General features: G+C 45.2%; 38 protein-coding genes, 1 pseudogene and 1 riboswitch. Of the genes and pseudogenes, 2 read left to right on the forward strand and 37 right to left on the reverse strand.

All coding sequences use genetic code 11. From position 1 onward, the window contains the following. The 13 genes from ACLTL4_RS04355 to ACLTL4_RS04415 all read right to left on the reverse strand — a co-directional run. Nucleotides 1-401: AAA family ATPase (locus tag ACLTL4_RS04355; RefSeq protein ID WP_412320274.1), on the reverse strand; the 401-nt coding region annotated here is incomplete at its 3' end. Nucleotides 402-493: 92 nt separating this feature from the next. Beyond that, nucleotides 494-1,096: a Holliday junction branch migration protein RuvA gene (gene ruvA / locus ACLTL4_RS04360; protein ID WP_173865785.1), complete on the reverse strand. Its 603-nt coding sequence runs from the start codon at nt 1,094-1,096 to the stop codon at nt 494-496. Between the two features lie 38 nt (nt 1,097-1,134). Then, complete coding sequence (locus ACLTL4_RS04365; RefSeq protein ID WP_226911789.1) at nt 1,135-1,848, reverse strand: histidine phosphatase family protein; 714 nt, start codon at nt 1,846-1,848, stop codon at nt 1,135-1,137. Beyond that, nucleotides 1,845-2,225, reverse strand: a complete 381-nt coding sequence (locus ACLTL4_RS04370) for a bifunctional adenosylcobinamide kinase/adenosylcobinamide-phosphate guanylyltransferase (RefSeq protein WP_412320275.1) — start codon at nt 2,223-2,225, stop codon at nt 1,845-1,847. Before ACLTL4_RS04370 ends, ACLTL4_RS04365 begins: the two co-directional genes overlap by 4 nt. A gap of 84 nt (nt 2,226-2,309) precedes the next feature. Then, complete coding sequence (locus tag ACLTL4_RS04375; protein WP_412320276.1) at nt 2,310-3,077, reverse strand: adenosylcobinamide-GDP ribazoletransferase; 768 nt, start codon at nt 3,075-3,077, stop codon at nt 2,310-2,312. Nucleotides 3,078-3,131: 54 nt separating this feature from the next. After that, complete coding sequence (locus ACLTL4_RS04380; RefSeq protein ID WP_022119214.1) at nt 3,132-3,644, reverse strand: bifunctional adenosylcobinamide kinase/adenosylcobinamide-phosphate guanylyltransferase; 513 nt, start codon at nt 3,642-3,644, stop codon at nt 3,132-3,134. A gap of 12 nt (nt 3,645-3,656) precedes the next feature. Next, entirely contained in the window at nt 3,657-4,706 is a 1,050-nt protein-coding gene (gene cobT / locus ACLTL4_RS04385) for a nicotinate-nucleotide--dimethylbenzimidazole phosphoribosyltransferase (RefSeq protein ID WP_412320277.1), read from the reverse strand. Between the two features lie 291 nt (nt 4,707-4,997). Beyond that, a complete protein-coding gene (locus tag ACLTL4_RS04390) occupies nt 4,998-6,425 on the reverse strand; it encodes an N-acetylmuramoyl-L-alanine amidase family protein (protein ID WP_412320278.1) in 1,428 nt (475 codons plus the stop codon). A 182-nt stretch (nt 6,426-6,607) separates the two neighbouring features. Then, nucleotides 6,608-8,053, reverse strand: coding sequence for a hypothetical protein (locus tag ACLTL4_RS04395; RefSeq protein ID WP_412320279.1), 1,446 nt, complete (start codon nt 8,051-8,053; stop codon nt 6,608-6,610). 406 nt (nt 8,054-8,459) lie between these two features. Continuing rightward, nucleotides 8,460-9,929 carry a stage IV sporulation protein A gene (gene spoIVA, locus ACLTL4_RS04400; RefSeq protein WP_022119221.1) on the reverse strand — a complete coding sequence of 490 codons (1,470 nt, stop codon included), beginning with the start codon at nt 9,927-9,929 and terminating at the stop codon, nt 8,460-8,462. 51 nt (nt 9,930-9,980) lie between these two features. Beyond that, nucleotides 9,981-11,669: a [FeFe] hydrogenase, group A gene (locus ACLTL4_RS04405; protein WP_412320280.1), complete on the reverse strand. Its 1,689-nt coding sequence runs from the start codon at nt 11,667-11,669 to the stop codon at nt 9,981-9,983. Between the two features lie 11 nt (nt 11,670-11,680). Beyond that, complete coding sequence (locus ACLTL4_RS04410) at nt 11,681-13,561, reverse strand: NADH-ubiquinone oxidoreductase-F iron-sulfur binding region domain-containing protein (protein WP_412320281.1); 1,881 nt, start codon at nt 13,559-13,561, stop codon at nt 11,681-11,683. Then, nucleotides 13,561-14,037, reverse strand: a complete 477-nt coding sequence (locus tag ACLTL4_RS04415; protein WP_022119224.1) for a complex I 24 kDa subunit family protein — start codon at nt 14,035-14,037, stop codon at nt 13,561-13,563. The genes ACLTL4_RS04410 and ACLTL4_RS04415 overlap by 1 nt, the downstream gene beginning before the upstream one ends. Before the next feature lie 300 nt (nt 14,038-14,337). Here ACLTL4_RS04415 and ACLTL4_RS04420 point away from each other — a divergent pair, with 300 nt between their 5' ends. Both ACLTL4_RS04420 and ACLTL4_RS04425 read left to right on the forward strand, forming a co-directional pair. Continuing rightward, the gene (locus ACLTL4_RS04420; RefSeq protein ID WP_147631701.1) at nt 14,338-15,843 is read left to right on the forward strand and encodes a 4Fe-4S dicluster domain-containing protein; all 1,506 of its coding nucleotides are present in this window, start codon (nt 14,338-14,340) and stop codon (nt 15,841-15,843) included. A 368-nt stretch (nt 15,844-16,211) separates the two neighbouring features. Next, a riboswitch (cobalamin riboswitch) is annotated at nt 16,212-16,400 on the reverse strand. Between the two features lie 415 nt (nt 16,401-16,815). Beyond that, nucleotides 16,816-17,418 carry a GTP pyrophosphokinase family protein gene (locus ACLTL4_RS04425; protein ID WP_022119423.1) on the forward strand — a complete coding sequence of 201 codons (603 nt, stop codon included), beginning with the start codon at nt 16,816-16,818 and terminating at the stop codon, nt 17,416-17,418. Between the two features lie 195 nt (nt 17,419-17,613). On the opposite strand, the gene ACLTL4_RS04430 is transcribed toward ACLTL4_RS04425, so the two are convergent. From ACLTL4_RS04430 to ACLTL4_RS04545, 24 genes and pseudogenes are all read right to left on the reverse strand, one after another. Continuing rightward, nucleotides 17,614-17,946: a cupin domain-containing protein gene (locus ACLTL4_RS04430; protein WP_173865809.1), complete on the reverse strand. Its 333-nt coding sequence runs from the start codon at nt 17,944-17,946 to the stop codon at nt 17,614-17,616. 114 nt (nt 17,947-18,060) lie between these two features. Next, entirely contained in the window at nt 18,061-18,594 is a 534-nt protein-coding gene (locus ACLTL4_RS04435) for a nitroreductase family protein (protein ID WP_022119425.1), read from the reverse strand. 5 nt (nt 18,595-18,599) lie between these two features. Beyond that, nucleotides 18,600-19,457, reverse strand: a complete 858-nt coding sequence (locus ACLTL4_RS04440; protein WP_022119426.1) for a bifunctional 5,10-methylenetetrahydrofolate dehydrogenase/5,10-methenyltetrahydrofolate cyclohydrolase — start codon at nt 19,455-19,457, stop codon at nt 18,600-18,602. A gap of 16 nt (nt 19,458-19,473) precedes the next feature. Then, a complete protein-coding gene (locus tag ACLTL4_RS04445; RefSeq protein ID WP_147631816.1) occupies nt 19,474-20,103 on the reverse strand; it encodes a cyclodeaminase/cyclohydrolase family protein in 630 nt (209 codons plus the stop codon). Between the two features lie 45 nt (nt 20,104-20,148). Next, nucleotides 20,149-20,778: pseudogene (locus tag ACLTL4_RS04450) on the reverse strand (DUF3786 domain-containing protein); the annotation flags it as partial. 34 nt (nt 20,779-20,812) lie between these two features. Next, a complete protein-coding gene (acsV, locus tag ACLTL4_RS04455) occupies nt 20,813-22,735 on the reverse strand; it encodes a corrinoid activation/regeneration protein AcsV (protein ID WP_022119428.1) in 1,923 nt (640 codons plus the stop codon). 3 nt (nt 22,736-22,738) lie between these two features. After that, nucleotides 22,739-23,524 (reverse strand): carbon monoxide dehydrogenase/acetyl-CoA synthase methytransferase subunit, encoded by a 786-nt coding sequence (acsE, locus tag ACLTL4_RS04460; protein ID WP_022119429.1) that lies wholly within the window; start codon nt 23,522-23,524, stop codon nt 22,739-22,741. Nucleotides 23,525-23,556: 32 nt separating this feature from the next. Continuing rightward, nucleotides 23,557-24,900 (reverse strand): acetyl-CoA decarbonylase/synthase complex subunit gamma, encoded by a 1,344-nt coding sequence (acsC, locus tag ACLTL4_RS04465; protein WP_022119430.1) that lies wholly within the window; start codon nt 24,898-24,900, stop codon nt 23,557-23,559. A gap of 27 nt (nt 24,901-24,927) precedes the next feature. Next, nucleotides 24,928-25,869: an acetyl-CoA decarbonylase/synthase complex subunit delta gene (gene acsD / locus ACLTL4_RS04470; protein ID WP_173897324.1), complete on the reverse strand. Its 942-nt coding sequence runs from the start codon at nt 25,867-25,869 to the stop codon at nt 24,928-24,930. A 416-nt stretch (nt 25,870-26,285) separates the two neighbouring features. Beyond that, nucleotides 26,286-28,409, reverse strand: coding sequence for an acetyl-CoA decarbonylase/synthase complex subunit alpha/beta (acsB, locus tag ACLTL4_RS04475; RefSeq protein ID WP_412320282.1), 2,124 nt, complete (start codon nt 28,407-28,409; stop codon nt 26,286-26,288). Between the two features lies 1 nt (nt 28,410). Then, on the reverse strand, nt 28,411-29,193 hold the full coding sequence (locus tag ACLTL4_RS04480; RefSeq protein ID WP_173865772.1) for an AAA family ATPase: 783 nt from the start codon (nt 29,191-29,193) through the stop codon (nt 28,411-28,413). A gap of 68 nt (nt 29,194-29,261) precedes the next feature. Next, complete coding sequence (cooS, locus tag ACLTL4_RS04485) at nt 29,262-31,154, reverse strand: anaerobic carbon-monoxide dehydrogenase catalytic subunit (protein WP_412320283.1); 1,893 nt, start codon at nt 31,152-31,154, stop codon at nt 29,262-29,264. Nucleotides 31,155-31,272: 118 nt separating this feature from the next. After that, nucleotides 31,273-32,043, reverse strand: a complete 771-nt coding sequence (locus ACLTL4_RS04490; protein WP_022119436.1) for an AAA family ATPase — start codon at nt 32,041-32,043, stop codon at nt 31,273-31,275. A gap of 27 nt (nt 32,044-32,070) precedes the next feature. Then, the gene (locus ACLTL4_RS04495; protein ID WP_147631693.1) at nt 32,071-33,003 is read right to left on the reverse strand and encodes a methylenetetrahydrofolate reductase; all 933 of its coding nucleotides are present in this window, start codon (nt 33,001-33,003) and stop codon (nt 32,071-32,073) included. Between the two features lie 41 nt (nt 33,004-33,044). After that, entirely contained in the window at nt 33,045-33,236 is a 192-nt protein-coding gene (locus ACLTL4_RS04500; protein WP_022119438.1) for a CooT family nickel-binding protein, read from the reverse strand. Between the two features lie 14 nt (nt 33,237-33,250). Continuing rightward, complete coding sequence (locus tag ACLTL4_RS04505; protein WP_173897329.1) at nt 33,251-33,568, reverse strand: cobalt transporter; 318 nt, start codon at nt 33,566-33,568, stop codon at nt 33,251-33,253. A 152-nt stretch (nt 33,569-33,720) separates the two neighbouring features. Beyond that, nucleotides 33,721-34,110, reverse strand: coding sequence for a hypothetical protein (locus tag ACLTL4_RS04510; RefSeq protein WP_022119440.1), 390 nt, complete (start codon nt 34,108-34,110; stop codon nt 33,721-33,723). A gap of 95 nt (nt 34,111-34,205) precedes the next feature. After that, nucleotides 34,206-35,000 carry an ABC transporter ATP-binding protein gene (locus tag ACLTL4_RS04515; protein WP_022119441.1) on the reverse strand — a complete coding sequence of 265 codons (795 nt, stop codon included), beginning with the start codon at nt 34,998-35,000 and terminating at the stop codon, nt 34,206-34,208. Then, nucleotides 34,993-35,916 carry an ABC transporter permease gene (locus tag ACLTL4_RS04520; protein WP_022119442.1) on the reverse strand — a complete coding sequence of 308 codons (924 nt, stop codon included), beginning with the start codon at nt 35,914-35,916 and terminating at the stop codon, nt 34,993-34,995. Before ACLTL4_RS04520 ends, ACLTL4_RS04515 begins: the two co-directional genes overlap by 8 nt. Before the next feature lie 185 nt (nt 35,917-36,101). Beyond that, nucleotides 36,102-37,163, reverse strand: coding sequence for an ABC transporter substrate-binding protein (locus tag ACLTL4_RS04525; RefSeq protein ID WP_022119443.1), 1,062 nt, complete (start codon nt 37,161-37,163; stop codon nt 36,102-36,104). A 141-nt stretch (nt 37,164-37,304) separates the two neighbouring features. Further along, on the reverse strand, nt 37,305-38,315 hold the full coding sequence (locus tag ACLTL4_RS04530) for an NAD(P)H-dependent glycerol-3-phosphate dehydrogenase (RefSeq protein WP_173865767.1): 1,011 nt from the start codon (nt 38,313-38,315) through the stop codon (nt 37,305-37,307). A 34-nt stretch (nt 38,316-38,349) separates the two neighbouring features. Continuing rightward, complete coding sequence (gene plsY / locus ACLTL4_RS04535; protein ID WP_412320284.1) at nt 38,350-39,000, reverse strand: glycerol-3-phosphate 1-O-acyltransferase PlsY; 651 nt, start codon at nt 38,998-39,000, stop codon at nt 38,350-38,352. 3 nt (nt 39,001-39,003) lie between these two features. Continuing rightward, the gene (gene der, locus ACLTL4_RS04540; protein WP_147631688.1) at nt 39,004-40,332 is read right to left on the reverse strand and encodes a ribosome biogenesis GTPase Der; all 1,329 of its coding nucleotides are present in this window, start codon (nt 40,330-40,332) and stop codon (nt 39,004-39,006) included. Continuing rightward, the gene (locus ACLTL4_RS04545; protein WP_173897332.1) at nt 40,325-41,689 is read right to left on the reverse strand and encodes a DUF512 domain-containing protein; all 1,365 of its coding nucleotides are present in this window, start codon (nt 41,687-41,689) and stop codon (nt 40,325-40,327) included. The genes der and ACLTL4_RS04545 overlap by 8 nt, the downstream gene beginning before the upstream one ends. Nucleotides 41,690-41,736: the final 47 nt, after the last annotated feature.

Raw genomic sequence — 41,736 nt, forward strand, 5'->3', positions numbered from 1 at the left:
TCGATCGCATAGTCTTCCATGGCCGGATAGAGTACCTCCTCCACCTGACGGTTCAGACGGTGGATCTCATCTACGAAAAGCACATCGCCCTCCTGCAGATTATTAAGGATTGCCGCCATCTCCCCCGGTTTTTCGATCGCCGGTCCCGAGGTGATCTTGATATTTACCCCCATCTCATTGGCAATGATACCGGCAAGCGTCGTCTTTCCAAGTCCCGGAGGTCCATAGAAAAGGACATGATCCAGCGTATCGCCTCTCTGCTTCGCCGCTTCGATATAAACTTTTAAATTTTCTTTTGCTTTTTCCTGTCCAATATACTGTTCTAATGTCTGCGGTCGCAGATTTTTTTCAGAAGATACATCTTCCTCCAGAATATCCGTTGTGATAATTCGCTTTGCCATTTTTTTCCTCTTTTTATTTATTCTAAGATCTTAAAGTCAGAAGATGCCCTGCGATTTCAGACTTTTAACCCCGGCATCATTCCAGTTTCAGATCAGATCATTCTTTTCAGTGCTGCTTTCAGTATTGCCTCGGTGTCCATATCATCTCCCGGCTCCACCTTCTGCACGGCACGCAGAGCATCCGCCGGACTGTAGCCGAGAGCTGTCAGGGCTTCCACTGCTTCTCCTCTTGCATCCGGAAGCGTCTCTTCTGCTTCCTGTTCATGCAGAAGCTTCTTCTCAAATGCATCCTCCAGATCCAGCTTGTCTTTCAGTTCCAGGATCATTTTTTTCGCCGTCTTCACACCGATCCCCGGTGCTTTGGCGATGGTTTTTGCATCTTCCGACAAAACGGCAAATCTCAAATCATCTGCTGAAAATGCAGTCAGGATCCCAAGTGCCGCCTTCGGTCCGATCCCGCTGACACCAAGCAGCAGTGAAAAAACTTCCAGATCATCCTTGTGCTGAAATCCATAGAGCTGCATCGCATCCTCTTTTACGTGAAAATAAGTGTGAAGCTTCACCTGACTGCCCATTTTCGTCAGCTGCTCCGACTCTCTTCCCGATATATAAATACGATATCCGATTCCATGGACATCCAAAATCACACTTCCCGGAAGTGTCTCCACAAGTTCCCCTTTGATATACGCGATCATATTTTCCCCTCTGTTGTTCTGTTTTATATTCCAAACCGTTACGTGATTTTTTCCAGAACGGTTAGTCTCTGTCTTTTTTTCCATGTCTCATCTGATATATACAGATGATATCCCATCGCATTTCCAACCTGCCAGTCATAAAATGCCTTTTTTTCTTCCGCCAGTGCTTCCAGAATACTCATAATTGTTCCGCCATGGACGACGATCGCCGCAGAATATTTCTTTTGCTCCAAAAGTTCCGCCACAATCGTTTTAAAAGCTTCCACACAGCGTTTCCGGAAATGGCTCTGCTCTTCGCCCGCCGGAAACGGCAGTGTCCCGTTGCTGTCAAGCCATCTTTGATAATCCGCATCACCGGATAATTCCTGAAAATTTTTGTTTTCATATCTGCCGAAATCGCATTCCCGCAGATCTGAAACCACAGAAATAGACTGCTTTGGAAACAGGATCTTCGCACTTTCCCTGCACCGCAGCATCGGACTTACAAAAAGTGCCTCCACTGCCGGATACTTTTTCGCATCTGCCATCTGCATAAGACTTTGCTTTCCTTCTTCGCAGAGCGGTTCGTCCGTTGTCCCGATATATCGCCCTTCCAGATTTCCTTTTGTTTTTCCGTGTCGTATCAGATAAACATCCATATTATATCGTTCCCTTTTTCTGTTTGCTGTCCACTGCTCACAGTGATGCACACCATGCATCGCAATGCCCGGTTCTTCTGTGCACCTCTGCCATCCGCCAGGATGCTGCATCATTTGATTTTTGTTCCGATACCGCAGACTACACGATACACTGCATCTGCCTCAGAAGCAATCTCCGTGCAGACACGCCCGGTTGTCTCCCGGTAGTTCCGGTCAAACACATCCATCGGAACCACGCCGCATCCGAGTTCGTTGCTGATCAGGACAAGATCCGGATTCTTCATCCGCAGCTGTTCTGCCAGATCCTGCACACTCATTTCCTGCTCCAACATTCTTCGGATGTACTCATGGAAATGAAACAGCACTTTTGCATGGTAAATATCCGAAAAAGCACAGCTTGTGCCGTCCGTAAAATGTTCTCTTTTCTCGTTCAGAAGTTTCTCTGCAAACGCCTTTTTCCCCTGAAACGTTCCTCCTACGATCAATATCATATATGATATCTCCATTTCTCATATAATTTTTAACTTTCGACATCCTTATCGCAAGATGCACAGCCGACCTTGCATGGCATCATCTTAACGTAAAACAATACGAAGTCCGATCACGCAGACTGCCATAAACAGTTCGCAGTTCTGAAGGAAGAATCCTGCCAGATCGCCGGTGATCCCGCCAAATTTTTCATAAGATAAATGGCGGTACCAGAAAAATACCAGCAATGCCCCGATCAGCTCTGCCGTTCCGTACAGTGGATCCAGATACAGCAAAAGTCCGGCACATACGATCAGATAACAGATCATCACGATCCGCACTCTGCTCTTTAATGCCATGTCTGAAAACGTCGCTGCAAGCCCTGTATTTTTCGCCATACGGAAAGATACCAGTGAAAGTCCGCTCAATGCCCTGGAAATGACAAAACCGATTGCCAGAAGTCCTATTGTATGGGCATCTGCCTCGGAATAAATCCCGAAATCCAGAACAAACCAGCAGATCCCTATGATAATCGCAAATGCTCCGGCATGCGAATCTTTCAAGATCTCAAGCTTTTCTTCTTTTGTTTTATAAGAACTGAGTGCATCTGCTGTATCCAGAAGACCATCCAGATGGATCCCTCCGGTGATCAGAACCGGGATCAGGATCAGAACTGCTGTAAAAAGCAGACTTCCAGAGAGCTTCGCTCCGGCAAGCATATTCCACAGAAGTGTTGCCGCTCCGATCACAGCCCCGACTGCCGGAAAAAAGCAGATACAGTACTGCATACTTTCTTTTGTCCATTCCACCTGCGGCATCGGGATCTTCGAATACATCGAAAAAGCAACGCACAGACTTCTTCCTATATTTTTCATGCCATTCTCTTCTTTCCTGCTGCCAGAAACAGCATCTGTGATATCAAAATTTTTTTACTTTATCCGAAGCGGGATACCGTAGACTACTTCATAGCAGACATCGGAAATTTCCGCCAGATATGCATTGATCCTTCCGAGCAGCCTCTGATAATTTTCCGTCTCTTTATCATAGACCATACCATCTGAAAAAATCTCATTCGTGACAACGCAGACATCTGCCGCCTGCTCTTTCAGATGTAAAATCCCATCACAGATTGCCTCATAAGCGTGTTCTTTTGCCCCTTCCGGCGAAAAAACTTCATTTGCCGCCAGATTGGACATACATTCCAGGAGCACCGCCGTGTCCTTTGGAATCCTGACATGGACAAGATCCGTCGGACATTCCAGGGTATCAAAATGCTTCTCTTTTCGCATTTTTCTGTGGCGTTTCACACGCTGTCTGCTCTCTTCATCAAAACAGACCATCGTCGCAATATAGAGCCTGTTTTTCTCCGGAAATTTCAGGATTTGTTCTTCCGCAAAGGCAGATTTCCCGCTGCCGCTGCCGCCGGTCACCGTAACAAACATAGGATTCCCTCCTCAGACTAAATGCTCATACTGTCCAATGCTTACTTCCTCAAACGTACTCATACTGTTATAAACCGTGCAGGCAAGATCAAGAATCGGAAACAGTGCCAGTGCCCCGGTGCCTTCCCCAAGGTGCATTTCACAGTCCAGCATGGCATCTAATCCCAGTTTCGATAGAATCATCTGTGCCGCCGGTTCTTTTGACAGATGAGAAGCAATCATATAATTTACGCAGTCCGGGCAGATCACATACGCCGCCAATGCTGCCGCCTCAGAAATGATTCCATCGATCACAACCGGAATCCCCTCTGCCGCACCGCCGAGGAACAGACCTGCCATCCCGGCAAGGTCAAATCCTCCGACTTTTGCAAGCACATCGATGCCGTCCGCCGGATCCGGCTGATTTACCTGGATTGCCTGATGGATCGCAGATATCTTCTTTGTCAGCCCGGAAGTGGAAAGCCCTGCACCTCTTCCTGTTACCGTCTCAACCGGAATCCCCAGAAAAACAGCTGCCAGAGCACTGCTGGTGGTGGTATTTCCAATCCCCATCTCTCCGGTTGCAAGGATCTGATAACCTTTTTCCTTTAATTCCCGAACAATGCGGATGCCAGTCTCGATCGCCTGCACTGCTTCCTGCCTGGTCATCGCCGGACCTTTTGCCATATTTTTCGTGCCATACGCCACTTTTTCATTTCGAAGAGAAGTGTCTCTTGCGATCCCGATATCGACCGGGAAGATATCCGCTCCGGTCGATCGGCACATAATGCTGGAAGTTGCCTTGCCAGACAGCATATTTTCTGAAACAATCGCTGTCACTTCCTGCCCGGACTGCGTGACTCCCTCTTCTACCACACCATTATCTGCACACATCACAACCAGTGCCTTTTTATCCAGATGGATCCTTTCATTTCCGGTCATCCCGGCGATCCGCACCAGAGCATCCTCCAGTTTGCCAAGACTGTGCAGCGGCTTTGCGATCGAATCCCAGTGCTGCCTGCACCGCTCCATCGCTTCCTGTGATGGTTTCTTGATTTTCTCTAATGTCTCTTCCAGAATCATGATCGTCCTCTATTCTTCTATTTCCTGTAAATTATTTTGCTTTGTATAAATCCTTAAACTATATGCCAACAGATTGTTTTGTACTTTGTACTCTCACGATTATTTTGATCCCAAAGGATACTTGCGAATCGCTCCATTACAAAGTAACGCCCGCAATCTGTGCTCTACTTCGTTTGGCACTAAATGAGTGTCACCGATATCCAATTCATTATAACAGGAAAAAAACGGCTTCGCAACAAAAAACAGCAGTCAGTTCGAAAATATGTTCTCTTCGTCTGACCGCTGTCTTTTTTACAATAAAGATAATGCAAGGGAAAGTTCTTCGTTGTAACGCGTGGTATACGCCGGATATGTTTTTTTGCGGTATGCATACAGTTTCTGTAAAAATTGCTCGTCCGTCGTACTGTTTTTGATTCCGGCCGCTTTGACTGCTCCTGCTGCCGTCCACTGACCGTGCTGGATGGAATAGCTAAATACTGCTCCTTTTACAATATCCGGTCTTGCATCCATATTGATATTAAATTTGCTCTGCAGATATCCTGCCGTCACATCATAATATTCACGCTTTGCATAAGCATCCTGATAAGAAGCAAAGCCTTTCGGCGATTTGTTGTAGATCGTTCTCCATGCCGCATAGAATTTCGTATTTCCCTTCAGCAGTGATTTCTGACTGTCAGTGTATGCCGCATATTTTTTAAATTCTGCAAAAAATGTCGGATTGCTCTCATAACAATATTTCACAAATGGAAGCAGTGAATAGCGATAGTCAAACTGATATTTGCCACAGGCATTGCCATTGTCTCCACCAACCTGTGCATAGGCTGCCGTTCCTGACTCAAACGTCGTAAAAAACAACATCTTGTCTGTGATATTATCATCCCTGTCCTGAATGTTTGCTGTACACCTTCCATTCAGGTCAATGTTATAGACAACGCCGTCAATCGTAACTGCCTTGTTTTTCTGCATGACACCTTTGGCATTGAAATAATATGTAACACGGTCAACAGAAAGCAGACCAACTGCTGCAGCAGAACCATTGTCCGGATCCAGATAATATTTCTTTCCTTTCGAATCAAGCCAGCCGCTCTGCAAACCTCCGTCTTTTGCAAAATAATAACGTTTTCCGTCAATCACCTGCCATCCGGTCACACGGTAATATTTTTCACCGGTATAGTAGGTTTTACCGATCCAGTGAAACCAGCCCTGAAGACAGATTCCTGTATTTTTCTGAAAAAAGTAATACTGCTTGTTGATATATCTCCAGCCTGTCAGCATATAACCTTTCTTTTTTCTGAAATAATAGCGATATCCCTCGATCCTTCTCCAGCCGGTCGCTCTCGCACCATTTTTCTTCGGATCCAGATAATACTTCCGTTTTCCGAGCTGGATCCAGCCAAGCTGCTTTTCACCTTCCGGGGTATAATAATAATATTTTTTATTAATTTTATACCAGCCGCCTTTAAAATTCTCAATCCATTTTCCGTCTTCACCCACAAAATATTCGCCAATCCACTGGTTTTTCACAAGGGAACCGTCCGGACCGGCATAGTAATCGCCAACCCACTTGTTCCTCACCAGTTTGCTGCCTCTGTAAGCATACCAGACACCATCAACATCCTTCCAGACTGCCTTTCTTGCAGCCTCCGCCCTCTGCGGCATACAAAGCATCGCAAACATCACTGCGAATACTGCCAGTATGATTCTTCTTTTTCTCTTCATTATTTATCCTTTCCCCCACACTTGTCAAAACTGATCTGTAACTAAATATCAAACTATTTGTTACAAATTTGTTACATTTCATCGCCATTATAGACGAAATTCCTGTATTTGTCAAATGTATTCCCGAGAAAATACAACCTGTACCTGTGGGGAAAATAAAATAGAAATGCTTTCACCACTTTCTAAAACAGCACCTTTTCACTCAGCTGCCAATTTTCCAAAAAACTTTCTATCTCTTCCGAACTGCTAAATATTTGTTCCGTCGATAAATTTTCACAAAAATCAAAAAACGAAAAAAGCAATCCCGTTTCTTCCAGTACAAGATGAAGCTGCATCTGTTTTTCCGGAACAATAAATTTCAGAATACCATATTCTCTGCTGACGCACAGGTAGATTTCTGCATCAAAATTTCCCACCGTCTTCTTTAAAATACGGATATTTATTCCATTGTCCGAAAAAATCAAATCTTTTATTAACTGGATACGGTCATCCATTTCAAGTGGATCATACAATTCCGGCGGCCATTCACTGATTATTCCGGTTTTCAGGAAACGCTTTATCCCTTCCAGTGACGTAACATACTGAATATCTGAGCGTTTGATTTCTTCCCCATAAGTGTAAAGCGTCTGGATTAGCTTTTCCCTTCCCGGAAGCTCTTTTTTCAGATATTTTTCATAAATTTGCTCTGTCAGCACCGGAGTCAGGCATGGTGTCATCTGAAAGCTCTGTACCTGATCTTTATTTTTCAAAATTTTACCGGTAACTTCAAACTGTTCATCAAGATCTGTAAGACGCCGAATCATCGGTTTCGACTCTTCGAGACATTCTTCAAAAATCTCCTCGCAAATCCTCAATATTTCCGGTTTTGCCGTTATATATCCTTTTTGCATATCAGCTGTTAAAACACAGGCATACTTCGATGACAAAACCATATACGGAAAAAGACCAAATTTTTTCTCCTGCACCGGAATCTTACTGTAATAATACCAGGTATTATAATCATAATTATAATTGTAGAGTGGCAGCACACACCGCAGGCAATCCAGATTATAATTCTTTTTCCTATATACGTTTTCCGGATTGCTGCTCAGACATACAATATGGTCAATACGAGTATTGCAGGCATAGTTTCCATGCACGGACAGGATACTGCTCAGGGAATTACTTTCCGGCTGGATCATAAGCCGCAAATGTCCGTCTTTGTTCCGACTTTCTTCTCCAATCAGCCGAAACAAAGCAGCATCTATTTCATATCCTCCCCGAAGAGGAATACTCTCATTGTTAAGTATGCCAAATTTTGCCGGTTCTCCCTCCGTCAGGGCAGTTATATTAACATTACTACTGAGAATTGGCTCAGTAAAAAATTTCTGGACTTCCTTGCGTCTGTAATAATTATCGGATCCCTGTGCAGATATTTCATACGCTTCCCAGAGTTTTTCTTCCTCTGATGGAAGCAAGTGCATATATTTTACTGCCTTCTCCACAATCTCTCTTCCCGGAAGATTTCTCTGACCTTTGAGAATTTTGTACATATTCGCCCGGTCATAACCACAATACCTGGCAAAGGGCTGTATTTTTACACCTTTTTCTTTTACGAATGCCGACAGCAGATTTGCAAATTCATTCATGTTATCATCCTTATCGTTTGTTTTAATCTTGAAACTATAGTATAACTTTTTCTTATGCAAACTGCAACACCTGAAAAGAAAAAAAGCAAGAGCGAATGATTTTCCATCCGCTCTTGTTACAACTCACACTACACCCTATTTCTGGTCTTTCATAAAAACTCCTTTGTTTTTATAAATCTTATTTCTTTTTTATTTTATAAGTTTTCTTTTCCTTCATCAAGATGTGTCAGACGCTGTGGTCTGATTTTCTTTGATTTTCGAACACTTTCTGATTTTGTGCAGAAAAAAATGCAGCCTATGTTGTACATAAGCTGCATTTTACAGTTGAATATGATGTCGGGGTCAAAAGCCCCCGACTTTGATGCCTACGGATTGTTTCGTGCTATGCACTCCCACAATCCTGGCATCATATGATAATACAGATCATCCTTCCGCTCGATTCATTGACAATCTTTTTCATGGTATCCTGCAATTTGCCCTGGCTTTCTTCGCCGATCATGGCAAGTTTGGTGCGGATGCCGTCTTCTACCAGCTGGCTGACGGATTTTCCGAAAATATTGGTATCCCAGATGCCATTTTCTCCTTTTGCGTTTTCTTCGATATAAGCAATCAGGTCTTTTGCCTGCTGTTCGCTGCCGACGATCGGTGCGATCTCGGTTTCGATATCTGCCCGGATCAGATGAACAGACGGACTGCTGGCTTTTATTTTGACACCGTAGCGATTTCCCTGTTTTGTGAGGGCGGGTGCTTCGAGACGGATTTCTTCTCTCTGCGGTGTGATCACGCCGTAGCCTGTGCCATGTACTGCATTTAATGCCTCCTGCACACTCTCATATTCTCTGCGTTTCTCAGATAATTCCCGGATCATGGAGATCAGTTGATATTCTCCGTCGATCTGCACGCCTGCCATCTCGCTGAGCATCTGATAATAATATTTTTCCGGCACCTCGAGACGCACCTGTACGCTGCCGTCAGAGAGGGAAATCTGTTCCAGTTTGCTTTTATCGATGTATTCGCAGGATGGTGCCAGTGACTCTGCCGTCACATCCCGCAGACTGCCGACGTTTGCAAAAATTTCACGAATCGACTCCAGGATTGCCTTTTTTACCGGATGTTCCACATCCAGTGTCTCAATCCATCGCGGCACAAAAAATTCAATACGGGTCAGCGGAAATGCATAGAGAAGCTCCGTCAGGATCCTGCGGATGTCTTCTTCTTTCATCTGCTCACAGTTGACCGGGATCACAGCAGTTTCATACGTTTTTGACAATTCTTCTGCCAGTGCTTTCGTCTCCTGCGAATACGGTTTCTGAGAATTTAAAACGATCACAAACGGCTTGCCTGTTTTTTTCAGCTCCAGAACCGTCTTTTCCTCGGCACTTTTATAAGCTTCCCTCGGGAAATCTCCAATCGTTCCGTCGGTTGTCACCAGAATCCCGACAGTTGAGTGGTCACGGATTACCTTTCCGGTGCCGATCTCCGCTGCCTGCGGAAACGGGATTGCCTCTTTTAACCACGGCGTTTTTACCATCCGCACCTGATTGTTTTCATCGAGTCCAAAAGCTCCGTCGATCACAAATCCCACGCAGTCGATCAGGCGGATTTTTGCCGTAATCCCTTCATCCAGTTCTACTTCTGCTGCTTTCGCCGGAACGAATTTCGGTTCTACGGTCGTGATCGTCTTTCCGCCGCCACTCACCGGGAGTTCATCTTTTGATACCTGACTGTTTTCTTTTTTCATATGCGGCAGAACAAGCTGCTCCATAAAGCGACGGACAAACGTGGATTTTCCTGTTCGCACCGGGCCGACCACGCCTATGTAGATCTCGCCCTTCGTCCGTGCCTGTATATCCTGATACAGATGAAACGTATCCATAATTTAACCCCCTCACTATACTGATACAGCATATGTGAGGGGGTCTCGCTTTTAGAACGGATTATGTAACAGCTCGTGTGCTTTTCCTTTGAAATCTTCTCCGTTGTAGAAAACATCCATCAGCGGATTTTCGGTACATTTCTTGATCGCCATATTTCCGTCTGCACGGTACAGGCCTTTTGCTCTTGCTTCTTTATGTCTCGGACCTGCCGGGATTGGCTGACCGCCACCCATGATACAGCCGCGTCTGCACGCCATGATCTCAATCAGATGATATTGTTTCTCACCGCTTTGTACCTGTTCCATGACTTTTCTGGCATTGGCAAGTCCGCTGGCTACGCAGATATTCAGTTCTTTGCCTTCATAAGTGATGGAAAATTCTTTGATGCCTTCTTCGCCTCGCATACCGGCTTCTGCGATGGAATCCATCACGGCATTTCCATGTCCCGGAACGAGTCTGCGGATCACGGCCTCAGTTACACCTCCGGTCACACCGAAGATCACACCGGCACCGGATGCAATACCAAACGGCATATCGCAGGATTCTACTTCGATCTTATCGAGTGCAATACCGGCAGTACGGATCATCCTGGTAAGCTCCGTTGTGGTGATGACAATATCCGTATCCTTCTCACCTTTGGTATAACTGTTTGGACGTTCTGCCTCCATCTTCTTTGCCGTACACGGCATAATGGATACAACAACAGTCTTTTTGCCTTCTGCATGCTCCGGATTGCGGTAATATTCTTTAATGACCGCGGAGAACATCTGCTGCGGAGAACGGCAGGTGGAAATGTTTTCTTTATAATCCGGGAACTGATCCTGCACAAATTTGACCCAAGCCGGACAGCAGGAGGTGAGCAGCGGCAGGTTTTCCCCTTTTTCCAGGCGTTTCAGGAATTCTGCAGATTCTTCCATGATCGTCAGATCCGTTGAATAACTGGTGTCAAAGACTTCATCAAATCCCATGCGGTGCAGAGCTGCCACAATCTTGCCCATCGCATTTTCACCTTTCGGAAGTCCAAATGCATCACCGGCTGCCACACGCACTGCCGGGGCGATCTGAGCCACGACTCTGGTATCTTTGTCTGCCAGTGCCTTCCATACTTCTCCAATGTTAGTACGGATTGTGATCGCACCGGTCGGGCAGAATACACGGCACTGTCCGCAGTTTACACAGTCTGTCTCTGCGATCTGCCGGTCAAATGCCGGCATGACCATCGCATCGGTTCCGCGGTAAGCAAAATCGATCGCACCGATCCCCTGGATCTCGTCACAGACACGCACGCAGTTTCCGCAAAGGATGCATTTATTCGGATCACGCACGATCGCAGGAGAAGAAAAGTCAAGCGGTCTTTCTTCTCTTGTATTCTGGAAACGTACTTTTTTCACGCCGAGGCGGTGTGCCAGTTCCTGAAGTACACACTCGCCGCTCTTGATACAGGTCGTACAGTCTCTGCAATGTGCAGCCAGCAAAAGCTCTACGATCAGCTTGCGGTATTTTCTTACTTTTTCTGAGTTTGTATAGATCACCATGCCATCTCTCGGCTCTTCGGAACAGGACGCAAATGTCCTTCCTCTGTCGTCTTCTACCGTACAGAGTCTGCACGCACCAAAAGTAGAAAGTTCTGAATGGTAACACAGTGTCGGTACGTCAATGCCTGCTTTTCTTATGACCGTCAGAATATTTTTTTCATCGGTAAATTCTACTTTTCTACCGTCAATTATCATAAATCCCATAATCTGCCCTCCTACTCTTCTATGTAAATGGCATTAAATGCACAGTTTTCTTTACATGCACCACACTTGATACAGATATTCGGGTCAATATGGAACGGATGTTTTACTTTTCCGCTGATCGCACCAACCGGACAGTTCTTCGCACACTTGCTGCAGCCCTTACAGAACTCCGGATTGATCACATATTTACGCATAGCCTGACAGACTTTTGCGGCACATTTATGCTCGTTGATATGTTCCAGATATTCGTTTCGGAATAATTTAAGAGTACTGATGACCGGAAGCGGTGCACTCTTTCCGAGTCCGCAAAGTGCCATGCTGCGGATCATTGCCGCAAGCTCCTCCAGACGGTCGAGATCTTCCTCTTCGCCTCTGCCTTCTACGATCTTTTCCAGGATCTCCAGCATACGTTTCGTACCTTCCCGGCACGGAACACATTTTCCGCAGGATTCTCTCTGCGTAAAACTCATAAAAAACCGGGCAACTTCTACCATACAGGTGTGCTGATCCATGACAACCATTCCGCCAGATCCTACGATTGCATCAAATTTCTTTACGGAGTCAAAATCAAGCGGTTCATCCAGATGCTTCTCCGTCAGACAGCCGCCCGACGGTCCGCCGATCTGTACGGCTTTAAACTGAGATCCTTCCTTAAGTCCGCCGCCGATATCATAAATAATTTCCCGCAGTGTACTTCCCATCGGCACTTCAATCAGACCGGTATTTTCAATCGCACCGGTCAGGGAGAATGTTTTGGTTCCAGGGCTTCCGGCCGTTCCGATCGAACGATACCAGTCGGCTCCCTGCAGAATGATCTTCGGTACGTTGGCAAACGTTTCTACGTTGTTGAGGACGGTCGGTTTCTCCCACAGTCCTTTTTCTACCGTTCTTGGCGGTTTGACACGCGGCATACCTCGTTTTCCTTCGATGGATGCCGTCAGTGCACTTCCCTCTCCACATACAAATGCACCTGCTCCGCGGTTGATATGCATATGGAAACAGAAATCCGTTCCTAAAATGTTGTCACCTAACAGATTCCGGTTTTCCATCTCTGCGATCGCATGGCGAAGTCTGGAAACGGACATCGGATATTCTGCACGCACATAGATATAACCATTGGCAGCCCCGACTGCATATCCGGCGATCATCATGCCTTCCAGCAGTTTGTACGGATCACCTTCCATAACGGAACCATCCATAAAAGCACCCGGATCACCTTCATCACCATTACATACGACATAACGTACTTTTTCTTTCTGGTGTGCCACCTGTTTCCATTTGCGTCCGGTCGGAAAACCGCCGCCGCCTCTTCCCCGCAGCCCGGATTTATCGATCTCTTCGATCACTTCTTCACTTGTCATCTCAAACATCGCTTTTTCCAGGGCAGAGAAACCGCCGGATGCCATGTACTCGTCAATGGATTCTGCATCAAAACGTCCGCAGTTCTCCAGAACGATCCTGGTCTGTTTTGCGATAAACGGAATCTCTTTCGGATGACGGTAAACTTTTTTCTCTTTACGGTATAATAAACGCTCCACTACATCATCACCGAGCACAGCACGTTCAAACAATTCCTGGCAGTCGTCCAGTTGAACTTTTACATACTGAACGGTCTCATCGTTTTTCGTGATACGCACAAGTGGGCCAAGTTCACAGAAGCCCTGACATCCGGTCTTTTTCAGCCCAATGTGTGTGTCTTCATCGTGCGGTGCAAAGATTACGCTCACGCCCGGTGTTATATTTGCAAGTTTTAAAAAGCGATTGTATATTTTTTCAGAACCGGTTGCGATACAGCCGGTGCCGGAACAGACCAGAATACGACAGGCTGCCGTCTCCATATCTGCTTTTGCCTTCTGGCGACATTCTTTTAACTCGTCTCTGTTATGGATCATCAGCACTCACCTCGCAATTCTGTAATCAATCCCACTACTTTCTCCGGTGTCATATTCGGGTGGACTTCATCGTTCACCGTACAGGTCGGTGCCAGTCCGCACGCACCGAGACAGGATACGGTCTCTACCGTAAAAAGCATATCATCCGTTGTATGCTTCTTATCGGAAAGTCCCAGTTCTTTCATAAATGCATCGAGGATTGCCGCTGATTTTCTTACATGACAGGCTGTTCCGTCGCAGACCTTGATCACATATTTTCCCTTCTGTTCAAAAGAGAAATTCTCGTAAAAAGTCGCAACACTGTAAGCCTTTGCCTCTTTTACTCCAATCTCTTTTGCAATGTACGTCAGCAATTCTCCCGGCAGATAACGATATACCCCCTGAATATCCTGCATCACAGGAATCAGGGATGATGGTTTCTTACCATAAAAAGCAATGATTTCGTCCGCTTTCTGGTAATATGACTGATCCAGCATAAATCATACCTCCTACTCTTTTGTATTTATTGACAAATTTTGTGTGTTAATTATATCTTATTTATTTATTATATACAATGCCTTTTCCATTAATTAAAAATTTAACAAACAAAATTCTTTTCCATAGTTATGTCAGATAACTGCGATATTTGTGTTAAATTTTTCACATACAATATGGATGTTCCGTTTTTTGAGCATGGACTTGCCTTGATAATATTTTATCAATATGTTATAGTGCTTTGAGAAGGAAGTATGCATGCCACCATAAATCCGTAATTGACATAAAGGAGTTTCCAAGACATGAGAGGTATTGAAACACAAGTAAGAAAAATCCGCCGTCAGATTTTTGCTGAGGTTTCCAGAATCGGCTTTGAATCCGATGACGAATCACTGATCCACGATATTGAAGCAATTCCCTATAAAATCGTAACGGAAGATGGTCCGCAGTACCGTGACAGTATTTACCGTGCCCGTGCGATTGCCACGGAACGCGTCCGCCTTGCCATGGGAATGTGTCTGCGTCCGACAAACAAACCTGTCCACCTGACTGATGGCATCGAGGCCAGCAATATTTCCGAAAAATATTATGAGCCGCCTCTGATGCAGGTTGTCCCTTCCGCCTGTGCTTCCTGCGAGGATAATAAATATGAAGTAAGCGATATGTGCAAAGGCTGCCTTGCCCATCCGTGTGCGGAAGTCTGCCCGAAACATGCCATTTCCATGGTAAACGGACATTCTTATATTGATCAGGAAAAATGTGTGCACTGCGGAAAATGTAAGTCGGTCTGCCCGTATGATGCCATTTCCAAAAAGGAACGTCCATGTTCCCGTGCCTGCGGCGTAAAAGCAATCGGAAGTGATGAATTCGGCCGAGCAAAGATTGACAACGAAAAATGTGTATCCTGCGGTATGTGTATGGTCAGCTGTCCTTTTGGAGCGATCAGTGACAAGTCTCAGATTTATCAGCTTGCACGTTCCTTAAAAGAAGGCAATGAAATCATCGCAGAAATTGCTCCTGCGTTTGTTGGTCAGTTTGGCAGCATGGAGCCAAAAGATGTCCACGCAGCCCTGGAAACTCTGGGATTTTCCGAAGTTTATGAGGTAGCTCTCGGTGCCGATATTGGAGCCGTCTCAGAAGCCAGACATTATGCCGAAAAAGTAGCAACCGGAGAACTTCCGTTTCTTCTGACTTCCTGCTGCCCTTCCTGGTCCATGCTTGCGAAAAAATATTTTCCGACTATGATCGACAATATTTCTCAGGAGCTGACACCGATGGTTGCGACTGCGAGAAGTATCAAACAGGAACATCCGGATGCCAAAGTTGTATTTATCGGTCCGTGTGCTGCGAAAAAACTGGAAGCCAGCCGTCGTTCGGTGCGAAGTGATGTCGATTTTGTTATCACTTTTGAGGAACTGGTCGGTATGTTCGATGCAAAGGGAATTGATATGGGTGAGAAAGAAAATGCCCATTCCATGCACGATGCCACTGCTGCCGGACGTGGTTATGCCGTAGCAGGCGGTGTTGCCGGTGCAATCGAGGAATGTCTGAAGGCTTATTACCCGGATGTCACACCAAAAATTATCCATGCTGAAGGACTTGCAGAATGTAAAAAGACACTGGCTCTTGCCAAAGCCGGAAAAATAAACGGATGTCTGATTGAAGGAATGGGATGTCCTGGCGGCTGTATTGCCGGTGCCGGAACCAACCTTCCTCTGAACAAAGCTGCTGCAAAAGTGAAATGGTTTAAATCCGTTTCCAGCAAACAGCTCCCTCCAAAAGAACTGGCAGAAATTGAATTAAAGTAAATTCAAGTCGAACAAATGTGAGAATTGGCACACGATTCTGGTCAGCTTTGCTGACATTTACCTGACAGAATCGCTGTGCATCCCCGCGGAGCGTTTATCTTAGTCGGAGTTTAATCTCCGACTGAGATAATAAGAACCGGTTTCCTATTGCGGAGTTAGGAAACCGGTTCTTTTATCTTATGGCAGGTGCGGATTCCTGCCACAGAAGGAGGTATGCTGTGAATTACCCCCAATATGTTCAGGATTGCTCGAGATGGATTCAATCGCTATTTTTTCATAAAATAATAAACATCTGCTTACCCTTAGCAGACATCATACGAAACCAGAACGTCTCTGACTTCGGATTGGATGTTTTAGCTCTACACGGAAGCTCATCTCATGTATCAAGCAGGTTTCCTGACTCGCCTATCTTCACGCTGTCTTACCTTCTCACAAAAATGGGTATGCAATGGTTTTTCAAGACAGTGCTCCTTGCTTACAGTGGCCGGACCGTTCAGGTTTTGCACCTGATTCCCTTTCACCCGATTCTCATCGGCACTTGCTACAGCAATATGTAATTCACGTTATTATTATAGCCTCTTTGTTATCTTTTTGTCAAGACTCATTTTTGTTTATTATTTTTCTCATTGCTTTATACTTTTGTCACAGGAAGTCCATAATTTTCTGTTATATTGTATTTATATGATGCCAGGGTCAAAAGCCTGAAACCACGATGTGCTTACACAGGAGTGGTTTTATGGCTTAATGACCCACCCAATATGAGCATAAAAGTGGAGCGTCAGCTTCACGATATGCGAATGTTGGATAGAATTGTGGGAGTACGAAGTACGTAACAATTCGTATGGCATCTTTTGACCTTAACATCTTTATATTTTGGGATTTTATCAAATTCTGCCATGAAATGATTTTAACATCGCAACTGTGAAGTAAAGAAACAGTTACGAAATTTTTGATATTTTAAAGGAGTTTTCCATGACTGACACTGAGTATTATGATCTGATCCGTCCATACGATGATGCAATGAAACTGCTTCTGACCAGGCTGGAGATCTTAAACCACAATATTTACAAGGCTTCTGCTGAAAATCCGATACATACGATGCAGTACCGCATCAAGAGCAAGCAGAGCATCGAAGAAAAACTGATCCGCAAGGGGGAAGAACCGACTCTTGAAAATGCAAAGGATCTTCTGCAGGACATCGCCGGCATCCGCATTGTCTGTTATTTCGTCGGTGATATTAAAAATCTGATCGATATGCTGAAAAAACAGTCTGATCTGATCTTTATCCGGGAACGTGACTATATCACCAATCCCAAACCGAATGGCTATCGAAGTCATCATATCATTCTCGGTGTAAATGTTTTCTGTCTGGATGCCAGTGAATATTATCCGGTCGAGATCCAGCTCCGCACGATTTCCATGGATTTCTGGGCTGCCATGGAGCATCGTATTTCTTATAAAAAAGAATACGACAACCGAGAGCAGCGTGTTGCGGAACTGTTAAGCTATGCAGATACACTCGTCGATATGGAAAAAGAATTTGAGAAATATAACGAAAATGCCACACTTTCCTGAATTTATCAGCAGATCGGAATTTTTCCATTCAAGAATGTTTCTGATGTACGTCGTATGCTGCATTTCCTCCGTTTCTATAACAAAAAACAGACAGCGAAATCGAACCCGAAATCACTGTCTGTTTTTTAATTTTTACATTTCAGCGAAGCGGACAAGAATCGCATAATAAATCTTATCTACATTCGCCTTTGTTTTTTAATCAAGAATGATCAGTGCCATAAATACCAGATCGGTATCTCCGGTATTGGTCAGTGCATGACCGTGGTTATCCGGTGTGTAAGTCACATCTCCTGCCTTAACCGGGCGTACGGTTCCATTATCATCATAATCACCCTGACCTGCTAAGATGAAATAAGTTTCGCTCTCATTGTGATGTTCATGATAGCCAAGAGAACATCCCGGTTCAATCGTTACTTTTGCATATAATCCGCATTTTCCGTTGAGTTCTTTTTCACCGAGGATACGGTCAATGATTACGTGTCCTTTTCCACCACACATTTTTTCAACTACTTCTCTCTTTGTTGTCATCATTACGCCAACTCCTTTTAAAAATGATAAAATTGATTTTATAATAGCGATTCAGACATACACTTATAACCGAACCATTATCTTCTGCTGGCATCTGACCAACAACCCGATCGGTTAAAAGAATTTTGCAATCTCTTCTACTGATTTTCTTGTCGGTCTGTCCGGATCTGCATCGCTGTATCCCACACTGATCACACTGACAATGGACTCTTCTTTTGGGATGTCAAATGCTTCACGCAATTTATCTGCATCACGTAGTCCCATAACCAGCGTAGATAAGCCCTGATTTGCCGCCTCCAGCAGAAGATTCATATCGTGCAGACCGCAGTCGTAATAGCCCCAGCCGTTTCCAAGCTCGTTATCTGCAGTGCCGTCTTTCTGAAAACCGGCACGGTTTAAAATAACGGCAGATATCAGGAAAACCGGAGCGTTCTGCGTTTTTTTGCGATTGCCTTCACCCAGGGCATCCAGTACTGCCTGTCTTTTTTCTTCGGAAACCGCCACATAATAACGGATCTCCTGAGCATTTTTCCAGGTCGGTGCAAGGATTGCTGCCTCGATCATAGCTTTTACTTTTTCTTCTTCTACCGGAGTCGTCAGATACTGACGGATACTTTTTCGTTTCTGCATGACTTCCCGAAGTTCCATTTGTCTTACCTCCTTGCAGCTGCTTTCTCTGCTGCATCCACTACATGTCCGATCAGAACAGATGTGGTAACACTTCCGACACCGCCCGGTACCGGTGTGATCGCATCTACGATCGGCTCTACTTTATCGTAAGCTACGTCACCGCAGAGTTTGCCTTCTGCATTGACATTGATGCCGACATCGATGATCACCTGTCCGGCTCTTACATAGCTGTCATCTACCACGCCTGCACGACCTGCTGCAACGATCACGATATCTGCCTCTTTTACAACTGACGGCATATCAACGGTTCTGGTATGGCATACGGTAACGGTTGCATTTTTTTTGATCAGCATCATAGCTGCCGGCTTCCCTACTACCAGAGAACGGCCTACTACAACTGCTTTTTTACCTGTGCAGTCGATTCCGTAATGATCCAGGATCTCCATGCAGGCCTGCGGTGTACAAGGAGGATATCCCAGATCTTTGCCTGTAAACACACCAGCCATGGAACCGTTGGTCATACAGTCAACGTCTTTTGCCGGATCTAATGCCTGTTCGATCTCGTCCTGATTTAAATGTTTTGGAAGCGGACGGAATAACAGAACACCATGAATACTGTCATCTTTGTTTACTTCATCGATCACTGCCAGAACCTGCTCCTGTGTCGCATCTGCCGGCAGCAGATATTTTTTATATTCCACACCCAGTTTTTCGCAGCGTTTTGTTGCTCCTCTTTCATAAGAAAGGTCGCTTTCATTTTCGCCTACACGTACAATTCCAAGTGTCGGTGTAACACCGTTTGCTTTTAATGCTTCTGCTTTTGCGATAATACGCTCGTTTAAAGCTGCAACAACTTCTTTTCCTAATAACTGTTTTGCCATAATGCTTATCCTCCGCCTATTTCAGTCTTCCAAGAACACTTGCAAAGATCTCATCTGCCATCGGCGGGTATTTTGCCAGCATAGCATCTGCTTTTGCGTTCAGTTCTTCTGCATATTCTCTGTTTTTCATGGATTTTGTGTTGATATACACATTCAGGGAAGCTCCTTCCAGTGCTGCTTTACAGAATACGGCACCTACGCCTGCATCACTGATCGCAAGGGCTGAACCTTTTGCCGCAAATTCTTTGATCAGTTCAATCGCTTCACAGCATTTCTCCATGATCTCCATCGGTACGGAGCAGGCATCTTTCAGCACAATCTCCATAACGCGTGCTTTCTCCGCCTTCTCTTCTTCTGTCTCTCTTGGCATGCCATACGCCTTGGAGAGCGGCTCAAATACTTCCGCATCTTTCTCTACCAGAGTCAGCAGTTCTTTCTGAAGAACATCGCATTTTGCTTTTAACTCCTGCATTTCTTCTTCTACATCCGCATATTTTTTCTTTCCGACTGTCAGGCTTCCGACCATATTTCCAAGAGCTGTGCCGATTGCACCAACCAGTGCAGATGCACCGCCACCGCCCGGAACCGGTGCTTTGGAAGCCAGAACTTCTACAAATTCATTACATGGTACCGTTGAAAATCCCATTGTAAAATCCTCCTTCATTTTCTTTAATGTCCCGATCGCAATATCCCCGACAACTGCCAGGTCTTCTGCTTCAAAGGACAGCGGGAAATTGTCTGAAAACAGAATCTGGGAGGATGGTGGAAATTCCTCATCTCCTGCCCACAGCAAAAACTGTACGCGATGCCCGTTGATAAATTCAAACTCGTATCCGGCATCACCGTGTCCGCAATTTACTGCCCCCAGTGCTTCCATTTTGTTTTTAAATTCCTGCAATTTATTTCCATAAGAAAAAGCAAGCCGCATCATACATCTTCCGTTAAACTGACGGTAATAAACTTCTCCATGCGGCACTTCCCGATAAGTCAGAAACTTTCCGGTGCCTTCTGAGTGCACACCCCTTGTTAAAAATCGGATTGCCATGATCTTTGGCGGAACGCCATCCTCCATGGCTCCATATCCTTCATCAAATGGATTTGCCTTTCGGATGGTACATTCCGGCCATTTTACAAGAAATGCTTTCTGCATCATTCGCACTTCAAATTCCTGTGTCTCTTCATGCCAAGGTACTCCCACCCTGGCTGCGGCCTCTTTTGGATCGATTGCTGCAAATTCCTCCAGATAATGTTCAAAAGGAATTCTTTCTTTATTATCTTTTTCGTATCTTACCTGCATAAAATTCTCCTTTTGATGCCGCATTTATCTTCCGTCTCACATACGTTCGACTTGAATTTTACCGATTCGGAAACAGGGATGCATCTGTATGCGGCAGGAAACATGCCCCTACAAATTCATCCATATACTGCGGAATCGTACTGAGTTCAATATATGTCATATTAGCGGCAAGATCATATACTTTTCGCTCGGATTCGGTAGAACAGAGCATCGCATACGCACCTGCCAGTGATGTATTTCCTACATAATGATACATTTCAACCGGAATATCCGGGAACATTCCGATATTGATCGCATTTGCCATGTTGATACCGCTTCCGATACCACCTGCAACATAGACATTCTCGATCATAGAGATATCAAAGTCACAGTAAGAAAGCATGGTGCGGATTGCAGAGAAAATAGCTCCTTTCGCACGGATAAAGCTGTCGATATCCACTTCTGTGATTTCTACATCTTTGCTCGATCCTGCTTCTTCGCCTTCAAATGCCAGCACATAGCTGCCCATTCCGTCTGCATCGCGTTTCACGCGGCGGCCTTCTCTGACAAATTTTCCTTTTGGATTGATGATCTTGCAGCGGAACAGCTCACTGATAATATCAATGATACCGGAACCGCAGATACCAACCGGTTTTGTGCCTTCATTGCCAACGATCGTCAGCTTCGGCTCCATCGTTTCTGCATCTATCGTACATGCCTCGATCGCACCGTCGGTCGCTCGCATACCGCAGCTGATATCTCCGCCCTCAAAGGCTGGTCCTGCAGAACATGCACAGCTGAACATAAAGTCTGAATTGCCAAATACAATCTCACCGTTGGTACCAAGGTCGATAAACAGAGAGAATGGCTCCTGATTCCACAGCATCGTTACAAATGCTCCGGCTGTGATATCTCCGCCGACATAACTGCCGATATTCGGTGCAAGAATGATATGTGCATCCGGATTTACTTTGATGCCAATATCTCCTGCAAAAATCGAATTGGTCTTAAAGAAGGTCGGAATGTACGGTTCCATGCGAACCGGATCCGCATTAACTCCAATCAGAAGATGGTTCATCGTGGTGTTCGCTGCAACCGACATACGGTAAATGTTCATCGGGTTGATCTTTGCCTGACGGCACATCGTCTGTACCAATGGATTGATTGTCTCTTCAATGATCGCTTTCTGAAGTTTGTCCTGACCGCCCGGTTTGCGGGATTCGATAATACGGTTGATAACATCCGCACCGTAGCGAATCTGACCGTTACCGCTTGATCCTTTTGCAAGGATCTTTCCATCTGTCATATCTATGATGATCGCAGATACGGTTGTGGTACCAATATCGATTGCAAGTCCTGCAATAACCGGTGTTTCGTCCGCACCGCAGATGTCATAGACAAAAATGTCTTTTTCTGTTTTCCGGATCACAACGTTTACATCAAAATTGTGTTCACGCAGTACCTGTGCCATTTTATGGATCACAGAATATGGAAGCTTCACACGCTGCATTCCGGTAATTTCACGGATGGCTCTTGTCAGACGTTCGTTATCCGGCATAGTGTCATCCAGAGTTGGTACATCCATTTTAACATGAATGCTTTCAAGATTATTTTTGAGTTCGATACCTGCTTCTGTAATAGATTGCTTAATATTATCAAAGATTTTTACTTCATCCGGTGATGACAGATCCGCAACTTTCATACGGCTGCGATATGCAGAAGCAATATCTGGCACCATTACAGCAACATCCGCATTTATTTTGCTGCAGCATGCCAGACGCCATCCCTGTGCATATTCTTCATCACTGATGTGTCTCGTCTGTTTGGAATCCAATTCTCCCTCTACGAGTTTTACTCTGCATTTTCCGCAAGATGCATTTCCTGAACAAGGTGCATCGATAGCTACATTTGTTTTTCTCGCTACCTCAAGAAGGCTCTCACCGAAAGCAGCGAAGACTGTGACATCTTCGCTGTTTTCAAACTTAAAAGTAACCTTATACATTTATTAGATCTCCAGATAGGAGTCAGCATACAGAGTATTGCCTTTGAATACATCACAGGATTTGATGGTTTCCATCAGACGCAGGTCGTTCGGGTTAACGATTGCAGAAGTCAGACCCTGCATCATAGCCATTGCAACCAGGGCGGAATCCATGATCGGACGGATTGCTTTTGGCATACCGTTGGAGTTATTGGACAGACCACCTGTAGAATTCAGTCCCATATCAGAGAACATTTTGATACATTCCAGAACCTGCATCTGTTTGTCCTGCATACCTTTTACTACCAGGAAGAGCGGATCGAACCACAGATCTTCTGCTTCCATACCATGTTCCAGACCTCTTTCCAGAAGCATCTGGCAGTAACCCATACGCTCATCGTTGTCTTTTGCAATACCTTCGCCGTTACACAGTGCAATAACGATTGCATCGTTTGCAGCTGCAAGGTCGATGTTTTCGATTCTTCCTGCAGCATCTGCAGAGTTTACGATCGGTTTTCCTTTAGAACGGTTGTATACAGCGATACCGGCTTCGATGGCTGCTTTATTGGATGTATCCAGTGCCAGAGGTACGTTGTCAAATTCACCCTGCAGCAATTCAACTGCCCATTTCATCAGATCCGGGCCATATCCTTCTGCCGGTCCGATGTTTACATCCAGATATGTAGCTCCTGCATCCAGCTGCTGTTTTGCTCTTTTTAAGATCGGTTCCGGATCTCTTTCCAGAAACGCTTTATTTACTGCTGGAGCTGTTGTTGAAAGTCTTTCTCCGATTGTAACGAATTTTCCCATTATTTTGTTCTCCTTTTGCTTGTATATTTAGTTTATGCAAAGTCTTTCATGAACTTAACAAGCTGAACTGCTTCGTTTGGAGCAATGATGATCTCCCAGCCCGGCATTTTTGCTTCCAGCTCGCCCTTCAGGACAGCTACTTTACCAGGGATGATCAGTTTTCTGCTCTTAATCTTTCCTTCGATATCCTGTTCCTGGAAGAACTTGGCGATAGAAGAAGAAGAGAATTTACCAGCAGCCCATGATGTCAGTACGGAAAGACCGCCAGCATCATTGATAATCAGGTTTACCGGTACACCGGAACGTTCCAGCTCTCCGGAAACCAGGAAGTAAGTCAGTGCGAAGTCTACGGTTGTCAGACATACAGAGTTTTCATCTGCTCCGTTCAGAGGATAGACGCCCGGTTCCACTTTCATTGGCTTCTGAGGATCGGTGAACAGGTTCTGACGCAGACCATACAGAGGCAGAGCTTCTGCATAACCGATATGTTCTGCAACGATTACGGAACCATATTTCATTGTGAACAGGGACAGCAGTGCTGCCTGTTTGTGAAGATCACCTGCTGCAATTTTGTGCAGATTTACAATAGAAGGATATCCGAATGTTCTGTCACCGTCTTTGATTGCTGCCTTACGGATCTGAACTGCATTTTTGAATGTCTCTTTTACGTCTGCTCCGGTTACATCGATCACCAGATTCTTGTTTCCAAGACCTTCCAGCTTTTCTACTGTATCGTGGATTTCAGACAGATCTGCTCCGCTTACGCCAAGTACAACACCTGCTGCTGTGGCAACAGCGTTCATTGCTTCGTAGTTGGAAGCATCTGCACCATTCAGGATCGGTTTTCCATCTTTGCATACTTCCAGTGCTGCTTTTGCAATTTCTGCATCCTTACAGTCAAGGATCAGGATACGTCCTGTCTCTGCTGCTTTTTTCACCAGCTCAACATAATCCTGTTTGCCATCTGCACTGTAATTTACATATACCATCTCAACGAACATACGCTCGCCGATACGTTCATAATCAACTTTTTTAATGTCCTCAAGTTTCTGTGCAACTGTCTCATCATCCATGCATGTGCAAAGAGACATTGCATATCTTGTTCTGCTTACGAATGTTTTTTCATGACGGAACAGAACGGTTTCGCCGCCCAAAGACAGCTCTGCATCGCCTGCACCAACTTTGATCGTTTTCATTGGCGGCTCGGTAGCTGCTGAAAGTTTAGCCAGTGCTTCCGGTGCGAAATACGGACAAGCAGCGATATCAACTGCACCCTGTGCAACCTTCATAGAGAATGCCATACATGTCGGGCATCCACATTCTTTACAGTTTTTCTTTGGTGATAATTTAAAAATATCAAGACCTTTAAGTGCCATAATTACATCTCCTCCTTAACGCAACTCTTAGACTAATTCTTTCATCAGACCAGAAATGATCTTGATGGATTCCGGATGTTTCAGGATTACCGCATTGGAACCGGCAGCGATAACTGCCATTGCAGTTTCTACTTCCATATCGATTCCACGTTCTTCCTGTGAGCCCCATTCAGGAGCATCTGTTTCAGAAGCCATAGCTTCTTTTACACCCCAAGCCTCAGATGCTACCGGAGTAATGATCGGCATCTGCAGATTTGCATCGCCCTGCTGCAGAGCTGCCGCTTTTACACGATCCATAGTAGAGATAACATACTCAAAACCGTATCCAACTGCTGCACTACCTACGTTCATAACGACACTCTTGCTGTCAACACCAAGCTGAGAGATCAGTACGTTAAGCTGTTTAGCCAGGTTGATATCAACAGCTGATTCAGCACCTACTATCTGTTTGTAAGCCAGGCCTGCTGCTGCACCTACTGTCTTGTAATTTTCTTCTTTTGCTGAGAGGATGACTGCATTTTTACCGTTCAGGGCTTCTGCCGCTTTTGAGAACAGTTCTGCATCTTTCTCAACATTTTTACATCCGCATACTACAAGCGGAAGATCAACTGCATCTGCGATCTCTTTCAGTTCACCGATCAGTTCTTCTGTAGATTTGTTTGCTCCGTTTGGATCTCCGCCTTCCATACGGAAACTTAAAAAGTCTACACCTTCCATAGAAGCTGCTTTTCTGGCCATATCTGCCAGAGTAGCACAACCTTCATAATATTTTTTGATGCACTCCGGCTCATGTTCCATACCGAAATCTGTGATCTCGATACCTACCTTCGGTGCATTTTCGATTGCAGCATCAAAAGAATACAGCGGGAATACATTCTCGCCTCCGATTTTCACTGCTTTATCGCCAGTACCAAACTCAACAACGTTGATGCTGGCATTGAATTTTCCTGATTTTGCTGTAAATGGCATTTCTAAAAATCCTCCTTCATGCTTTTTAGACTGTTATAAAAACATTACTTCTATTTTACAACAGCAGCCTGTAAAAATCAATTATTTAACAATAAATTTTCAAGTCGAACGCACTTGAGACTTGGCACGCGATTCTGGTCGGCTTTGCTGACGATCCGCATAAAGCCAGAAAGCCGATTCTTCCTGTCGGATACCTCCAGAATCGCAGCTACGCTGCCCGCACTTCGTGCTCCTTGATTCTGTCGTTAATCGCCGTTTCAAGCATGATGCTCCAGATTGCTTTGCATTTCATGCTCTCGCAATCTGAAAATATTCGAAATCCGCCCTGTCGGGCTACTTTCTCATATTTTTGCGGGATCCAAACTCATGGATTTCCATGCAAGCATGAAATCCATGATCTTTTCTCCCTTGCATCATTACATCATCGGTTCCATGGTCAGAGCCGGATGTCCTTTTTCTTCGAGGTAGGCCAGCAGTGTTTCCGGATCTTCTGCGATAGTCTCATCTGCGATCATATCACAGAAGTTATCAATGCCGTACAGCTCTTTTGCTGTTGCGTTCAGTCTTTCTGCTACCTGTTCTTTCAGTTCTTTTGGCATCCATACGATACGTGCTACTCCGCCTTCTGCTTTCATGAATTTTTTGGAAGCAATGAAATGTTTTCCATGTCCCATAAATCCAGGAGTCTGTACACCACCACCTGTCATGGAAGCCAGTTCTGAGAATGTCATACCGATCGGAGTCATGCCTGCATATTCACGGTTTGCGATGCAGACACCGTTTGACAGCGGCTCGATACCACAGATACACTCGAAGCATCCACAGGATGTCATTGGTTTTTCAATGATAGAGTACAGGGATACGTCTTCCAGCGCACCCTGGGATAATTTCTGAACTGCTTCGTTTACGTCTTCGTATTCACCGATACGTTCATCGATCGGTCTTTCTTTTGTGATAACCTGACATGGTCCCTGAGGATCCAGCTCGTTGGTTGCTTTTGCATCCAGCCATGAAACAGCTCCGCAAAGTCCCAGTCTTTCCGGTGTAACCACGCATACGTGGGATGGGGAAAATGCCTGGCACATGATACAGCTGTAATATACATCAACGCCTTCGTCTGTCAGTGTGTTCAGACGCTCATCACGTTTGTCAAACAGCGACATAGCTACTTCATGACGGACTCTGGTACATTCTGCAGGGTCTGTGTAGATTGTTACCTGACATTTATCTACAACGGCTGCGAATTCGCTCTTTACTTTTGCATACAGAACTTCACCGATATGTTTTGCACGGAAGCCTGCTTCAAATGTCTCTTTGCTTACACGGATACGGATCATATCACGCTGACCGGTATGCATCATACCTTCTACACAGTTCAGGTATGAGTGGAATTTACGCTCGAATACCGGCTCAAAGTCGGACTGCATACTCTTTCCTGCTACTTCTACTACATAACAGATGCTCTGTTTGCTTCCTACCGGCATTTCGTCGATGTCCGGTCCTACCAGTGTGATCTTGTGATCTTCGATCTCAGATGCATCCTTTGTCATAACCAGCTCACAGCAGTCTACACGGGAGCCGTCGAACTCAACCTGCATATCGCCGCGGCGGATGATCTCACCTTCAAATGCAGATGCAAATGTAACCGGAATGTCGATGTTTGTGATCTTGATCTTGATATCTCTTGCTTCCAGAGAAGTTGCGTTGAATTTGGAAACGTCCGGCTGAACGATCAGGCTCTTTGGAACTTTGAAAGTATCTTCGTTTGTGATTACCGGGAAACCAAGTGCGATCGCACCTGCTCCACATGCAACGATAACCGGATCAAGCGGTGCAAATGCATTTACAAATGCCGGTACACGTTCCATGGTGTATTTCATCAGGCCTGCTGCATCACCCGGCTGAATGTTACCGAAGATCAGAGCTGCTCTTACTGCAACGGATACAACATGTATCACACTTGTAACATCTTTGCCCAGAGGGATCACACGTACGTTTGCACCTGTTTTGTAGCCAAGTTCTTCACACTGATCAATGATACCGCCAACCAGTGTAACCAGGATACCCTGTGACTGATAGCTCTTTACCAGGTCAACGCCTTCCTGTGCAGTCGGTGCAGCACCAAGGATAACTGCAACACCCGGAATATCACCTGTTACCAGCGGTACACCAAGTTCACGGATCACTGCATCTGCCAGATGTCCGTAGCACGGAGCTTCATATGGTGCAGCTCCGTCAATATATTTCAGTACTTCGATAAATTCTGCACACAGAGCGGTTGCAATACCGGACATAAATGCATCATTTAATTTCTGCTCTCTTGTCATCAGGGTTTTTACAACGCCCAGAGCTTCTTTTAACTGTCCCAGTGTAGCAACCTTTGTACCGGTTACTGCATAATAACATGGCAGGCTGTAAGCCGTATCCGGGAAAGCAATCGCTTTATCTGCACCATGTTTTTCGATCGCAGCATCGATTGCACCCTCTGTCAGGCCATATACGGTATCATTTCCACTGAATACAACATCAAATAATGTCACTTTATTTACCTCCTTTGGACAGATCTGCGTCTATCCTGCTTTTTATTATTGAAATCTCTGCTTTTGCGTTCGGGCTTACATCAAACGGTGATCTTCCCTGACGGTCTGCATCGATTATTTCTGAATTGTAATGAATAAATCCAAGCAAATCTTCCTGTGGTATTTTGGAACGGATAAATGCTTCATCATCCTCGTTCCTTACTTTGTTGGCAACCACGCGTACCTGGCGAACTCCAAGTTCCGCTGCAAGTCTCTTTACATTTTTATAAGTCTGGATACTTCTTGCCCCTGGTTCGATCACAACAATGAACTGGTCCATGCCTTCTGTCGTTCCACGGCCAAGATGCTCAAGCCCAGCCTCCATATCAAGAATTACAACATCGTTGCTCCTTAACACCAGATGATTGATGATGCGCTTCAACATCACATGCTCCGGACACACACAGCCGCTTCCTGCTGTTTCAACGGTACCAAGAACCAGAAGTTTTACGCCATTACAGGTTTTTGAATAAGCATCTGGTATATCATCCACTTTCGGATTCAGCTTGTAAAACTGATTCTGATCATTCGCACCTGTACGTTCCTGAATCAGCTTTCGCATCCTGGTGATCGGCACGATTGAATCCAGATCTTCTTCTGAAAATCCAAGTGCCAGTCCAAGATTTGCATCCGGATCTACGTCTGCAGCAAGAACATGCTTGCCTTCCTGTGCATACAATCTGGCAAGTGTGGCTGCAAATGTTGTTTTTCCGACACCGCCTTTTCCGGTAACTGCAATTTTCATATCACTATCCGCCTTCTATTTTTCTTTGCAGGGCGAATAAAACCGCCCTGCGTTTGTTTTCATAAAGATTAGATTCCCAGTGCAGTTCTCTTCTCTTCGATTCTTGCAATCATAGCATCGCCCAGTTTGTCGATATCTTTCTCTACGGTGTATGCGGCTTCTACCCAGTCACGTACGCCTTCTGTCAGCAGCTGTGCGATCTGGTCAGAACCGGATACATACGGATCAACGCCCAGGAACGTATCGATACCGGTAGCTACTACATAGTTACCGATGGATACTGCTTTTTCGGACATCCATTCCGGTGCACATCCGACAACCGGAAGCTGAGAAATGTTCAGTCCGGAATCTTTTGCCAGCTCTGCTGCCAGGATCATCATACGGGAAATATCTACACAGGATCCCATATGCAGTACCGGTGGGATATCCGCCAGTTCACATACTCTCTTCAGACCTGCTCCGCAGAGTTCTTTTGCTTCTTTGTCCATCAGACCTGCTTTTGCAGCAGCCTGTGCAGAACATCCGGAAGCAATGATAATGATATCGTTTGCGATCATTTTCTTCATCAGCTCGATATGGGCTGTATCCGGTCTTACTTTCGGGTTGTTACATCCAACCATGGCAACTGCACCGCGGATAACACCGGATGTGATACACTCCAGAAGCGGTTTTGTTGTTCCCATCTCATCAACCTGAGAGTTTGCAACGCCATCCAGAGTTTTTACGATTGCTTCTACAGAATATCCAACTGTTGCTTTCTGTTTCATATCCGGAATATGTACCAGTTCCGGTTTTCTGTTTTTGAAGTTTTCGATCGCCATCTTAACGATCGCTTTTGCATTTTCTCCTGCTGTCTCTGCATTGAAACGAATGTACTCAGCATCCGGCATCTGTGCGATCGGAGAAGTGGTCACAAACTTAGTATGGAAACATTTACTCAGAGGGCCAAGTGCCGGGAAGATACACTGAACGTCTACAACGATTGCTTCACATGCACCGGTCAATACTACGTTTTCCTGCTGCAGGAAGTTACCTGCCATCGGAATACCACGACGCATTGCAACTTCGTTTGAAGTACAGCACACACCGGATACGGTGATCCCCTTTGCTCCCATTTCTTTTGCGTAAGCGATCATTTCCGGATCATCTGCATATTCACAGATCATCTCAGACAGTGAAGGATCATGTCCATGAACAACAATATTTACGTTTTCAGCAACCATAACACCAAGGTTTGCTTCAGTTTCGATCGGTTTCGGTGTTCCGAACAGAACGTCTGAGAACTCCGTACCTGCCATGGAACCTCCCCAGCCATCAGACAGACCGGCTCTTAAGGACTGACGGATCAGTGCCTCAGGAAGGGAAGAACATCCCATGTGGCTCATATGTAAAGAACATGATACTTCGCGGTCGATTGCTCTTGGTGCGATTTCTTCTCTCTCCCAGATCTCCTGTGTATGCTGAGGAGCTCTCTTTAAGAAGTTCTGTGTGCCGAATACTTTGCCGTATTCGCTCAATCCAAGATATGCTACTTCATGTGCCAGATCGTAAATATCTTTTCCTTCTGTCTCAACGCCCCATTCTTTTGCGATGCGGATCAGCTTCTCAGGGTCTTTGACCTTGTAAGGTCCTTCTGGTTTTGCACAGTACAATGTGTGGCAGATCTCACGGCCGTGATCAGAGTGTGTTGCCGCTCCGCCTGCTGTAAATTTCAGGTAGTTACGTCCTACGATACCGTGTACGTCGCATCCGCAGATACCTCTTGGTGCCTTCGGTGTGATACGGCAAGGTCCCATTGCACAGATACGGCAACAGACACCCTGCTCACCAAATTTACAGTGTGGGGTCTGTTTTGCTGCACGGTACTGCCATGCATCTGCTCCTACTTTTTTTCCTGTTTCCAGAAGTTTCTCTGTAGCCGCTTCGAATTCTTCAACGGTTGTCAATTTAAAGTTTCCCATCATCTACCTCCTTGTTTATGGGTTCCTATCCCACAGGTTTTCTCATATCCTATCCGCCCCCATGGGATATGGGGTTTTGAAATAAATCCCCTCACGGCTTCCCGCAAGGGGCTGTGTTTTATAAGCTGATAGAGTCCAGTATTTTATACAGTGCAGTTTTTACCGCTGCATTTTCCGGAAGCTCTGTCATTGGCTTTCCGTCACAGTCATACTCATAAACTTCCTGATCCTGTGGAACGACACCAAAAAGTGTAAGACCTTGTTTCTCAATCTCTTCTTTTGTTCCGTCGTTCAGTTTGCCTTCCGGTGCACGGTTTACGATCAGTCCGATCTGTTTTGGATTAAGTCCGCACTCTTTCACCAGTCCGGCAATACGTCCAACTGCCTGAACACCTCGTCTGGAGCAGTCGCTCACAAGAATGACCGTATCAACTTTTGGCAAAATGCCACGGCTGATATGCTCCATTCCTGCTTCGTTATCTACGACCATGTATTTGTAGTTCGGTGTCAGTTTCTGTACCTGTGCCTGAAGCAGACCATTTACAAAACAGTAGCATCCTTTGCCCTGTGTCCTGCCCATGACGAGCATATCATAGTCATCTTCTTCGACCAGGCAGCGATTCATCATGATCTCTGCATAGTCTGCTTTTGACATACTTGGCGGGATCGGGCTTTTTGCACTGTTCGCTGCATTTTCAATCTGCTCACGAACTTCACCGAGTGTCATCTCCACTTCAACGCCAAGTACTTCGTTTAAGTTGGAATTGGCATCTGCATCTACTGCAAGAACCGGTGTTTTCCCCTTCTCACAAAGATACTGTATCAAAAGCCCGCACAGCGTTGTCTTTCCCACGCCGCCTTTTCCTGCAACGGCTATTACCTGTGCCATAAATATTTCCTCCTGTTGCCTGTCTCTTTATACCAGTGTACGCAGACCGGAACGATTGATGATTTCAGAAACATCTTTCCATTTGTTCAGAGCATACAGATGGATGCCCTCAACGCCCAGTGCACGGTATGTATCGATCTGTCTGATCGTGTATTCGATACCTTCTTCTTTGAATTCTGCGATTTTCTTATCATAGAATAAATCAAAAGGTTTGCCCTCTGCATCTTTTGCTGCAAATGGATTTGGAAACAGCCAGTGTCTGGAGATCAGTCTGGAAAGTTCACGATCCATTACACAGCCGTTACGTGACAGTGCCATATTGATCGTAGCTGCCTGATCCAGAATTGGCATAACTCCTACGTCTACCGGCATGGTAACACCTGCTTTTCGGATTGCATCCAGCCAGTATTTGAACTGTTCCATATCCCAGCAGAGCTGTGTCATGATGTAGTCTGCACCATTGTCCTGTTTCTGTTTCAGAACAGCGATATCTGCTTCCAGGCTTCTGCAGGAAATGTGGCCTTCCGGTGAACCTGCTACTGCGATTTCGAATTTATCGCCGTACTGGTCACGGACAAATTTCACCAGGTCGGTAGCGTAATCGAAATCTCCCATGGTGCTTGTCTCACCCATCGGGAAGTCGCCGCGCAGTGCCAGCATATGGTCAACCCCTTCTTCCAGGTACTGATCCAGCTGTTCTCTGATACCTTCTTTTGTATTTTTGATTACGGTGAAATGTGTTACAGGGATGGAACCTGCTTTCTTGATCATCTGACATACTTCACGGTTTGCTCCAACGTTTCCGCCGCCAGCTCCGTAAGTACAGGAAATGTATTCCGGTTTGAACTCCATCAGATGTTCGATCGTTCCTGGCAGATTTGCCATACCTTTCTCTGTTTTTGGTGGGAATAATTCAAAAGAGAGAAGCTGTTTCTCTTTCATCTTTTCCGATAATTTCATAGTAACATACCTCCATTTTATTTTAATTTATTTGATAACTGCTAAGATTCCGTGCAGTTGATCTTCACAATACTGTTTGCAAGGTCTACCATTACGATAGTACCTTCCAGAACTTTCTGCTCGCCCATTACATCCGTAAGGGTGATTGTCTCTCCGTCAACATCGATCCTGCTTACAAATTCAAACAGTTTTGTCTCCGGATCCTGAGCTTTGTATACTGCTGCAAGACACATAATTCCGCCTCCTGTTAATTTTCTTTTACAGTGGCAAGTGCTACACTCAGATACAGGTTGCCTTTCTGGAATTCATCAACCGCTTTCCGTATCTGTTCCGCCGCTGTATCCATTCCGGCTTTCCGCAATTTGTCTGCCATCTGATCCAGTTCTGCTGCATGATGTTCATTATGCTGCAGCATATATGTTAAAAGTGCAATGTTTTCTTTTTTCGGATCATGTGACTCACAGCCGCTGCAGCCTTCCTGGCATACATCGTCGTGTGTATGTGCATGTCCGTGCTCATGACCATGAGGGCAAACATTGCCATTCTCATCTTTTATGATATGCACTGATATCTACTCCTTTCTGTACCTGCAAAATTACGCAAATACCCTTATATTGACAACATTATAACACAGCGTTTATGAATTCTCAACAAGAGATGATGTATTTTTTTTAATAATATCAGGGATATCGACGAAAGTATATCCTCTTCTAAAATTTACATCATATTCTCAAAAATCTGAAATAATATAGCTATAATCGCCACGATCAGGCAAACAATGATACGCACTCTGCTGTTTGCAGCATCTTTTTTTGTTTCCATATTTTCCTTTGATTTTATTTCCAGATAATCTGAAAAGTGTCCGGCATTATTTTTTGCCGTTTTTTTCTTTTTATGCGGTTTTTTATCACTGTCGTATTTTTTATGCAGTTCCATGTGGATTCCTTCCATCTGCGGAAGCACATAGTTTTCCGTCTGAAATCGTTTATCATCTTCAAAAAGATCTACTTCTTCCATTCCGGGCGGTCTGTTGAAATAAGCACACTGCGGACAGATCCCATCGTATTTATCATATTTGAAAAAAGTTTTACAACGTTTGCACTGCATCTGCATCCCTCCGTTTCCACTCAGCTAAAAAGAAAAAGCCTGTTGATTCCATGATAAGACATTATCGTGAAATCAGCAAGCTTTTTGCGTTTTTCTTACGCAAGCATCATTCTGTCATTTGCAAATTCTCCGCCGCTTGCCTGTTCAAACTTGGCAAGCAGATCGCTGACCTGAAGGTTTTTCTTTTCTTCTCCGGCCACATCATAAATAATCCGGCCTTCATGCATCATGATCAGACGGTTTCCAAGACGGATCGCATCTTTCATGTTATGTGTTACCATCATGGCTGTCAGATGATGCTCCGCAATGATCTTTTCGGTAAGTGCCAGTACTTTTGCAGCCGTTTTCGGATCCAGTGCTGCGGTATGCTCATCCAGCAGAAGCAGCTGCGGTTTCTGAAGAGAAGCCATCAGAAGTGTCAGTGCCTGACGCTGACCGCCGGAAAGCAGACCGACTTTGCTTGTCATACGGTCTTCCAGCCCAAGATCCAGGGCTTTTAACTGTTCTTTATAAAATACCTGCTCATCTTTTCCGATTGCCCATTTCAATCCACGCTTTTTACCGCGGCGGTATGCAAGTGCCAGATTTTCCTGGATCTCCATGCCGGCTGCAGTACCTTTCATCGGATCCTGAAATACTCTTCCCAGATATTTTGCCCTGGCATATTCCGGTTTTCTTGAAATATCGGTTCCATCCAGAATGATCTTCCCTTCATCGATCGGATAAACGCCTGCGATCATATTCAGCATCGTTGATTTTCCGGCACCGTTTCCGCCGATGATCGTCACAAAATCTTCGGACTGAAGTGTCAGCTCCAGCCCCTGCAGGGCTTTTTTCTCGTTGATCGTTCCTTTATTAAAGGTCTTTTTTACGTTATGAAGTTCAAGCATTGTCACTTCCTCCTTCCTTATAGGCACTTCTGATCTTCCATTTGTTGATGGCAACCGGAACGCAAAGTGCAAGTGCAACGATCACGGCAGAAAGGAGTTTCATATCGTTTGCATCCATACCAAGCTGGAGTACGATCGCACGGATTAGGAAATATACCACAGATCCGACAACTGCGGATATCAGACGGCTTCCGAAAGAACGCAGTCTTCCAAGAAGTACTTCACCGATCACGATGGAAGCCAGACCGATTACGATGGCACCGGTTCCCATATTGATGTCACCGAACTTCTGACTCTGACATACCAGTGCCCCAGATACGGCCACCAGACCGTTACTGAGCATCAGTGCGATCATTTTTGTTTTTCTGGTATCAACACCGAGAGCACGGATCATTGCTTCATTGTTGCCGGTCGCACGCAGTGCCGCACCGATCTCCGTTCCGAACAGCCAGTAGAGGAAAACGATCATCAGTGCCGCTATGATCAGTCCGACGATCAGAGAAACCTGAGACTGTGTCAGTCCGGTAGCTTTTACAACTTCTGAAAAAATAGTCTGTGCTTTCAGAAGCGGAACATTGGATTTTCCGCCCATAATACGCAGGTTGATCGACCACAGTGCAATCTGTGTCAGGATACCGGAAAGGATCGCCGGTATATCAAATACGGTATGTAAAAATCCAGTCACTGCACCGGCTGCAAGTCCTGCAAGCAGTGCGATAAGAATTGCTAGAATCGGATTCATGCCTTTGTTTGCGATCATCGCCGCACAGACACATCCGCCAAGTGCAAAACTGCCGTCCACGGTCAGATCGGCAATATCCAATATTTTATAAGTTATATAAACGCCAAGAACCATCAGGCCCCAGAGCACACCCTGAGACACTGCTCCAAGCATTGCAAGTGCTACACCACTCATACTGTCCTCCATATTCACCAAGATAAGGGAAGCCTTTGCCTCCCTTGTCTTTTTTATTGTTATTTATTTGTCTGAATCTGAGATGCTTTTGTAAGAATCATATCTTATGATGTTGGGATCAAAAGTCCCCAACTATGATGCCTGCGGATTATTCCGTGCGTCGCACTCCCACAATCCTCACCATCTTATTCTGCAGTATAAAGTGAATCTGCATCATAAGAAGAGACATCAATGCCAAGTGTATCCGCAGTCTCTTTGTTGATCAGCAGGGAACATTCTTCTGTGGAAAGATATTCAATCGGCATAGAAGCCGGATCAGCACCTTCTGTCAGGATTTTTGCGGCCATCTCACCTGTTTTATAACCAAGCTCATAGTAATTAATTCCATAAGTTGCCAGTCCACCCTCTTTTACCATGCCTTCTTCGCCGCAGATAATCGGGATTTTATTTTCGTTTGCGATCATTGCCACGGTTGCCATACCCGCTGCAATCATGTTATCAGTCGGTGCATAAATAACATCTACTTTTCCGATCATAGATTCTACAACCGTCTGGATTTCATTTGAGCTTGAGACGGTATAATCTGCTGCTTCCAGTCCTGCCGCCTTGCATGCTTCTTTTGCCATATCTGCCTGCAGTACAGAATTCGATTCTGCCGAACAATACAGGACTCCGACTGTCTTTGCATCCGGGATCAGTTTTTTCAGAAGATCGATCTGCTCCTTTACCGGAGTCATATCAGAAGTACCAGTTACATTTCCGCCCGGTGCATCGTTTGACTCTACCAGACCAGATTCTGCCGGATCTGTTACGGCTGTCAGCAGGATCGGAATATCTGAGGTAGCACCTGCTACGGACTGTGCTGCCGGTGTTGCGATTGTAAAGATCAGATCATCTCCGTCATTTACAAGAGTCTCAGAAATTGTCTGACAGGAAGAAGCCTCACCTGCAGCATTCTGCTGATCGGCGTCATATTTTATCCCCAGGTCATCCAGTGCTGCGAAAAATCCTTCGTTGGAAGCATCCAGTGCATCGTGCTGCACATACTGAAGAACGCCGATCTTATATGTTTTGTCGGATGTCGTAGTTGCTGCTGCGTCATCGTCTGCTGTACTCTTTTCTGTACCGGCAGCAGATTCTGTCTGTGCATCGGTTGCCGCAGTTGTCTCGTTTGTCTTGCTTCCGCATCCTGCGAGCATGGAGACAGTCAATCCCAGTGATAATAAAAATGCCAGTGTTTTTTTCATATTTTTCCTCTCCTGTTTCTGTTCATTTTTTTAACATTTTACCGGTTTAACGCTTTTATGCTTTCACGCTTTCACCTGATAAAGTGTTTGCTTATGAATAATACTATACACCCAGGAGAGCTCTTCGTCAATGTTTTTCTTTTACTTCCAGGCTCCGGCATCCGATTCTGTCTTCGGGTCACGCAGCATCAGATCATTTAAGGCATCAGCCGCCTTTTTGTCCTCAAACAGGATCTTGTTTACCTGCTCGATGATTGGAAGTTCTACCTGATATTTCTGTGCAAGGCGGATCGCTGCTTTTGCAGAATAAACCCCTTCTACGATCATGCCGACTTCATCCATTGCTTCCTGCATGCTTTTGCCCTGTCCGATCAGATATCCGGCTTTGCGGTTGCGGCTGTGGACGCTTGCACAGGTCACGATCAGGTCACCGATACCGGTCAGTCCGTAAAAGGTTTCCGGTATACCGCCCATCTTGATCCCCAGGCGTGCGATCTCAGCAATTCCTCTGGTAATCAGTGCCGCTTTCGTGTTGTCACCGTATCCCAGTCCGTCTGCCATACCGGCAGCCAGTGCGATCACATTTTTCAATGCACCGCCCAGTTCCATACCAAGCATATCCGGTGTTGTGTATACACGGAAGACCTTGCTCATGAAAATATTCTGCAGATATTCTGCCGTTTCTCTGCTGTGAGCCCCCACAACGCAGGTTGTTGGAATACATTTTCCGACTTCTTCTGCATGGCTCGGGCCGGAAAGCACTGCCACGTCTGCCTGCGGAATCTCTTCTTCAATGATCTGAGACAATGTCATCAATGTCTTTTCTTCGACCCCTTTTGCCACATCCACGATCTTCTGTCCTTCTTTGCAGAAAGCACGCATACTGTGTGCCGTGCTTCTTGTGAATGGGGAAGGAACCGCCAAGACCAGAATATCTTTGTCTGTCATGGCATCTTCAAGATCACCGGTGACATCAATATTCGGTGCCAAAATAACACCCGGCAGTTTTTTCTCATGCTGTCTTTTTGTGCGGAGCATTTCTACTTCTTCCGGGATAATAGACCAGATCATCACTTCATGACCATTGTTGTTCAGCAGCACTGCAAGTGCTGTCCCCCATGTTCCGGCTCCGATAATACCAATTTTTGCCATAAGAAAACCCCCTCTGTTTTTATTTTGCTTTTTTTTATTTCTTTTTATTTTTTGATGAAAGATATGTTTTTCGCTCTGTTCCGGATAACAGTCTCTTGATATTTTCACGATGTTTCCAGAATGCCAGCACAGCAAGAAAAATAGCAACTGCATACAGTTCATACAGGTGCGGCTGTGTCATATGGAAAAAGCCGTTCTGTCCAAGTACGATCACTTCGATCACAATTCCGACGTAGACAAGGAGCGAGCCAAGAGAAACATAGTGTGTCACAAAAAAAGTAGTAAAAAAAGTGATGATGCCGCAGATCGCCATGATCCAGTTCACTGACAGGACAAGACCGGCTGTGGCTGCAATCCCTTTGCCGCCACGAAATCCAAGATAAAACGGATAATTATGTCCCAGGATCGTCCCTGCCGCCGCATAAAACTCAAGCAATGGCAGAATATCCGCATGTGTTTTTCCAAATACGACTCTCACCAGCACCACGGCCAGAATACACTTGCTACAATCCCCGGCAAAAGTCAGAAGACCTGCTTTGAGTCCCATGGTACGCAGCATATTGGTCGTACCGGCATTGTGGCTTCCGTATTCCCGGATATCGATCCCATGTACTCTTCCTAAAATATAGCTTGTCTGGAACAATCCGAACAGATATCCGATTGCAAGGCATAACAGACGTATCATATTTTATTTCTCCTTTTCTCCACGTTCTCTGATAATAAATTTCAGCGGAGTTCCGCGGAACCCGAATGCTTCCCTGATCTTGTTTTCCAGATATCTTGTATAAGAAAAATGCATCAGTTCTTTGTCATTGACAAAAATCACGAATGTAGGTGGTTTTACCGCTACCTGTGTAATGTAATACAGACGCAGACGTTTGCCTTTATCTGAAGGCGGCTGCTGCATGGCCACTGCCTCTGTCATGATCTCGTTGAGCACACCGGTCTGTACACGCATGGTCTGATTTTCAATGATCGTATCGACCATGTCAAACAGTTTTACCAGTCTCTGTCCGGTCAGTGCGGAGACAAACATAATTTCCGCATATGGCATATAAGAAAGTGTATTTCTTACTTCGTTCGTATATTTATAAATTGTTTTATCATTTTTCTCGATTGCATCCCATTTATTGACTACGATCACAATGCCCTTGCCTCTGTCATGGGCAATACCTGCAATCTTGGCATCCTGTTCTGTAATCCCCTCTACGGCATCGATCACCATAACAACAACATCGGCACGTTCCACAGCTGTGACCGTGCGGATGATGCTGTAGCGTTCCAGTTCTTCTTTGATCTTGCTTTTCCTTCGCAGTCCTGCAGTGTCGATAAAGACATATTCTTTGCCGTTCCAGGTAACAGCCGTATCAATCGCATCACGTGTCGTTCCGGCAATATCGGATACGATACAGCGATTCTCCCCCAGCAGTCTGTTTATGATTGAAGACTTGCCGACATTTGGCTTGCCGACAACGGCGATACGCGGTCTGTCATCTTCTTCCTCCTCGGTATCATGTTCCGGGAAATGGCGAATCACTTCATCAAGCATATCGCCGATCCCCAGTTTGGAAGATGCCGAGATCGGGATCGGATCTCCGATACCGAGATTGTAAAACTCATAAGTATCTGCCATAAATTTCTGGAAGCTGTCAACTTTGTTCACGACGAGGATCACCGGCTTTTTCGCACGGCGGAGCATATCTGCGACACGTGCATCTGCATCTACGAGTCCCTGCCTTACATCCGTCATAAAAATGATCACATCTGCGGTATCGATCGCGATCTGTGCCTGTTCACGCATCTGTGACAGAATGATATCGCTGCTGTCCGGCTCGATACCGCCGGTATCGATCATGGTAAAATTTTTGCCAAGCCACTCTACGTCCGCATAAATACGGTCACGTGTCACGCCCGGTGTATCCTTGACGATAGAAATATTTTCTCCGGCAAGAATATTAAAGAGTGTGGATTTTCCTACGTTTGGCCGCCCCACAATAGCTACGATTGGTTTACTCATATTTATTCACCTCATCTGTATAGGAATGTTCGATTGTCTCTGTTTCCAATAAAAGGGCCTCGATCAGTGCCCGACCGCTTGATTTTACAATATTAATGTTCACTTGTAAAGATTTTTCCAGTTCCCCCACCGTCACATCATCCAGAAAAACATCGTATCCGGTACGGAGAATATTGCACGGAAGCAGCAGCTGCTTTCCAAGTTCTTTGCCGGTAAGCTGTTTTTTCAGATCCTGTCCAGTCAGAAGTCCGGAGACCGTGATCTTTTCACCGAAAAATTCGTTGACGATCGGATAGATGTGGATGGTCACGTTCGGATATTTTTCGCAGAGCTGGTCTGCGATCTGCTGTATGACAGGTGCCGCCAGCAGTCCGGTTGCAAGGGAAACGGTATGTTTCCGGTCATCGCCTGTCCGGTTTTCTATCTCTTCTTTTACTTCATCAAGGAGCAGCCGCATCATGCCGACGCCATTTTCCAGCTGAAGATAGCCATCATACTGTTCGGCCGGTGGAAACGTCTGTTCGGCTAAAATATACCATTCATCCGATGCATGGACAAAATGGATGCCGTATTCCTGATAAGCCTTCTTCTGCCATCCATGGATCAGATCCAGTACTTTCTTTGCATCTTCTTTATCAAAAGGTTCCAGCGGAAAAAGCCCGTCCCGATACTTTGACAGCCCAACCGGAACGACAGAAACACTTTGCAGGTACGGAAGGTATTTTGTCAGCTCACGTATGCTGAAATCCAGCTCTGCTCCATCATTGACGCCTTTGCACAGAACGATCTGGCCGTTCATATGAATCCCCGCCTCATAGAAACGGTCCACTTTTTTCAGAGCCTCCCCGGCAAATCGATTGTGCAGCATTTTGCATCGAAGATCCGGGTTCATCGTCTGAAACGAAATATTCATTGGTTCCATATGATAATATACAATGCGATCAATGTCATGATCCGACATGTTTGTCAGTGTGACATAATTTCCCTGCAAAAAAGAAAGCCTGGAATCATCATCTTTAAAATAAAGTGTATCACGCATACCTTTTGGCATCTGATCAATAAAGCAGAAAATACATTTGTTATGACAGGAACGATAGTTATCCATCAGACCATTTTCAAACTCAATCCCGATATCATCTTCATATTCTTTTTCTATCTCAAGCTCCCATTCTTCCCCGTTCGGTTTACGTATCAGAAGTTCCACATATTCATCATTCATCAGATAATGATAGTCCAGAATATCTTCGATCTCTTTCCCGCTTACAGAAACCAGTTCGTCTCCCGGTTCAATTTCCAGTTCTTCTGCAATGCTTCCCGGCAGTACTTTTGATACGATATGTTTGCCTTTTTTTCTCATACTTTTTTCCTTTTCTCTCTCTGTCAGAAATATCTTTTCTGCACTTT

Origin of the sequence: Hominisplanchenecus sp. (genome assembly GCF_046967715.1) — a bacterium.
GTDB classification, from domain to species: Bacteria; Bacillota; Clostridia; order Lachnospirales; family Lachnospiraceae; genus Hominisplanchenecus; species Hominisplanchenecus faecis.

What these genes read in the sequence shown, in the direction of transcription:
- ruvA (WP_173865785.1), bottom strand. Translation starts at nt 1,096, where the DNA reads ATGATCGCGTATATCAAAGGGGAACTTGTGGAGACACTTCCGGGAAGT.
- ACLTL4_RS04365 (WP_226911789.1), bottom strand. Translation starts at nt 1,848, where the DNA reads ATGATGCAGCATCCTGGCGGATGGCAGAGGTGCACAGAAGAACCGGGC.
- ACLTL4_RS04370 (WP_412320275.1), bottom strand. Translation starts at nt 2,225, where the DNA reads ATGATATTGATCGTAGGAGGAACGTTTCAGGGGAAAAAGGCGTTTGCA.
- ACLTL4_RS04375 (WP_412320276.1), bottom strand. Translation starts at nt 3,077, where the DNA reads ATGAAAAATATAGGAAGAAGTCTGTGCGTTGCTTTTTCGATGTATTCG.
- ACLTL4_RS04380 (WP_022119214.1), bottom strand. Translation starts at nt 3,644, where the DNA reads ATGTTTGTTACGGTGACCGGCGGCAGCGGCAGCGGGAAATCTGCCTTT.
- cobT (WP_412320277.1), bottom strand. Translation starts at nt 4,706, where the DNA reads ATGATTCTGGAAGAGACATTAGAGAAAATCAAGAAACCATCACAGGAA.
- ACLTL4_RS04390 (WP_412320278.1), bottom strand. Translation starts at nt 6,425, where the DNA reads ATGAAGAGAAAAAGAAGAATCATACTGGCAGTATTCGCAGTGATGTTT.
- ACLTL4_RS04395 (WP_412320279.1), bottom strand. Translation starts at nt 8,053, where the DNA reads ATGAATGAATTTGCAAATCTGCTGTCGGCATTCGTAAAAGAAAAAGGT.
- spoIVA (WP_022119221.1), bottom strand. Translation starts at nt 9,929, where the DNA reads ATGGATACGTTTCATCTGTATCAGGATATACAGGCACGGACGAAGGGC.
- ACLTL4_RS04405 (WP_412320280.1), bottom strand. Translation starts at nt 11,669, where the DNA reads ATGGGATTTATGATAATTGACGGTAGAAAAGTAGAATTTACCGATGAA.
- ACLTL4_RS04410 (WP_412320281.1), bottom strand. Translation starts at nt 13,561, where the DNA reads ATGATCCATAACAGAGACGAGTTAAAAGAATGTCGCCAGAAGGCAAAA.
- ACLTL4_RS04415 (WP_022119224.1), bottom strand. Translation starts at nt 14,037, where the DNA reads ATGCTGGATCAGTCATATTACCAGAAAGCGGACGAAATCATTGCTTTT.
- ACLTL4_RS04420 (WP_147631701.1), top strand. Translation starts at nt 14,338, where the DNA reads ATGAGAGGTATTGAAACACAAGTAAGAAAAATCCGCCGTCAGATTTTT.
- ACLTL4_RS04425 (WP_022119423.1), top strand. Translation starts at nt 16,816, where the DNA reads ATGACTGACACTGAGTATTATGATCTGATCCGTCCATACGATGATGCA.
- ACLTL4_RS04430 (WP_173865809.1), bottom strand. Translation starts at nt 17,946, where the DNA reads ATGACAACAAAGAGAGAAGTAGTTGAAAAAATGTGTGGTGGAAAAGGA.
- ACLTL4_RS04435 (WP_022119425.1), bottom strand. Translation starts at nt 18,594, where the DNA reads ATGGAACTTCGGGAAGTCATGCAGAAACGAAAAAGTATCCGTCAGTAT.
- ACLTL4_RS04440 (WP_022119426.1), bottom strand. Translation starts at nt 19,457, where the DNA reads ATGGCAAAACAGTTATTAGGAAAAGAAGTTGTTGCAGCTTTAAACGAG.
- ACLTL4_RS04445 (WP_147631816.1), bottom strand. Translation starts at nt 20,103, where the DNA reads ATGGGATTTTCAACGGTACCATGTAATGAATTTGTAGAAGTTCTGGCT.
- acsV (WP_022119428.1), bottom strand. Translation starts at nt 22,735, where the DNA reads ATGTATAAGGTTACTTTTAAGTTTGAAAACAGCGAAGATGTCACAGTC.
- acsE (WP_022119429.1), bottom strand. Translation starts at nt 23,524, where the DNA reads ATGGGAAAATTCGTTACAATCGGAGAAAGACTTTCAACAACAGCTCCA.
- acsC (WP_022119430.1), bottom strand. Translation starts at nt 24,900, where the DNA reads ATGGCACTTAAAGGTCTTGATATTTTTAAATTATCACCAAAGAAAAAC.
- acsD (WP_173897324.1), bottom strand. Translation starts at nt 25,869, where the DNA reads ATGCCATTTACAGCAAAATCAGGAAAATTCAATGCCAGCATCAACGTT.
- ACLTL4_RS04480 (WP_173865772.1), bottom strand. Translation starts at nt 29,193, where the DNA reads ATGAAAATTGCAGTTACCGGAAAAGGCGGTGTCGGAAAAACAACATTT.
- cooS (WP_412320283.1), bottom strand. Translation starts at nt 31,154, where the DNA reads ATGGGAAACTTTAAATTGACAACCGTTGAAGAATTCGAAGCGGCTACA.
- ACLTL4_RS04490 (WP_022119436.1), bottom strand. Translation starts at nt 32,043, where the DNA reads ATGGCACAGGTAATAGCCGTTGCAGGAAAAGGCGGCGTGGGAAAGACA.
- ACLTL4_RS04495 (WP_147631693.1), bottom strand. Translation starts at nt 33,003, where the DNA reads ATGAAATTATCGGAAAAGATGAAAGAGAAACAGCTTCTCTCTTTTGAA.
- ACLTL4_RS04500 (WP_022119438.1), bottom strand. Translation starts at nt 33,236, where the DNA reads ATGTGTCTTGCAGCAGTATACAAAGCTCAGGATCCGGAGACAAAACTG.
- ACLTL4_RS04510 (WP_022119440.1), bottom strand. Translation starts at nt 34,110, where the DNA reads ATGCAGTGCAAACGTTGTAAAACTTTTTTCAAATATGATAAATACGAT.
- ACLTL4_RS04515 (WP_022119441.1), bottom strand. Translation starts at nt 35,000, where the DNA reads ATGCTTGAACTTCATAACGTAAAAAAGACCTTTAATAAAGGAACGATC.
- ACLTL4_RS04520 (WP_022119442.1), bottom strand. Translation starts at nt 35,916, where the DNA reads ATGAGTGGTGTAGCACTTGCAATGCTTGGAGCAGTGTCTCAGGGTGTG.
- ACLTL4_RS04525 (WP_022119443.1), bottom strand. Translation starts at nt 37,163, where the DNA reads ATGAAAAAAACACTGGCATTTTTATTATCACTGGGATTGACTGTCTCC.
- ACLTL4_RS04530 (WP_173865767.1), bottom strand. Translation starts at nt 38,315, where the DNA reads ATGGCAAAAATTGGTATTATCGGAGCCGGAACATGGGGGACAGCACTT.
- plsY (WP_412320284.1), bottom strand. Translation starts at nt 39,000, where the DNA reads ATGATACGTCTGTTATGCCTTGCAATCGGATATCTGTTCGGATTGTTC.
- der (WP_147631688.1), bottom strand. Translation starts at nt 40,332, where the DNA reads ATGAGTAAACCAATCGTAGCTATTGTGGGGCGGCCAAACGTAGGAAAA.
- ACLTL4_RS04545 (WP_173897332.1), bottom strand. Translation starts at nt 41,689, where the DNA reads ATGAGAAAAAAAGGCAAACATATCGTATCAAAAGTACTGCCGGGAAGC.